The organism is Pseudomarimonas salicorniae, from assembly GCF_023156535.1.
Classification (GTDB): Bacteria; Pseudomonadota; Gammaproteobacteria; order Xanthomonadales; family Xanthomonadaceae; genus Pseudomarimonas; species Pseudomarimonas salicorniae.
This window is the reverse complement of record NZ_JALNMH010000012.1, coordinates 56,400-112,104: the sequence shown is the minus strand read 5'-3', so window position 1 is coordinate 112,104 and position 55,705 is coordinate 56,400. Positions and strand designations below refer to the sequence as shown.

The 55,705-nt window shown below is 68.6% G+C and carries 51 protein-coding genes (2 of these 51 only partly in view); 31 read left to right on the top strand and 20 right to left on the bottom strand.

Annotated features, from left to right (window positions below; translation table 11 throughout):
• Positions 1–860, top strand: the 3' portion of a protein-coding gene (locus M0G41_RS14595) for an FHA domain-containing protein (protein ID WP_248210582.1). Its footprint begins 7 nt before the window's first position; 860 of the gene's 867 nt are visible here — the last part of the coding sequence; its start codon lies off the left edge, out of view; the stop codon is at positions 858–860.
• Here M0G41_RS14595 and M0G41_RS14590 read toward each other — a convergent pair.
• On the bottom strand, positions 798–1,412 hold the full coding sequence (locus M0G41_RS14590; RefSeq protein WP_425511262.1) for a protein-methionine-sulfoxide reductase heme-binding subunit MsrQ: 615 nt from the start codon (positions 1,410–1,412) through the stop codon (positions 798–800). The genes M0G41_RS14595 and M0G41_RS14590 overlap by 63 nt on opposite strands.
• Before the next feature lie 35 nt (positions 1,413–1,447).
• Positions 1,448–2,401 (bottom strand): protein-methionine-sulfoxide reductase catalytic subunit MsrP, encoded by a 954-nt coding sequence (msrP, locus tag M0G41_RS14585; RefSeq protein WP_248210581.1) that lies wholly within the window; start codon positions 2,399–2,401, stop codon positions 1,448–1,450.
• Between the two features lie 81 nt (positions 2,402–2,482).
• On the opposite strand from msrP, the gene M0G41_RS14580 reads away from it, so the two are divergent.
• From M0G41_RS14580 to M0G41_RS14550, 7 genes are all read left to right on the top strand, one after another.
• A complete protein-coding gene (locus M0G41_RS14580; RefSeq protein ID WP_248210579.1) occupies positions 2,483–5,617 on the top strand; it encodes a bifunctional diguanylate cyclase/phosphodiesterase in 3,135 nt (1,044 codons plus the stop codon).
• Between the two features lie 129 nt (positions 5,618–5,746).
• Positions 5,747–6,832, top strand: coding sequence for a 3-phosphoserine/phosphohydroxythreonine transaminase (gene serC, locus M0G41_RS14575; protein ID WP_248210577.1), 1,086 nt, complete (start codon positions 5,747–5,749; stop codon positions 6,830–6,832).
• Between the two features lie 231 nt (positions 6,833–7,063).
• Complete coding sequence (locus M0G41_RS14570; protein ID WP_248210576.1) at positions 7,064–8,224, top strand: phosphoglycerate dehydrogenase; 1,161 nt, start codon at positions 7,064–7,066, stop codon at positions 8,222–8,224.
• On the top strand, positions 8,221–9,414 hold the full coding sequence (gene pheA / locus M0G41_RS14565) for a prephenate dehydratase (RefSeq protein WP_425511261.1): 1,194 nt from the start codon (positions 8,221–8,223) through the stop codon (positions 9,412–9,414). The genes M0G41_RS14570 and pheA overlap by 4 nt, the downstream gene beginning before the upstream one ends.
• An 80-nt stretch (positions 9,415–9,494) precedes the next feature.
• A complete protein-coding gene (gene hisC / locus M0G41_RS14560) occupies positions 9,495–10,619 on the top strand; it encodes a histidinol-phosphate transaminase (protein ID WP_248210573.1) in 1,125 nt (374 codons plus the stop codon).
• A complete protein-coding gene (gene aroA / locus M0G41_RS14555; RefSeq protein ID WP_248210571.1) occupies positions 10,613–11,923 on the top strand; it encodes a 3-phosphoshikimate 1-carboxyvinyltransferase in 1,311 nt (436 codons plus the stop codon). The genes hisC and aroA overlap by 7 nt, the downstream gene beginning before the upstream one ends.
• A gap of 113 nt (positions 11,924–12,036) precedes the next feature.
• Positions 12,037–12,219, top strand: coding sequence for a hypothetical protein (locus M0G41_RS14550; protein WP_248210569.1), 183 nt, complete (start codon positions 12,037–12,039; stop codon positions 12,217–12,219).
• Between the two features lie 336 nt (positions 12,220–12,555).
• On the opposite strand, the gene M0G41_RS14545 is transcribed toward M0G41_RS14550, so the two are convergent.
• Positions 12,556–13,386, bottom strand: coding sequence for a DUF6471 domain-containing protein (locus tag M0G41_RS14545; protein WP_248210567.1), 831 nt, complete (start codon positions 13,384–13,386; stop codon positions 12,556–12,558).
• A gap of 99 nt (positions 13,387–13,485) precedes the next feature.
• Between M0G41_RS14545 and M0G41_RS14540 the strand changes: the two genes are divergently transcribed.
• Genes M0G41_RS14540 through M0G41_RS14530 form a run of 3 tightly spaced genes read left to right on the top strand, consistent with a single transcriptional unit; the run spans position 13,486 to position 15,724 of the window.
• Positions 13,486–15,003 carry an FAD-binding oxidoreductase gene (locus M0G41_RS14540; RefSeq protein ID WP_248210565.1) on the top strand — a complete coding sequence of 506 codons (1,518 nt, stop codon included), beginning with the start codon at positions 13,486–13,488 and terminating at the stop codon, positions 15,001–15,003.
• Positions 14,990–15,406: a hypothetical protein gene (locus tag M0G41_RS14535; RefSeq protein ID WP_248210564.1), complete on the top strand. Its 417-nt coding sequence runs from the start codon at positions 14,990–14,992 to the stop codon at positions 15,404–15,406. The genes M0G41_RS14540 and M0G41_RS14535 overlap by 14 nt, the downstream gene beginning before the upstream one ends.
• 51 nt (positions 15,407–15,457) lie before the next feature.
• Positions 15,458–15,724, top strand: coding sequence for a DksA/TraR family C4-type zinc finger protein (locus tag M0G41_RS14530; protein WP_248210563.1), 267 nt, complete (start codon positions 15,458–15,460; stop codon positions 15,722–15,724).
• A 29-nt stretch (positions 15,725–15,753) separates the two neighbouring features.
• Here the strand turns inward: M0G41_RS14530 and M0G41_RS14525 are convergent, their stop codons facing one another.
• Positions 15,754–16,428 (bottom strand): DUF4124 domain-containing protein, encoded by a 675-nt coding sequence (locus tag M0G41_RS14525; RefSeq protein ID WP_248210562.1) that lies wholly within the window; start codon positions 16,426–16,428, stop codon positions 15,754–15,756.
• 88 nt (positions 16,429–16,516) lie between these two features.
• Here M0G41_RS14525 and M0G41_RS14520 point away from each other — a divergent pair, with 88 nt between their 5' ends.
• Positions 16,517–16,960, top strand: coding sequence for a VOC family protein (locus M0G41_RS14520; RefSeq protein ID WP_248210561.1), 444 nt, complete (start codon positions 16,517–16,519; stop codon positions 16,958–16,960).
• 278 nt (positions 16,961–17,238) lie between these two features.
• On the opposite strand, the gene rsxB is transcribed toward M0G41_RS14520, so the two are convergent.
• The 5 genes from rsxB to M0G41_RS14495 all read right to left on the bottom strand — a co-directional run bounded on the left by rsxB (position 17,239) and on the right by M0G41_RS14495 (position 26,345).
• The gene (rsxB, locus tag M0G41_RS14515; protein WP_248210559.1) at positions 17,239–17,778 is read right to left on the bottom strand and encodes an electron transport complex subunit RsxB; all 540 of its coding nucleotides are present in this window, start codon (positions 17,776–17,778) and stop codon (positions 17,239–17,241) included.
• Entirely contained in the window at positions 17,778–18,356 is a 579-nt protein-coding gene (gene rsxA, locus M0G41_RS14510) for an electron transport complex subunit RsxA (RefSeq protein ID WP_248210556.1), read from the bottom strand. The genes rsxB and rsxA overlap by 1 nt, the downstream gene beginning before the upstream one ends.
• Before the next feature lie 58 nt (positions 18,357–18,414).
• The gene (metG, locus tag M0G41_RS14505) at positions 18,415–20,523 is read right to left on the bottom strand and encodes a methionine--tRNA ligase (RefSeq protein ID WP_248210555.1); all 2,109 of its coding nucleotides are present in this window, start codon (positions 20,521–20,523) and stop codon (positions 18,415–18,417) included.
• A 673-nt stretch (positions 20,524–21,196) separates the two neighbouring features.
• Positions 21,197–23,236 (bottom strand): alpha/beta hydrolase family protein, encoded by a 2,040-nt coding sequence (locus M0G41_RS14500; protein ID WP_248210554.1) that lies wholly within the window; start codon positions 23,234–23,236, stop codon positions 21,197–21,199.
• 184 nt (positions 23,237–23,420) lie between these two features.
• Positions 23,421–26,345 carry a TonB-dependent receptor plug domain-containing protein gene (locus M0G41_RS14495; protein ID WP_248210553.1) on the bottom strand — a complete coding sequence of 975 codons (2,925 nt, stop codon included), beginning with the start codon at positions 26,343–26,345 and terminating at the stop codon, positions 23,421–23,423.
• 186 nt (positions 26,346–26,531) lie between these two features.
• Here M0G41_RS14495 and apbC point away from each other — a divergent pair, with 186 nt between their 5' ends.
• The 4 genes from apbC (at position 26,532) to M0G41_RS14475 (ending at position 30,798) form a co-directional block, all read left to right on the top strand.
• A complete protein-coding gene (apbC, locus tag M0G41_RS14490; RefSeq protein WP_282452948.1) occupies positions 26,532–27,620 on the top strand; it encodes an iron-sulfur cluster carrier protein ApbC in 1,089 nt (362 codons plus the stop codon).
• Positions 27,621–27,882: 262 nt separating this feature from the next.
• Complete coding sequence (locus M0G41_RS14485) at positions 27,883–29,217, top strand: S8 family peptidase (RefSeq protein WP_248210551.1); 1,335 nt, start codon at positions 27,883–27,885, stop codon at positions 29,215–29,217.
• A 577-nt stretch (positions 29,218–29,794) separates the two neighbouring features.
• Positions 29,795–30,364, top strand: a complete 570-nt coding sequence (dcd, locus tag M0G41_RS14480; RefSeq protein WP_248210549.1) for a dCTP deaminase — start codon at positions 29,795–29,797, stop codon at positions 30,362–30,364.
• Positions 30,361–30,798, top strand: a complete 438-nt coding sequence (locus M0G41_RS14475; RefSeq protein ID WP_248210547.1) for a YcxB family protein — start codon at positions 30,361–30,363, stop codon at positions 30,796–30,798. Before dcd ends, M0G41_RS14475 begins: the two co-directional genes overlap by 4 nt.
• A gap of 4 nt (positions 30,799–30,802) precedes the next feature.
• Here M0G41_RS14475 and pcp read toward each other — a convergent pair whose 3' ends face one another.
• The 5 genes from pcp to M0G41_RS14450 form a co-directional block, all read right to left on the bottom strand.
• On the bottom strand, positions 30,803–31,453 hold the full coding sequence (gene pcp, locus M0G41_RS14470; RefSeq protein WP_248210546.1) for a pyroglutamyl-peptidase I: 651 nt from the start codon (positions 31,451–31,453) through the stop codon (positions 30,803–30,805).
• Complete coding sequence (locus M0G41_RS14465) at positions 31,450–32,400, bottom strand: DUF979 domain-containing protein (protein ID WP_248210544.1); 951 nt, start codon at positions 32,398–32,400, stop codon at positions 31,450–31,452. The genes pcp and M0G41_RS14465 overlap by 4 nt, the downstream gene beginning before the upstream one ends.
• A 144-nt stretch (positions 32,401–32,544) precedes the next feature.
• Positions 32,545–33,249 (bottom strand): DUF969 domain-containing protein, encoded by a 705-nt coding sequence (locus tag M0G41_RS14460; RefSeq protein WP_248210542.1) that lies wholly within the window; start codon positions 33,247–33,249, stop codon positions 32,545–32,547.
• Complete coding sequence (locus M0G41_RS14455) at positions 33,246–33,989, bottom strand: 5-oxoprolinase subunit PxpA (protein ID WP_248210540.1); 744 nt, start codon at positions 33,987–33,989, stop codon at positions 33,246–33,248. The genes M0G41_RS14460 and M0G41_RS14455 overlap by 4 nt, the downstream gene beginning before the upstream one ends.
• On the bottom strand, positions 33,986–34,765 hold the full coding sequence (locus M0G41_RS14450) for a TMEM175 family protein (RefSeq protein WP_248210539.1): 780 nt from the start codon (positions 34,763–34,765) through the stop codon (positions 33,986–33,988). Before M0G41_RS14450 ends, M0G41_RS14455 begins: the two co-directional genes overlap by 4 nt.
• A gap of 130 nt (positions 34,766–34,895) precedes the next feature.
• Here M0G41_RS14450 and M0G41_RS14445 point away from each other — a divergent pair, with 130 nt between their 5' ends.
• Positions 34,896–35,810: an acyltransferase gene (locus tag M0G41_RS14445; protein ID WP_248210538.1), complete on the top strand. Its 915-nt coding sequence runs from the start codon at positions 34,896–34,898 to the stop codon at positions 35,808–35,810.
• A gap of 430 nt (positions 35,811–36,240) precedes the next feature.
• Here M0G41_RS14445 and M0G41_RS14440 read toward each other — a convergent pair whose 3' ends face one another.
• Together M0G41_RS14440 and M0G41_RS14435 are read right to left on the bottom strand one after the other, a co-directional pair.
• Positions 36,241–36,735 carry a YaiI/YqxD family protein gene (locus M0G41_RS14440; RefSeq protein WP_248210698.1) on the bottom strand — a complete coding sequence of 165 codons (495 nt, stop codon included), beginning with the start codon at positions 36,733–36,735 and terminating at the stop codon, positions 36,241–36,243.
• On the bottom strand, positions 36,732–37,241 hold the full coding sequence (locus M0G41_RS14435; RefSeq protein WP_248210537.1) for a YidB family protein: 510 nt from the start codon (positions 37,239–37,241) through the stop codon (positions 36,732–36,734). The genes M0G41_RS14440 and M0G41_RS14435 overlap by 4 nt, the downstream gene beginning before the upstream one ends.
• A 93-nt stretch (positions 37,242–37,334) precedes the next feature.
• Here M0G41_RS14435 and dbpA point away from each other — a divergent pair, with 93 nt between their 5' ends.
• The 8 genes from dbpA to M0G41_RS14390 all read left to right on the top strand — a co-directional run bounded on the left by dbpA (position 37,335) and on the right by M0G41_RS14390 (position 44,743).
• A complete protein-coding gene (gene dbpA / locus M0G41_RS14430) occupies positions 37,335–38,708 on the top strand; it encodes an ATP-dependent RNA helicase DbpA (RefSeq protein ID WP_248210536.1) in 1,374 nt (457 codons plus the stop codon).
• Positions 38,705–39,283 (top strand): DUF1415 domain-containing protein, encoded by a 579-nt coding sequence (locus M0G41_RS14425; RefSeq protein WP_248210535.1) that lies wholly within the window; start codon positions 38,705–38,707, stop codon positions 39,281–39,283. The genes dbpA and M0G41_RS14425 overlap by 4 nt, the downstream gene beginning before the upstream one ends.
• Before the next feature lie 78 nt (positions 39,284–39,361).
• Entirely contained in the window at positions 39,362–40,624 is a 1,263-nt protein-coding gene (gene egtB, locus M0G41_RS14420) for an ergothioneine biosynthesis protein EgtB (RefSeq protein ID WP_248210534.1), read from the top strand.
• On the top strand, positions 40,621–41,583 hold the full coding sequence (gene egtD / locus M0G41_RS14415; RefSeq protein WP_248210532.1) for an L-histidine N(alpha)-methyltransferase: 963 nt from the start codon (positions 40,621–40,623) through the stop codon (positions 41,581–41,583). The genes egtB and egtD overlap by 4 nt, the downstream gene beginning before the upstream one ends.
• A 139-nt stretch (positions 41,584–41,722) precedes the next feature.
• On the top strand, positions 41,723–42,430 hold the full coding sequence (gene bamJ, locus M0G41_RS18700; protein ID WP_282452947.1) for a BamJ family beta-barrel-assembly machinery protein: 708 nt from the start codon (positions 41,723–41,725) through the stop codon (positions 42,428–42,430).
• Between the two features lie 95 nt (positions 42,431–42,525).
• Positions 42,526–43,869: a UDP-glucose dehydrogenase family protein gene (locus tag M0G41_RS14400; RefSeq protein WP_248210530.1), complete on the top strand. Its 1,344-nt coding sequence runs from the start codon at positions 42,526–42,528 to the stop codon at positions 43,867–43,869.
• Entirely contained in the window at positions 43,859–44,092 is a 234-nt protein-coding gene (locus tag M0G41_RS14395; RefSeq protein ID WP_484573330.1) for a SlyX family protein, read from the top strand. The genes M0G41_RS14400 and M0G41_RS14395 overlap by 11 nt, the downstream gene beginning before the upstream one ends.
• Positions 44,093–44,137: 45 nt before the next feature.
• The gene (locus M0G41_RS14390; protein ID WP_248210527.1) at positions 44,138–44,743 is read left to right on the top strand and encodes a DUF2058 domain-containing protein; all 606 of its coding nucleotides are present in this window, start codon (positions 44,138–44,140) and stop codon (positions 44,741–44,743) included.
• Between the two features lie 508 nt (positions 44,744–45,251).
• Here the strand turns inward: M0G41_RS14390 and M0G41_RS14385 are convergent.
• Positions 45,252–46,775 carry a B12-binding domain-containing radical SAM protein gene (locus M0G41_RS14385; protein WP_248210525.1) on the bottom strand — a complete coding sequence of 508 codons (1,524 nt, stop codon included), beginning with the start codon at positions 46,773–46,775 and terminating at the stop codon, positions 45,252–45,254.
• 111 nt (positions 46,776–46,886) lie between these two features.
• On the opposite strand from M0G41_RS14385, the gene tldD reads away from it, so the two are divergent.
• On the top strand, positions 46,887–48,332 hold the full coding sequence (tldD, locus tag M0G41_RS14380) for a metalloprotease TldD (RefSeq protein WP_248210523.1): 1,446 nt from the start codon (positions 46,887–46,889) through the stop codon (positions 48,330–48,332).
• 119 nt (positions 48,333–48,451) lie between these two features.
• Here tldD and yjgA read toward each other — a convergent pair whose 3' ends face one another.
• Positions 48,452–48,994, bottom strand: a complete 543-nt coding sequence (gene yjgA, locus M0G41_RS14375; protein WP_248210521.1) for a ribosome biogenesis factor YjgA — start codon at positions 48,992–48,994, stop codon at positions 48,452–48,454.
• Positions 48,995–49,014: 20 nt separating this feature from the next.
• Between yjgA and pmbA the strand changes: the two genes are divergently transcribed.
• A complete protein-coding gene (gene pmbA, locus M0G41_RS14370) occupies positions 49,015–50,388 on the top strand; it encodes a metalloprotease PmbA (protein ID WP_248210518.1) in 1,374 nt (457 codons plus the stop codon).
• Positions 50,389–50,640: 252 nt separating this feature from the next.
• Positions 50,641–50,985 (top strand): DUF4870 domain-containing protein, encoded by a 345-nt coding sequence (locus M0G41_RS14365; RefSeq protein WP_248210696.1) that lies wholly within the window; start codon positions 50,641–50,643, stop codon positions 50,983–50,985.
• 58 nt (positions 50,986–51,043) lie between these two features.
• Here M0G41_RS14365 and M0G41_RS14360 read toward each other — a convergent pair whose 3' ends face one another.
• The gene (locus M0G41_RS14360; RefSeq protein WP_248210517.1) at positions 51,044–51,448 is read right to left on the bottom strand and encodes a diacylglycerol kinase; all 405 of its coding nucleotides are present in this window, start codon (positions 51,446–51,448) and stop codon (positions 51,044–51,046) included.
• 218 nt (positions 51,449–51,666) lie between these two features.
• On the opposite strand from M0G41_RS14360, the gene M0G41_RS14355 reads away from it, so the two are divergent.
• The 3 genes from M0G41_RS14355 (at position 51,667) to thpR (ending at position 54,067) form a co-directional block, all read left to right on the top strand.
• On the top strand, positions 51,667–52,380 hold the full coding sequence (locus M0G41_RS14355) for a DUF533 domain-containing protein (protein ID WP_248210515.1): 714 nt from the start codon (positions 51,667–51,669) through the stop codon (positions 52,378–52,380).
• Between the two features lie 91 nt (positions 52,381–52,471).
• Complete coding sequence (locus M0G41_RS14350) at positions 52,472–53,482, top strand: TIGR00266 family protein (RefSeq protein ID WP_248210514.1); 1,011 nt, start codon at positions 52,472–52,474, stop codon at positions 53,480–53,482.
• 27 nt (positions 53,483–53,509) lie between these two features.
• Entirely contained in the window at positions 53,510–54,067 is a 558-nt protein-coding gene (thpR, locus tag M0G41_RS14345; protein ID WP_248210513.1) for an RNA 2',3'-cyclic phosphodiesterase, read from the top strand.
• Positions 54,068–54,208: 141 nt separating this feature from the next.
• On the opposite strand, the gene M0G41_RS14340 is transcribed toward thpR, so the two are convergent.
• On the bottom strand, positions 54,209–55,705 hold the 3' portion of the coding sequence (locus M0G41_RS14340) for an AMP-binding protein (RefSeq protein WP_248210512.1). It continues 183 nt past the right edge of the window; 1,497 of the gene's 1,680 nt are visible here — the last part of the coding sequence; its start codon lies beyond the right edge, outside the window; its stop codon occupies positions 54,209–54,211.

Sequence of the window (55,705 nt, the reverse complement as noted above, 5' to 3'; positions counted from 1 at the left end):
TCAGTTTTCCCAACGGCGAGCACACGGACGTAGCACTGGAGGGCGGTGAGCTGACGCTCGGCGCGGCTGCAGGCAACGACATCGTGTTGCCGGTGGAGGGCGTGCTGCCCCGCCACGCCATCATCAGCATCGATCCGCAGCGCGGCATCCTGCTGCACGTGGCTGCCGCGGGTGCCCAGGTGCACGTCAACGGCCGCCAGGTGCTGGAGTTTGCCCTCCTGCGACTGGGTGACGTGCTGAGCCTGGGCCGCGCCCAGTTGCTGCTCAAGCCGGAGCGGGACCAGTCGATCGTGGTCCGCGTGCCTGACCAGTCCGCCCCGGAAAGCGCTGATCCTGCCGCCCGCGCCGCATCATCGAGGGTGGTACTGCGCGGGGTGGCCGGGGGCTTCTACGGACGCAGCATTTCGCTGCAGTCGCGAGTGGTCGTCGGGCGCGGCAAGGACGCCGGTATCCGCATCGACGATGCGGAGATTCCCGACCAGGCCCTGTCTTTCGAGGTGCATGGCGATCGCGTCGTGCTGCGCGACCTGGGCACCCAGGACGGCGTCGTGGTAAATGGGGTGCCGGTTCGCAACGCCATCCTCCATCCCGGCGACCAGATTGCTCTCGATGTCCATCGATTCGTGCTCGAGGCGCCGGGCCTTCCGGCGCGCGGCGCAGCGACCGACGACGAGCCGATCCAGCCCGGTGCCAATGCCGGCAGCACGCAAACCCTGCGTGCGGTGCGCGCCGAGTCGCCGGCGCCGCAGTCCCCGAGCGATGCCGAGGCCTCAGGTGGTGGCCGTTTCGGCTGGCTGCTACTGGCCGCGAGCCTGCTTGCCGCGGCGCTGGCCGCGCTGTTCCTGCTCGGTCCGCGCTGAGCCCCCGCGGCGCACGCGCGCCGCCAGCAGCACCAGCAGGATCACGCCGTACAGGGCCGGTTCGCGCCAGTCCGCCTTCACCTGCCACCAGAAGTGCAGGATCGCCAGGATGCCGGCCGGGTAGACGGCGCGGTGCAGCGCGTTCCAGCGGCGTCCGAGGTGGCGCATGGCCGTACGGGTGGAGGTGGCGGCCAGGGGCAGCATGAGCAGCCACGATGCGAAACCGACGGTGATGAAGGGACGCTTGAGCAGGTCCTCGCCGATCTGTGTCCAGTATCCGCCGAGATCGAGCACCAGGTAGATCGCGAGATGCAGGGAGGTGTAGAAGAACGCGTAGAGGCCGAGCATGCGCCGGAAGCGGAGCGGCCAGGGACGACCCAGCAGACGGCGCAGCGGCGTCATCGACAGGCAGGCAAGCAGTGCCCAGAGCGCCCACTCACCGGTCCTGTGGGTCAGTTCGGCCACCGGGTCGGCGCCGAGCCGGTCGGCCTGGACATCGGCAAGCAGCGCAGCGAACGGCAGCAGAGCACAGGCGTGCGCGGCGGCCTTCAGCCAACGCCAGCGCGCTGCCGGGCCCGGTGCCGTACTCAGAAGTACCTCGCCAGATCCATTCCGGTGTAGAGCGAAGCGACCTGTTCGGCATAGCCGTTGAAGGGCAGGGTGGGAATGCGCCGCGCAAACAGCCGGTTTCCCGAGCCGGCCAGCCGGCGCTCGGACTTCTGGCTCCAGCGCGGGTGGTCGACGGCCGGATTCACATTGCTGTAGAAGCCGTACTCGTCGGGCGCCGAGCGGTTCCAGCTGGTCGGTGGCTGGGTCTCGGTGAAGGCGATGCGGACGATCGACTTGATGCTCTTGAAGCCATACTTCCAGGGCACCACCAGGCGCAGCGGCGCGCCATTCTGGTTGGGCAGCTCGCGGCCGTACATGCCCGTCGCCAGCAGGGTCAGCGGGTGCATGGCCTCGTCGATCCTCAGCCCTTCCACATAGGGCCAGTCCAGCACCGGAAAACGTACCCCGGGCATCTGCCGCGGATCGGCCAGCGTGGTGAAGGCCACGTACTTCGCCCGGCTGGTCGGCTCGAACAGCCGGATCAGCGCGCCGAGTTCGAAGCCCTGCCACGGGATCACCATCGACCATCCCTCGACGCAGCGCAGGCGGTAGATGCGCTCGACGATCGACATGCGGGCCAGGATGTCCTCGAGGGCGAACACGCCCGTTCGTGCGGCCTCGCCGCTCACGGCGACGCTCCAGGGCCGGGTGACCAGGCTGTGCGCGTGGCGCGCCGGATCTGCCTTGCCGGTGCCGAATTCGTAGAAGTTGTTGTAGCCGGTGGCGTCCTCGAACCGGGTCAGCGCCTCGATGCTGCGAAACGGGTCGTCGCCTGCGGGCGGGGCCGCCGCGAGGTCCTGCTCGGCGCTCTGGCCGCAGCCGGCGAGCGCGACGGCACCCAGCCCGGCGGCACCGGCGAGCAGGGCCCGTCGGCGATAGAGCACTTCCGGGGTCACCACCGATTCGGGGAGGCTTCGGACGGGACGCGGCATGCGGGGTTCCTCCCGACCCGACGCGGGTCGACACGTCGATATACTCCAGCCACACGATAGTCGTGAGGCAATGCACTCCGCGTGATCGCCCCCAGCGAGCTGATAGCCGCCTTTCGCGACGCGCGCGCCGCCGTTCTGCTCGTGCGCGCCGAGGACGGCACCCTGCTGGGCCTCAATCCCGCGGCCGAGCTGCTGCTGGGCTGGAGCGCCGCAGAGGCAACGGGGCGCAGTCCGCAGCAGCTGTCGCTCTGGCCCGATGTCTCTTCGCGTGCGCGCCTCTGGCGCGACATCGGCGCTTCGGGCAGCGCCCGCGGCGTGGCGCTGTCGCTGCGTCGACGCGACGGCCGCCTGCTTGCCCTGCGCCTGGACTGCGAGTCGTTGAGCACCCGCGAAGGTATCGGCCTGCTCTGCTTGCTGACACCTGACCGTGGCGAGGCGCGCAGCGACCACGCCAGCGCGCTGACCCGGCGCGGCGGCCTGTGGTTCCGCTGCGATGCGCAGGGAGGGATCAGCGAGGTCTCCGAGCTGCTGCGCCGCCTGCTGGCGGGAAATGCCGAGGTCGCGGTCGCTGATGTGGTGCGCCATCGCGATGAGCCCGGATTCCTCCGGCGGCTCGACACGCTGCGCCATCCCGGTGACACCCATGTCGAGCGCTGTGCCCTGCGCGCCGGGGACGGGCGCATCATCTGGGTCGACGAGCGCCTGCAGCGGGTCAATGCCCAGGGCGACATGCTGGCCAGCCTCCGCGATGTCACGCTGCAGGTCGAGCAGGCCGAGGCGCTTCGGCAGGAGCGCGCCCTGTTCAAGGTGCTGGTCGACAACTGCCGCGACGGGGTGTTTCTGATCCAGCACGGCAAGGTGGTCTTTGCCAATGCCGCCCAGGCCGACATGCTGCGCAGACCGCTGGAGCAGCTGGTCGGCACCGAGTACATGACCCTGGTCCACCCCGAAGACCGCGAGGCCCAGCTGGATCGCAAGCAGGCGCGTGAATCCGGGTCGACCGACGCCCAGCGCTATCGGATCCGTCTGATACGCGGCGACGGCAGTGTCGCGGTCTTCGAGGTCAATGCTGATGCGGTCTGGTACGAGGGTGCGCTGGCGTCGTCGGGGGTGATGCGCGACATCACCGAAGAGTCGGCGCGCCAGGCGGCGGTGGCCGCTGCCGAGAAACGCTACCGCGAGCTGTTCGAGAGTGCCCCGGTCGGACTGTTCAAGAGTGCGCTCGACGGCCGGGTCATCGAAGTGAACCCTGCCCTGGTTCGCCTTCTCGGCTTCCACGACGCCGAGGAGTTCTACTCCGCCGGACTGCGCTCCGCCGATCTGTACGCCGATCCTGGCGCGCGCGGCGATCTGCTTGCCCTGCTGCAGCGGGACGGCCGGGTAGAGGAACATGAGCTGTGCCTGCGGGCCCGCGACGGCAGTCCGCGCTGGGTTCGGGTCAACGTGCGTCGGTTCGACCAGCCCGGCGGCGAGCCCGAGTTCGCCGGTTCGGTGCAGGACATCTCACAGCGTCGCAAGGCGGAACTGCGTGTTCAGAGCTCGGAGCGCATGTACCGCGCCCTGGTCGAGCACGCCCAGGTCGGCGTATTCGTCTCCGACGGCGAGCGCTTCACCTATGTCAACCACACCCTATGCCGGCTGCTCGAGGCCAGCGAACAGGAACTGCTGGCACGCACCGTGGCCGAGTGGAGGGCGCCTGATCACGCGGCCGACTGCGCTGCGGCCTGGCGTCGCCTCCTGCGCGGCGAGAGTGAGGGCGAGGAGTTGGAAAGCTGCTATCTGCGTCCGCGCGGAAGCAGGGTGTGGGTCACCGAAAGCGTTGGCCGGGTGGAGATCGACGGCCGGCAGATGCTGACCGGTACCCTTCGCGACATCAGCCGGCAGCGGGAGGTCGAACGGCGGCTGCGCTACTACGCCACCCATGATCCGCTGACCGGCCTGCCCAACCGGCTGGACTTCCAGCAGCGCCTCGATGAGCTGATCCACGATGCCCGTCAGCGCGGCGAGCACGACTACGCGGTGCTGTTCCTGGACCTGGATGGCTTCAAGCTGATCAATGACAGCCTCGGCCATGCCGCCGGCGACCGGCTGCTGGTCGGGCTGGCCGGCAAGGTCACGGACCTGCTCGGCGGCCAGGCCCTGGTGGCCCGCTACGGTGGCGACGAGTTCACCATCCTGCCCTATGGTCGCTGCGACCGCGTGCGGGCGATCGAGATCGCGCAGCGGGTGTGCGACCTGTTCGAGACGCCGATCGTGATGGGCGATGACGAGGCGTTCTCCAGCGCAAGCGTCGGCGTCGTGCTGGGCTCGCCTGCCTACGTCGAGGCCAGTCAGGTGCTGCGTGATGCGGATACCGCGATGTACCGGGCCAAGGCCGCGGGCAAGTCCGGATTCGCGATGTTCGACGAGGCCATGCACGCCGAGGCGAGGCAGCGGTTCGAACTCGAGGTGGCCATGCGCGCCGGGCTCGAGCGCGGCGAGTTCGAGGTGCACTTCCAGCCGATCGTCGAGCTTGCGAGCCGGCGCGTGGTCGCCTGCGAGGCGCTGATCCGTTGGCGGCATCCGGAGCGCGGCCTGCTCCTGCCCGGCGAGTTCCTCCAGGTCGCTGAAGAGAGCGCGTTGATCCTTCGCATCGACAGTCTTGCGCTGGAGCAGAGCTGCCGCGCGCTCAGGCAATGGCATGAGCGCGGGCTCGCCGATGAGGCCTTCAGACTCAACGTCAACGTCAATGACCGGCAGGTCACCTCCACGGCCTTCCCCGACGAGCTGCGCGACGTTCTGCGTCGCGCCCATCTCGACCCGGGTGTGCTGCGGCTCGAGATCACCGAGTCGGTGTTCCGCAACGGTCGCCATCGGGCTACCAGCCTGCTGCAGGCGCTCAAGCAGGTCGGCGTGCAGCTGGTGGTGGATGACTTCGGCATCGGCTACTCCTCGCTGGACAGCTTTGCCGCGGCCCCGTTCGACGCGCTGAAGATCGATCGCGGCTTCGTCGAGGATCTCGCCAGCAACGCGCGGCATCGGGCCATCGTCCGCACCGTGATCGGCTTCGGCGTCGACCTTGGCCTCAACCTGACCGCGGAGGGCATCGAGGAGGAGGAGCAGGAGCGATTCCTGCTGGCCGCCGGCTGTGGCCACGGCCAGGGATTCCGCTACGGGAAGGCGGTGCCCGCGGCCGAGTTCGAGCGCCTTCTGGCAGGGCAGCAGCGGGCCGCCTGAGGCGCTTTCAAGCGTGGGCGCGGGCCGTTTCAGGCGCAACGGATCGGTGATGCACTGATGCCGTGCATCGCACTTTTTTGCTGCACTGCGCCATGCTAGTGTCGGGCGCAGTTTTCCTTGGAGTGTTCCATGTCGCGTGCGTACAACTTCAGCGCCGGACCCGCGGCGCTGCCGGAGCCTGTCCTCGAGCAGGCCAGGGATGAACTGCTTGAGTGGAAGGGAGAGCGCGCCAGCGTCATGGAGGTCAGCCATCGCGGCAAGGCCTTCGTCGCCATGGCCGAGGAATCCGAAGCCGACCTGCGCACCCTGCTCGCGGTCCCCGATGACTACGCCGTGCTGTTCCTGCAGGGCGGGGCGACGCAGCAGTTCGCCCAGATCCCGCTGAATATCGCGACGCCCGGCCAGGCTGCGGACTACCTGGTCACCGGCGCCTGGGGCCAGAAGGCCGTCTCCGAGGCCAAGCCCTACGTCAACGCGCGCATCGCCGCCAGCACGGAGGAGGGCAGGTTCACCGATGTGCCGGATGCCGACAGCTGGAGCGTCGATCCCGCCGCCGCCTACCTGCACTACACACCGAACGAGACCATCCACGGCGTCGAGTTCCATGCCCTGCCGGACAGCGGCGACGTGCCCCTGGTGGGCGACTTCAGCTCGACCATCCTGTCGCGGCCTGTCGATGTGTCGAAGTTCGGCATCATCTACGCCGGCGCGCAGAAGAACATCGGCCCGAGTGGCCTGGTGCTGATGGTCATCCGCCGCGAGCTGATGGAGCGCAGCGGACAGGCCCGGGCCAAGATCCTGAACTTCGCCGCGCAGGCCAAGGAAGGCTCGATGCTGAACACGCCGCCGACCCTGTCCTGGTACCTGGCAGGTCTGGTGTTCAAGTGGCTGCGCGAGCAGGGCGGTCTGGAGGCCATGGCCAAGCGCAACCAGGCCAAGGCAGACCTGCTCTACGCCGCGATCGACAACTCGGGTGGCTTCTACCGCAATCCCGTCGCGCCCCGCGCGCGCTCCTGGATGAATGTGCCCTTCACCCTCAAGGATGCGGCGCTGGACAGCGCCTTTCTCAAGGAGTCGGAAGCCGCCGGGCTGCTGGCGCTCAAGGGGCACCGCGCGGTCGGCGGCATGCGCGCTTCGATCTACAACGCGATGCCGATCGAGGGCGTCAAGGCGCTGGTCGACTTCATGGCCGATTTCGCGAGGCGCAACGGGTAGCCACGAGGGAAGGGGGGCAAACGTCCGGAATGGGCGCGAAGCAGACCTTCCGCAGAACCCGAATGTAGGAGCCAGCTTGCTGGCAATCGTCCCGACCGGGGCGCCTATCGCCAGCAAGCTGGCTCCTACAGCGGGGCCGGGGCGAATGCGAACTTCGCGCCCATTCCCGCTCCCCGGCCCTGTTGCTTCCGCCGCGCCCACCACAGCTTTCCAACTAGCAGGACCTGATCCATGTTCAAGATCCAGACCCTCAACAACATCTCGCGGATCGGACTCGAGCGGCTGCCCGCGGGCCAGTACAACGTGGCCAGCGACCAGACCGATCCGGACGCGCTGCTGGTGCGTTCAGCCGACCTGCACAAGATCGAGATTCCGGCCAGCGTGCGGGCCATCGGTCGCGCCGGCGCCGGCACCAACAACATCCCGGTCGCCGAGATGTCCAAGCGCGGCGTGCCGGTATTCAATGCACCCGGCGCCAACGCCAATGCGGTGAAGGAGCTGGTGCTGGCCGGCATGCTGCTGTCCTCGCGCAACATTCCGGACGCCCTGGCCTTCGTATCGACCCTGCCCGAGCATGCTGACGCCCACCACGCCATGGAGGCGGAGAAGAAGCGCTTCGTCGGCAGCGAGCTGTCCGGCAAGACCCTCGGCGTGGTTGGTCTGGGCGCGATCGGCGTGCGTGTGGCCAATGCGGCGCGGGCGCTCGGCATGCGCGTGTTCGGCTTCGACCCGCACATGACCGTGGACGGCGCCTGGCAGCTGTCGGCCGACGTGGTCAAGGCCGGCAGCCTCAACGAGCTGTATGCCGCCTCCGACTTCATCAGTTTCCACGTGCCGTTGAACGACGCCACCCGTGGCGTGTTCAAGGCCGAGTCGCTGCAGGTGGCGCGGCGCGGCGTGGTGCTGCTCAACTTCGCCCGTGACGGGATCATCGACGCCGGCGCCCTCAAGGCCGGTCTCGATGACGGCACCATCGGCCGCTACGTCACCGACTTCCCGTCCAAGGAGCAGGCCGTGCATCCGCGGGTGATCGGCCTGCCGCATCTTGGCGCCTCCACTGCCGAGGCCGAGGAGAACTGCGCGGTGATGGTGGTCGACCAGCTGCGTGACTTCCTCGAGAACGGCAACGTACTGAACTCGGTCAACTTCCCCAATACGCGGATGGCGCGCGAGGGCAAGGCGCGGCTGTGCATCGCCAACCAGAACCGTCCCGGCATGATCGGTCGGCTCTCGCAGGTGCTGGGCGAAGCCGGCCTGAACATCGCGCAGATGCACAACGCATCGCGGGGTGAGCTGGCCTATACCCTGGTCGACATCGACTCCCCGGCGGATGCCGCCGCGCTGGAGACGATCGCGGCGGTCGAGGGCATCCTGGCGCTGCGGGTCGTGTGATGGCCGGCAAGGGGAGGGGGAAGGCGGCTGCCGGCGTCAGGCCAGCCAAGGCCGGCAAGCCGCCGAAGGCTGCGGCACCGGCTGGCAAGGTCAAGGCGGCAAAGGACGCCAGTGGCCCGGCGCTGGCCGAGGCGCGCCAGCGCATCGACCATATCGACCTGACCATCCAGACCCTGATCGCCGAACGCGCGCGCTGGGCGCAGCATGTCGGGCGGGCCAAGGGTCCGCTGAAGCCAGCGCTCGACTACTACCGTCCCGAGCGCGAAGCGCAGGTCCTGCGTCGGGTCGTCGACCGCAACGACGGCCCGCTCGCCGACGAGGTGCTGGTGCGCCTGTTCCGCGAGATCATGTCGGCCTGCCTTGCGCAGCAGGAGCCGCTCAAGATCGGCTTTCTCGGGCCCGAGGGCACCTTCTCGCAGCAGGCGGTGTTCAAGCACTTCGGGCACAGCGCCCACGGCCTGCCGCTGTCGAGCATCGAGGAGGTATTCCAGGAGGTCGAGTCGCGCAATGCCGACTTCGGCGTGGTGCCGGTGGAAAACTCGGGACAGGGCACCATCCAGGTCACCCTCGACATGTTCCTGACCTCCTCGCTGAAGATCTGTGGCGAGGTGGAGCTGCGCGTGCACCAGTACATGCTTTCGCGCAGCGGGCATCTGGAGGACGTCGAACGCGTCTACGCCCACCCGCAGTCGCTGGCCCAGTGCAAGGCCTGGCTGCGCCAGCACCTGCCCAAGGCAGAAAAGATCCCGACCTCCAGCAATGCCGAGGCGGCGCGCCGCGCCCGCTCGGCCGACGACGCCGCGGCCATTGCCGGGCAGAGCGCAGGGCATGTCTACGGGCTCAAGGCCATCGCCGGCCCGATCGAGGACCGTCCGGACAACACCACCCGTTTCCTCGTGCTCGGCCGCGAGCTGTTCCCGCCCTCGGGCAACGATCGCACCTCGGTGCTGGTCTACGTCAAGGACCAGCCCGGCGCGCTGTACAACGTGCTGCGTCCGCTGGCCGAGCACGGCCTGTCGATGAACCGTATCGAGTCACGCCCGGCGCACCAGGGTCTGTGGCGCTATGCCTTCTTCATCGACTTCGGTGGACATGTGGACGACGAGCCGGTGCGCCGCGCCTTGCGTGACATCGGCGAGTGGGCCTCCGAGGTCAAGATTCTCGGCTCCTATCCCTGCGCCGTGCTGTAGGCTCAGCGGGCGCGGCATCGGCGTGTTTCGAGCGACCGGTGCGGCCGCCCTTCCGAATCTCTTCCGACGGACCGTGCAGCATGAGCCAGGTCGATTTCGCTTCCCTTGCGGCCGCCCCGATCCGCGCCCTGCGCGCCTACGATCCGGGGCATGATCTTGTCGCCCTGCGCCGTCAGCACGCGCCGCTGCCGCTGGTCGAGCTGGGCTCGAACGAGAACTCCTATGGCCCCAGCCCGGCGGTGGTCGCGGCCCTGCAGTCGGCCCTGCCGGAACTCTACCGCTACCCCGATCCGCTGGGCGGCGACCTGAAACGCGCGCTGGGCCGGCTGCACGGCGTAGAGCCGCGGCAGATCGTGCTCGGCAACGGCTCGCACGAACTGCTGATGCAGGCCGCGCAGGTCTTCGCCGGCCCCGGCGATGAAGTGCTGATGTCGCAGTACGGCTTCGCCGTGTACGCCATCGCCGCCATGGCGGTTGGCGCCACGGTTGTGCAGGGCGCCTCGCTGCCGGCCGAGGGCCCGATGCCGCTCGGCCATGACCTCGGCGCGATCGCCACGCGCATCAGTCCGGCGACCCGGCTGGTCTACCTGTGCAATCCGAACAACCCGACCGGCACCTGGTTCAGGCCGGCCGCGCTGGAGGCGTTCCTCGGTCACCTGCCGCAGCACGCGGTGCTGGTCGTCGACGAGGCCTACGCGGAGTACGCCGACGATGCGGGATACGCCAGCGCCCTGCCGCTGCTGCCGTCGCATCCGCGCATGCTGGTGATGCGGACCTTCTCCAAGGCCTATGGCCTGGCCGGGATCCGCGTCGGCTACGCGGTCGGCCACCCCGAGCTGGTCGGGATGTTCGAGCGCGTGCGCGAGTCGTTCAACGTCAGCCTGCCCAGCCTGGTTGCGGCCGAGGCGGCGCTGGGCGATCAGCCGCATGTCGCTGCCGTGCGCCAGCGCAACGCCACCGAGCGCGACTGGCTGGCCGGGGAACTGCGCGCACGGGGTTTTCCCACCGCGGACTCGCAGACCAATTTCCTGCTTACCCGCTTCGGCCCGGACTGCGCGGCCATCGAGGCCGACCTGCTCCGCCAGCGCGTGGTGCTGCGGCCCATGGCCGGCTATGGCCTGCCCGAGTATCTGCGCATCACCATCGGTCGGCGCGACGAGAACCGCGCGTTGCTGGCCGCCCTCGACGGAAAGGAAGCATGCTGACCTGGATTGCATCGCAAGGCGGCCCGCTGCGCGGGGAACTGCGCGTACCGGGAGACAAGTCGGTCTCGCACCGGGCCATCATGCTGGCCTCGCTGGCCGAGGGCGTCTCGCGCATCGAGGGCTTTCTCGAAGGCGAGGACACCCGGGCGACGGCAGCGGCGTTTCGCGCCATGGGCGTGCGCATCGAGTCGCCTTCAGACGGCGCGCGCATCGTTCACGGCGTCGGCCTGCGCGGCCTGTCGGCGCCGGCTGCCGATATCGACTGCGGCAACGCCGGCACCGGCATGCGGCTGATGGCGGGCGTGCTCGCCGGCCAGGCCTTCGACAGCCGACTGATCGGCGACGCCTCGCTCTCGCGCCGGCCGATGCGCCGGGTGACCGAGCCTCTGGCCCGGATGGGGGCGCAGATCGACAGCGAGCCCGGTGGGCTGCCGCCCCTGCGCATCCACGGCGGGCGGGTGCTCAGGGGCATCGAGTACGCCACGCCGGTCGCCAGCGCACAGGTGAAGTCGGCCGTCCTGCTGGCCGGGCTCTACGCCGAGGGCGAGACCGTGGTCCGCGAACCGCATGCCACCCGCGACTACACCGAGCGCATGCTGCAGGCCTTCGGCTGGCCGGTAGAGCACCGCGAAGGTGAGGCGCGGCTGTGCGGCGGCGGCCGACTGGTTGCCCGTGATATCGAGGTGCCTGCGGACTTCTCCTCGGCGGCGTTTTTCATTGTTGCCGCCAGCGTGATCCCCGGATCCGACCTGCTGCTGCGCGATGTCGGCGTGCACCCGCGGCGAACCGGGTTGCTGCGCGCGCTGCGGCTGATGGGCGCTGATATCACCTTGCTGGATCCGCGTGAGCGCCAGGGTGAGCCGATTGCGGACCTGCGCGTCCGACACGCAGCCTTGCGCGGCGTCGAAGTGCCCGAGGACGTCGTGCCGGACATGATCGACGAGTTCCCGGCCCTGTTCGTTGCCGCCGCGCTGGCCGAAGGGCGCACCAGAGTCAGCGGCGCGGCGGAGCTGAGGGTCAAGGAGTCCGACCGCATCGGCACCATGGCCCAGGGCCTGAAGGCGCTCGGCGCGCGTATCGAGGAAACCCCGGATGGCGCCCTGATCGAGGGCGGTACCCTGGACAGCGGCGCGGTCGACAGCCACGGCGACCACCGCATCGCCATGAGTTTCGCCATCGCCGGCCAGCGCGCGCGGGGCGAGGTGCGCATCGGCGATTGCGACAACGTGGCGACGTCGTTCCCCGGCTTCGACGCGCTGGCCCGCGGCTGCGGTTTCGGCCTGCGCGAGGCTGTGCCGGGCTGAACGGCGGTTGGATCGGGCCCGCCCGGCCGACTGCTGGCGCCGACTGTGCGCTGCGTGCCCGGCGCCATCGGCGAGGTCCTGATAGGCTGGGGTGGGCCACCCGGAGTCCACCCATGCGACGCCACCATCTCATCGCGCTTGCCTGTTTTGCCTTGGCCCTGGTCTTCTACACGCTGGCCCTGGCGCCTGTCGTTCCCGTGCTGCTGGCCATCGGCGTGCTCGCCGAACTGGCCGGCTGGATCGCCCTGTTCCGCGCCGGCCGCCCCGAGCCAAGCGATCCCGCCAAGGCGGATTGAGGGCGCAGAGTTCGCATTCGCCTCGGTCCCGCTGTAGGAGCCAGCTTGCTGGCGATCGTTCCTTTCGGGCGCCTATCGCCAGCAAGCTGGCTCCTACATGCGGATTCTGCGGAACGTCCGCTTCGCGCCCGAGCCGGGCATGGCGACCACCTTTGCAACGAAGCCCGACTGTGGGAGTGGGCTTGCCCGCGACCGCGACGCTACAGATTCACCGCAGATCGGGGAAAGACCCCAACTCCGCGGTCGCGCCCAAGGACACTTCCACAAAACACCGGCCCAATTTATGCACCGGGGCGAATGCGAGCTTCGCGCCCAAAGTCCGCTTTCGTTCGCGCGCTACCCGCGCCTTTTCGGCCGCCTCGCCGGCGTTGCGCGCACATCCGAGTCTTCGGTTGCCTGCCTGAGCGCGGTGGCGACCGAGAACACCCAGGGTCGCAGCGCCATGGCGACGCCGACGCTGTGCTTGCGCTCGACCGGCAGGAAGGCGTCCAGCTCGGCCAGCTCGGAGACTTCCTGGGCCAGCTTCTCCATCTTCCGGCGGACTACTTGCAGGGAAGCCTCGCTGAGCTCGCGCACCTCGAAGCGGAGCAGGGCGCGTTCGCCCTGGAAGCGGTCGAGCAGGAACTCCTGCAGCACGGCTGCCCCGTAGCGGCGCCGGACCGGCCCCTGGGTGCGCCAGCGGAAATCGCGTGGCACACGTAGACGGATCCGATCCTGGGGCAGCAGCTCGATCAGACCGAGCTGGTCGAGTCGGGCGAGCAGCAGGGTACGGTCGGTGCCGCGGAAGCCGTACTGGCGGGCCATGTCGGAGAGAGTCCAGCCCTGGACCAGCAGATGAAAGCACAGCAGCAGACGCGGATCGGCGGCCAGTGCCTTTTCCTGCGAGACGCTGAGCTCGCGCAACTCTGCGGCCCGCGCCTGGCGACTCTGGCACAGCGCGCCCAGCTCGATGTCGAGCGCGCTGCAGCAGGCCAGCAGCTGCTGCAGGCTGAAGCGGCCGCGGGAGAACAGGCGCTTGACGCTGGGCTCGGACAGGCCGATGCGCTCGCCAAGCTGGGCATAGGTCAGGCCCTCCTGGCGCAGTCGCCGCTTGAGGGCTTCGACCAGCGCCCATTGCTCGGGACCCGGATCGGCGCTTTCCGGATCCTTAACATGCGGGTTATTCACGACAGGCCCTCGGGTATCGAATAACGATACTTTGCCGGATAAGGTTGCGAGACGCTACGCCGCGCGATTGGCTTGCCGCACCCCACACCGGAATCGGCCATGCACGCCCAGCACGCCCTTGCCCCGCCTCCCGCCCCCGTGCGCGTTCTTCAGCGCGGGGCCCCGCCCGGAGCGGCGGGCTCGCTGGTCGATGCCCGCAACCGCTACCGCAACGACATTCACAGCCGGCTGAACCCGACGCGCCACGCCAGGGTCTTCCTGCCCGAAGGGCCGGAGGAGGTCGCCGAGCTGCTCGTCGAGGCGCGCAGTGCAGGCAAGAGCGTCGCCTGCGCCGGCGCCCAGCACGCCATGGGTGGCCAGCAGTTCCTCGAGGACGGATGGCTGCTGGATACGCGGAGAATGGCCGGAGTGCTTGATTTCGACGCTGATCGGGGTCTGGTACAGGTCGCCGCCGGCACGCGCTGGCCGGCCCTGCAGCGTTTTCTGGCGGCGCGCCGAGATGGCGCGGGGCGCGGCTGGTCGATCGCCCAGAAGCAGACCGGTGCCGACGACTTCAGCCTCGGCGGCTCGCTGGCCTCCAACATCCACGGCCGCGGGCTGGATCGTCCACCCCTGGTCGACGATATCGAGAGGTTTACCCTGGTCCTGCCGCAGGGCTGCGCGCTGGAAGTCGACAGGCAGCGCGAACCCGAGCTGTTCTCGCTCGCAGTCGGCGGCTATGGCCTGTTCGGGGTGGTCAGCGATCTCACCCTGCGGCTGCGACCGCGCCAGCTGCTTCAGCGATCAGTGCGTCTGCTGCGCCGCGACGGGCTGGCCGAGGCCTTCGAGTCCGCGCGGCGGGAGGGCGCCCGCTTCGGTGACTTCCAGTTCGCGATCGATCCGCGGTCGGCGGACTTCATGGACCTTGGCATCCTCGCCTGCTATCTGCCCACCGAGGGCGAGCTGCAGGATGCCGGGGCGGGCGCGACGCTGTCGGCCTCCGACTGGCAGGAGCTGCTGCGCCTGGCGCATGTCGACAAGAGCGAGGCGTTCCGCCGCTACAGCGGGTTCTATCTGTCCACCCACGGGCAGCGCTATGCCTCCGATGACCACCAGTTCGGGGTCTACCTCGATGGCTATCACTCCGCCATCGACGCCGGGCTCGGGCATCGCGGCTCGGAGGTGATCACAGAACTCTACGTTCCACCGAATGAGATCGGGCGGTTCCTTGGCGCCCTGGCCTGCCTGTGTCGCGAGTCCGGGATGGATGTGGTGTACGGCACCGTGCGGCAGATCCGCCGTGACGCCGAGACCCTGCTCAGCTGGGCCCGGGATGACCGGGCCTGCGTGGTACTGAACCTGCACGTCCGCCACGATCAGGAGGGCATGCTGAGGATGCATCGCGACCTACGCCAGCTCTACGATCTGGCGCTGGGTTTCGGCGGCAGCTTTTATCTGAGCTATGGGCTGCACGCCTCGGCAGCACAGCTTCGCGCGGCCTACCCGGACGTGGACCGTTTCGTCGCCGCCAAGCGACGGCTGGACCCCGGCGAGGTCTTGAGCAGCAGCTGGTTCGAACGACTGTCGCGCATCCTGGGCAGCCGCGCAGCGAGGGGAGACCTCGATGGACAGGCCTGAGCGGATGGGTTGGCAGAAGGTGCCGGTGCTCGTCCTGCTCGGGGGCGCCGGTGTGCTGGCCAGCGCGACGGTACTGACCCTGCAGGGTCTTACCTTTGCCGGGGCCCTGCTGGCGATCGGCCCCTGTCTGATGGTGCTGGGGGTCTCGTTCTTCATCGACCCGCGATGGTCGCGGGGCACCGGCGGACTCCTGCTCGGCCTGCCGATCGCGATCAACCTCGCGTATCAGCTCTACGTCGGGCTGGGCGCCCCGCCCGGGAAGTGGACGGCCCTGCACATGGCCTGGAGCTCGCACCTGTTCGGCTTCGGATTGGCAGCGTGGTGGCTGTTGCTGGGCGTGTCCCGATCCTTGCTTGCAGCCTGGGCCCGGCGGGCTGACGACGTCTCGCAAGTGGGCGGGTAGCCCCCCTTCCGCAACGCCGTACAATGGAGGCTCGATTCAGGAGGATGCGTCATGGCGACGGGATGGGCCGGCGACGGCGCCGTGCAGGATCAGATCGACGCGACCGTGAAGGACGCGATCAAGCGTGCCCGAAGCCAGCTGCCCGCGGGGCCCGGTCGCAGCCACTGCGAAGAATGCGATGCCGAGATACCCGAGGCCCGTCGTCGGGCCCTGCCGGGCGTGCGCCTCTGCGTTGCCTGCCAGGAGGCAGCCGATCGCGAACAGGCTGCGGCCGCAGGCTACAACCGGCGCGGCAGCAAGGACAGCCAGCTGCGCTGAGCGTGTAATGGCCCCGGTCTGGTGGCGCCCTAGTCGCAGTGGCGGTCGCGGACCTTTCGGGCATCGGCCAGATAGACGCCGCCCTCTGCCTTGCCGGCGTTGATCTGCTCGATGTGCAGCTTGGCCAGCTCGCAGGCCTCGAGGCGGGTCAGGGCGCGGGCCGGGTCAAGCACCTCGCGCAGCGGGGTGACGGTCTCCATCCAGACCCGCCCTCCGGTCTCCTCGTCGATCACGAAGCCCTCGATCTTCTCTCCGCCGAACCGGCTGCGCTCGCACTCGCCGCTGCGGATGTAGGTGCTGCTGTCAGGGCGCAGGCATTCCACCGCATCGCTGGGCGGCTCGCTCACCGCCGGCGTGCCCGAGAACTGGGCCGGTGGCGGAGGGGAGCCCACGGTGGGCTCGCCGACCGGCTCGTCGGCCTCGATGGATGCGTTCTCAGACTCGGCAGGCGTGGGGGAGGGGGGCGGAAGCGCAGCAGGGGGGGCGGGCGCCACGGCCGCGGCCGGCGCGGCGCGGGGCGGCGCCTCCATCGGATCGTAGGGGATCCGTCCCGCATCCAGCTGGTCTTCGCCGCAGGGCTTTTGTTGGAAACTGGTCACGCCGTCGTTGCCGCGGCAGCGGTAGAGGGCGTTTTCCGACTCCTTTGCGACCGGTACGGCGGGCAGGAGCATCAACAGGGCGAAGGCTGGCAGGCGCAGGTTCATGCATGGGCGGCGGGTCGGGTTTGCCCTAGCATACGCGCAAACCCCGCCTCTGGTCGGCGCCGTGGAACTTAACAAGGAGTTGAGAAATATGGCCGAGCGCCCGCGTTTCCATCTGGCCTTTCCGGTCACCGACCTCGAGGCGGCGCGCGGCTTCTACGCCGGCGTGCTGGGCTGCGCCACCGGTCGCGAGTCCGCCAACTGGATCGACTTCGACTTCTTCGGCCACCAGCTGGTGGCCCATCTGGTCGCGCCCGAAGCGCACCCCGCCGCGGCCAGCAATGCGGTGGACGGGCATGAGGTGCCTGCTTCGCACTTCGGCGCGGTGCTCGGCTGGGATGAGTTCCAGCCGATGGTCGCCCGACTGCGCGCCGCCGACGTGCCCTTCCTGATCGATCCCTACGTGCGCTTCGAGGGCCGTCTCGGCGAGCAGGCCACCTGCTTCGTTCGCGACCCCAGTGGAAACGCCCTTGAGTTCAAGGCCTTCCGCGACATTGACGCGCTCTTCGCCAAGGATATCGACGTCTATCGGTGAGCGGCGGTATCGGCGCAAAGCAGACATTCATAGGGTGCGGCTGGCCGCACCGGGCGTACCGTCCGAACGCCCGTATCGGTGCGCCAAGGCGCTCCCTATGAGGCTTCGCTGACGCCCAACGAAGCCCGACCGTAGGAGCGCACATGGGCGCGACCGCGACGCGGCATGTTCACCATGGACCGCGGCCAGAGCGAATCTCCGCGGTCGCGGCCATGTCCGCTCCTACGAAGAGCACGGCCGATCGGGGGCGGTGGCGAACGTCTGCTTCGCGCCCCTTCCTATCCTTCACGCTCCGCCAGATCCGGCCGTCTGGGCAGCAGCACGGGCCGCGGAGCGGGGATCAGATCGATGCAGTCGACCGGGCAGGGTGGCAGGCAGAGTTCGCAGCCTGTGCACAGATCTGCGACGACGGTGTGCATCAGCCGGCTGGCGCCGACGATCGCATCGACCGGGCAGGCGTCGATGCATTTGGCGCAGCCGATGCACTCCGGCTCGCGGATGTAGGCGACCTGCGGCGGCTTGTGCTCGCCGTGCTCGGCGGACAGCGGCTTGGCTTCGACGCCGAGCAGGCGGGCCAGGGCGCGGACGCCGTCCTCGCCACCGGGCGGGCACTGGTTGATGTCCGCCTCGCCGCGTGCGATGGCCTCGGCGTAGGGCCGGCAGCCGGGGTAGCCGCACTGGGCGCACTGGGTCTGCGGCAGGACGGCGTCGATCTCATCGACCAGGCTGTCCTCGTCGGCGCGAAAGCGCCAGGCAGCCCAGCCCAGCAGTCCTCCAAGGATGAGGCAGAGCGCGGTGATCGCGAGCACGGCCGTCATCAGCGGTCGAACCCGGCAAAGCCCATGAAGGCCAGGGCCATCAGCGCGGCAGTGACCAGGGCAATCGGAGTCCCGCGCAGCGGCGCGGGCACGGGCGAGGCCTCAAGCCGCTCGCGCATCGCGGCGAACAGCACCAGCACCAGGCCGAACCCGACCGCGGCGCCGAAGCCCGAGAGGATCGCGTGCAGCAGGTCATGTTCGGCCTGCACGTTGAGCAGGGCGACGCCGAGCACGGCACAGTTGGTGGTGATCAGCGGCAGGAAGATGCCCAGGGTGCGGTACAGAAGCGGGCTGCGCGCGCGCATCAGCTGCTCGGTGAACTGCACCACCGATGCGATGACCAGGATGAAGCCCAGCGTGCGCAGGTGTTCGAGCCCAAGCGGAACCAGCAGCCAGTGATGGATCATCCAGGCCAGGAGGGCCGAGAGGGTGAGCACGAAGCCGGTAGCCAGGGCCATGCCGTAGGCGGTGTCGAGGTTCTTCGACACGCCCATGAACGGGCACAGACCGAGGAACTTGGCCAGGACGAAGTTGTTGACCAGGGCCGCGCCGAGAAAGGTAAGCGCCAGGGACTCCATCAGTCGAAGCGCTGCCCCGATCCTTGGCCTCCGCGACCCTGCCGCTCCCCGGTCGGCATCAGCGCACCGGCATGCCCGCTTCGGCGCCGGCGTCGGCATCCAGCAGGAACAGGTCGCCGCCGTCGAAGCCGGCAGACAGGATCATCCCTTCGGAGACGCCGAAGCGCATCTTGCGCGGCGCGAGGTTGGCGATGAACACGACGCTGCGCCCGACCAGCTTTTCGGGCTCGCCGTAGCTGGCGCGGATGCCGGAGAAGATCTGCCGCTCGCCCAGCGAACCGGCGTCGAGCTTGAAGCGCAGCAGCTTGTCCGACCCTTCGACGAAGTCGCATTCGAGCACCTTGCCGATGCGCAGGTCGAGCTTGGCGAAGTCGGAAATGGCGATGGTCTCGGGCGTTGCGTTCGGGGATTCGTTGGCGGTCACGGTGGGGCTCTTCTTCTTTGCAGCGTTGTTGGGGTCGGGCTGGGCGGCGTCGGCCGCAGGCGCGGCCTGCAGCGACTCCTTGGACGCCTCGACCATGGCTTCGATCTGTTTCGGGTCGACCCGGGTCAGCAGCGCCTGGTAGGGCTGGATCAGGTGGTCGACCAGCGGCTCGGCCAGTGCGTCGAAACGATCGAGTGAGGTGTTCAGGATCTCCGCGGCGCGGCGGGCGGTCTCGGGCAGGATCGGGGCGAGGAAGCCGGCAAGCAGGCGGAACTGGTTCAGGGCCAGTGAGCAGATATCGTGCAGCGCTGCGTCCTGGCCCTCCTGCTTGGCCAGCTGCCAGGGCGCCCTGGCAGCGATCAGCTCGTTGGTGGCGTCGGCCACGGCCATGATGCTGCGGATCGCCTCGATGAAGTTGCCGGAGGTGTAGCCGCGGCCCGGCGTCAGGCAGTCGCGGACCAGCGCAGCGTACGACTCGCGGTAGAAGGCGAGCGAGGCCTCGCTGGGAGCGGGCGTCAGGCGGCCCTCGAAGCGCTTGCCGAGGAAGCCGGCGCAGCGGCTGGCGATATTGACGAACTTGCCGACCAGGTCGGCGTTTACCCGCTGCACGAAGTCCTCGAGGTTGAGGTCGAGGTCGTCGACACCGCCGGAGGACTTGGCCGCGAAGTAGTAACGCAGGTACTCGGGATTGAGCCCCGAGTCGAGGTAGGTGCGGGCCCGGATGAAGGTGCCGCGCGACTTGCTCATCTTCGCGCCGTTGACGGTCAGGTAGCCGTTCACGTGCAGGGCCGCCGGCTGGCGCCAGCCGGCGCCATGCAGCACCGCCGGCCAGAAAAGGCCGTGGAAGTTGACGATGTCCTTGCCGATGAAGTGGTGCAGCTCGGCATGGTCGCCCGGCCGCATCAGGGCCTCGAAGTCGCCGCCATCGACGGCGCACTGCGCCTGCAGGGCGGTGAGGTAGCCGATCGGCGCATCCAGCCAGACATAGAAGAACTTGCCCGGCTCACCCGGGATCTCGAAGCCGAAGTAGGGCGCGTCGCGGGAGATGTCCCAGTCGCGAAGACCGCCTTCGGAGTCCAGCCACTCGCGCAGCTTGGCCTTGACCCCCGAATGGGCGACGTCGCCCTTCAGCCAGTTCTGCAGGGCGCCGGAAAAGTCGCCCAGCTTGAAGAAGAAGTGCACCGACTCGCGCAGCTCCGGCGTCGCGCCGGAGACCGCCGAGCGCGGGTTCTTCAGTTCGGTCGGTGAGTAGGTGGCGCCGCAGTTCTCGCAGTTGTCGCCGTACTGGTCGGCGGTGCCGCAGCGCGGGCACTCGCCCTTGATGTAGCGGTCGGGCAGGAACATCTGTCGCAGCGGATCGTAGAACTGCTCGATTGACCGGCTGGCAATATGACCGCCGGCCTTGAGCTGTGCGTAGATTCGCTCGGTCAGCGCACGGTTCTCGGCGTCGTGGGTCGAGCGGTACTGGTCCCAGACGACGTGGAAGTCAGCAAAGTCGCGCTCGTGGCTGGCCTTCATCCCGGCAATGAACTGCTCGGGCGTCTGTCCGACCTTTTCCGCGGCCAGCATGATCGGCGTGCCGTGGGTGTCGTCCGCGCAGACGAAGCGCGCGTGGCGCCCCTGCATGCGCTGCGCGCGCACCCAGATGTCGCCCTGGATGTAGCCGACCAGGTGGCCAAGGTGCAGATGGCCGTTGGCATAGGGCAGGGCGCAGGAGACGAGCAGCTGGGGTGAACCGGTCATGGGCAGGGCAGGCGACGAGGCGGCCCGCGATTATCCCAGATTGGACACGGCCACCGGAGGACGCGGGTCCGGAGACACGGAAGACCCGCGCAGCGGTTGCTGGCGAGGGCCGTTCGTTTCGCGTGGACGGGATCTCACCCTGCTTGCGAGCGGGGGTGGGAGCGCAGAACGGGCGCGAACCGGACATTCATAGGGTGCGGCTTGCCGCACCGGGCGTACCATCCGAACGCCCATGTCGGTGCGCCAAGGCAAACCCTAAAGGCCTTCGCTGACCCCCAACGGTGCCCGACTGTGGGAGTGCCCTTGGGCGCGACCGCAGCGCTCCAGATTCACCACAGACTGCGGCCAGAGCGGGTCTCCGCGGTCGCGCCCGAGGGCACTCCCACAATTTGACTGCGGTAAGGGCTGCTTCGCGGCACAAACCGGACCTGGCAGCACCGTTGCTGTAGGAGCCAGCTTGCTGGCGATCGTCCCATCCGGGACGTCTATCGCCAGCAAGCTGGCTCCTACATTCGGGTTCTGCGGAAGGTCCTCTTCGCGCCCGAAGTGACCACCCGGCGCGTCTCAACCCGGGTCACCGTCCCTCCCGCGGGTGTGCCATGGCTCCCGGACCCTGCGCCAAAAAAGAACCCGGCCGGAGCCGGGTTCGAAAGGTTGCTGCGTGGCGCGTCGCTCAGTTTGCGGCGGCCACCGACTTCGAGCCGCCCGACTTGCAGGGGCCGTTGAGGAACTCTTCCATCAGCTTGAACTGGGTGCGGAAGTGGCGCGGGTACCAGGGCAGGCTGTGCGGCTGGTCCGGGATCAGCTCGTAGCGGGCCGTGACCTTGTCCTTGACCGCCTTGTAGAAGTCCTCGGCGTGCCAGGACGGCGTGCGCACGTCACGGTCGCCGACGAAGAGCAGCACCGGGATATTCGCCTTGTCGGTGTTCTTCATCGGATCCATGCCGGTCACCGTGCGGCCCTGCAGGATGCGCTGGATGCGACTGTCGCTCCAGGTATTGCCGAGGCGGGCGAGGTCGGTGACCGGGGCACCGGAGATCGCGCACTGGTAGGGGCTGTCCGGTCGCACCACGGCCGCGGCCGCGGCGAATCCGCCGTAGGAGTAGCCAAAGATGTGCAGGCGATCCGGGTCGGCGATGCCCTGCTCGACCAGCCAGGCAGCGCCGTCGTCCTTGTCGTCCTGCATCTTCTGGCCCCACTCGCTGTCACCGGCCAGCCACAGCTTGCGGCCAAGTCCGCTGGAGCCGCGGTACTGCGGACGCAGCACGGCGTAGCCGCGCGAGGTCAGGAAGGGCACCCAGCCCGAGGCATCCCAGCCGCCGCCGTCACGCGACCAAGGGCCGCCATGCGGATGGATGACGGTGGGCAGCGGGCCCTGATCCTTGGTCCAGCCGGCGGGCAGATCGAGGATGCCGGGGATCTCCAGGCCGTCGCGGGCCTTGTAGGTCACCCAGCGCTGCTCGCCAATGTCCTCGGGGTTGATCGAGGGGCGCGAGCGGCCGAGGGTCAGGACCTTCTTGCGGTCCAGCAGTACGTGGTAGGCCGGCGGATGGCGATGGCTCTGGGTGACGAACAGGACCCGCGAGCGATCGCTGTTGTAGCCGCTGATGCTGACCCGCTGCCCGGGGTAGAGCTTGCCGAGCGCCTCGTGGATGGATTTCAGCTCCGGATCCACGTAGACCACCTGCGGCACCATGGCCGCCACCGAGAAGCCGATCACCTGGTTGAAGTCGCTCTCGCGGGTGCCCTGGATGATGCCGCCGATCGAGAACTCCGGATGGGCGACCAGCGGCTCGTTGTCGAACTTGCGTGCCGTCGCGTCGTACATCCGCGCTTCGACGCGGTCCGAGTACAGGTCGGTCAGCACGTAGAACTTGCCGCTGGCCTCGTCGATGCCGACGAACTCGAAGGTGTAACGGTCGGACAGCTTGCGGGTAAGGTTCTCGTGCAGCTCGAACTCTTCACTGCCCGGCTTGCGGATGTAGATCTTCTGCTCGAACTCCTTGCTCGAGGCCTCCTCCAGCTCGGTGCGGGTCAGCACCTCGCCGTTGCGCGGGTTGAACAGGCCGGGCGAGGTCCGCCCGGTGCCGCGGAACAGCGACTTGGCCTCATCGGTCTTGAGGTTGTAGAGCACGTACTCCGAGGTCAGGGTCATCTGGTTGAGCTGCTGGACGATGACGTTCTCGGGGTCGAGCGGCAGGGTGCTGACCAGGTTGGCGGTGCCGGTCAGTTCGAGGCAGCGCTGCATCTGCTCGCTGATGCCGATGCGCCGCGCGTTCTTGGCGAAGGCCTCGTCGAACTTGCTGTGCTCGACGTCGGTGAGATAGGTCTTCGACACGAAGGTCTTGGTCGAGCCGGTGGTCTTGCCCTCGCCGCAGCCCTGCAGCGCGCCGGTGAATTCCTGGCGGGTGGCGACCAGGATGCGGTCGGCCTTCAGCGCCGAGGCGCCGATGAACTTCATGCGGTCGCCCGAAGCGGTCAGCCTGGGGCCGTCCTCGAGGCGATCGACGTTCCAGGTGGCAAGGGCGGTGTCGCCCTCCTCGCCGCCGCCCTTGACCAGGGCCACGATGTTGCGGCCATCGGCACTCATCGAGACCGACTGGATCTCCGGAACGTGGGAAAGCGACTCGATCGGAATGGGATTGCGGGCGTCGGCCTGGGCGGCCATGCCGACCGCCAGCGCGACCAGCGAAAGGCGAAACGTTGAGTTCATGCTCGTTTCCCTGTTGGGTATTGGATGAAGGGCGGATGCGGAGGATGGTAGCGCCACCGGCGTGATGCTGCTCCGGCCTGGCATCGACGCGGGAGCCGGCCTGGCGTGACGTCGATGCCGGTTCCGGAAAAACGAACGGCCGGGAATTCCCGGCCGTTCGCGGCTTGCGCCAGTTACACCGCTATCAGAAGCGATAGCTGAAGCGGAAGAACGCGCGGCGGCCCAGCCAGTCGTACTGGGTCGCGAACGCCGGCACGTTGCCGTAGCGGCTGGCAACGCCCGAGGACACCACCGGCGGATCAGCGTCGAACACGTTGTTCACGCCGACGACGATGTCCCAGTCGTTCTGGGCGTAGCGCACCGAGGCACCGTGGTACAGGCGCTCGTCGGCGACGATGTCACGCACGGAATCCGGACGACCGAAGTAGCTGGTGACCGGGTTCAGTTCCAGTGCGCGGGTTTCGTCGACGTAGTTCATGAACCAGGTGTAGGTCCAGTCCTGGCGCTGCAGGGCGGCGCGCAGGTTGCCGACCAGCTTCGGACGACCGATGTCGCCGTTGCGGTCGATGCGGTCGAAGCCACTGGCCTGGGCGGAGTCGAACAGCTGCGAGACGTCCTCCATGGTGTAGGTGACCTGGCCTTCCAGCTCGAAGTTGCCGAAGCCGAACTCCTTCTCGTAGCGGAACAGCATGTCGTAACCACGGACCAGCTGCTTGTCGACGTTCAGGTAGGTGCTGCGGACGTTGGTGATCGCGAAGGGCGCGGTCGGGTCGTTCGCCGGGTTGCGGGTGAACAGGTTGCAGAACGCATTCGGGAACACCGGCGAGCCGTAGCAGCCGCCGAGGATCGAGCCCGAGCCGAGCTGGCTGATCTGGTCACGCACCTCGAACTCGAAGTAGTCGATCGACACGCTGACGTCGGCGAAGGTCGGGGTGAACACCAGACCCACGGTCTGCGCGCTCGACGTCTCCGGCGACAGGAAGCCCTGGCCACCGCTGGAGATCACCGTGGCCGACGAGGCGCCGCCCGCGTAGTTCTGCGGGATGCCCTCGGCCGCGCAGTTGGCGCGGATGAACTGGTTGGTGCTCTCGCCCCACTGGATGCAGGGGTCGATGGCCAGCTGCGACACGAAGGCGGTCTGGTCGCCGAGGAACAGCTCGAACAGGCCCGGAGCGCGGTAGGAGGTGCCCTTGGTGCCGCGGATGCGCAGCGAGGGGATCACCTGCCAGGCGAAGCCCGCCTTCCACACTTCGTCGGCGTCGTCGACGGAGTCGTACTGGAAGCCACGCGCCGAGGCGTTGACGGTGAACGACTCGATCGCCGGCAGGCCGGCCAGCAGCGGCACCTCGACCTCGCCGAACAGCTCGGTCACGTGGTCGTCGCCCTTGGTGACCTGGGCCGAGGACTGGCCCCACAGGTCGCCGGCGCGCGACAGGGCGCCCGGCTGGTCGTCGATCGAGAAGCGGCGATGCTCGGCACCGACCGCGGCACCGGCGATGCCGGCGGGCAGTTCGAACAGGTCGCCGGAGAACACTGCGCTGACCACGCTCTGGTCATACACGGTGTTGCCGGTGTCCCACTGGCCGATCTGCGCTTCCAGCTCGTCGATGCCCTGGCCGCTCAGGTAACGCGGCGAGAAGTAATTGAGAACCGGGGCATTGCGGTCGAAGCGGACGTCGCCCGAACGCGAGGCCACGATGCCCAGCGAGCTGTAGTCACCGTCGGAACGCGAGTAGGAGGCGTCGAGGTTCCACACCCAGTACTTGTCACCGCCGAAGGCGCCTTCCAGACCGGTCGCGATGTAGCGGTAGTCGACCTCGATGTTCTGGTTGGAGCGGAACGGCATGACCGGCTGGGCGATACCCGACGGGACCTGGGCCACGAAGCCCGGGCTGCCGGCGTAGCGGAAGGCAGCGATCGGAGAGGTGGCGCCGCCGACGATCGGGAAGAACTGGCGGAAGCGGGCGCTGGAGGTCTCGCGCTTGTTCACCAGCACGGTGGTGTCCCAGCGGATATCGTTGCCGATGGTCAGGTCCGACTTTCCGAAGAAGGTCTGACGCTCCTGGTTGTCGATGACCTGCTGGTCACCGTAGAAGTCGAAGTTCAGCACGTCCTCGTAGAACGCCTGCGGGGCCTGGGCGTAGCTGCGGTTGCCGCGCGGACGGTAGCCCGGGATCAGGCCAACGGTGCTGCCATCCGGGGACGGGATGTAGCGCACGCCGGTGAGGGCGTCGATGACCGTGTTGGCGTACAGGTTGCTGCAGCCGCTCAGGTTGGTGCCGCGGGTGATCGAGCGGTCTTCGCGATCGATGCGGTTGCCCGCCTGGTCAAAGAACAGGTCTTCCGAGCACTCGAAGAAGTCGCGGTCGCCGATGTGCAGCGGACGCTCTTCGTAGACCTCGAAGGCGGCGACGACACTGCCGTTGTCGAAGTTCCAGCCGGTCGCGCCGGAGGCGGTCCAGGCTTCGCCACCCGACTTGAACGGGGCGCGGATGTCGGCGGTGAGGACCGGACGGTCCACGCTGGTGCGGGTGATGATGTTGACCACGCCGGCCACGGCGTCAGAGCCGTAGGTCGACGAGGCGCCGTCCTTCAGGATCTCGTAGCGCTGGACGATGGTGCTCGGGATCACGTTCAGGTCGAAGGCGCCGACCTGGCCGCGGGTACCGGCCGGGCCCGGACGGCGGCCGTCCATCAGGACCAGGGTGCGCGCCGCACCGAGGCCGCGCAGGGACAGGGTCTGCACGCCGGTGCCACCCTCGACCACGAAGCCCGAGAACTGGTTGGTGATCTGGGTCGAGCCGGCTGCCACGCTGCTCTGCTGGAGGACATCGGCGGCCTCGATCTGGCCCAGCTCGACGCTGGTGTCGGCGCTGATGATCTGAACCGGCGAGATGCTTTCGTACTCGAGGCGGCGGACCAGCGAGCCGGTGACCTGCACGCGGTCCAGCATGGCTTCTTCAGCTTGGCCCTGCTCCTCGGCCTGCTCCTGGGTGTCCTCGTCATCCTGCGCGGTCTGCGCGTAGACGTAAGGCGTGAACGATGCGGCGAGCACGGTGCTCAGGGCGACGGCGAGCGGGCGCCGCGCCAGGAGTTGGTCGATCTTCATTGTTGGCGTCTCGTATCGGGTAAACGGGGGTCGCCGCGCGCCGGACATCCGTGCCGGGGCTCTGCGGCTGAACTGAAACATAACAGCGATTTAGCCAATACGAAACACGGGGTAGGGCTCGGCTTGGCTGCGCTGGCGGTGCATCCGCTACGATGAAGCGTTGCCACAATGGTCCGGGTCGAAGCTATGTCATTGAACGAACAGGAAGTTCGCGATGCTGTTGAGGCATTGCATGACCCCCACCTCGACCGCGACCTGCGCCAGACCGAAGTTGTGAAGGGCATCCTCATCGAGGCTGACCGGGTAGTAGTCGAGATCCTCCTTCCCTATCCCGCCGGCGGCTGGGTGGCCAATCTGGAGGCCGCCGCGCGCGCTGCGCTGGCCGAGCGTCTGGCAGGCCGCAGGCTGGAACTGCTGGTTCGCCAGCGGGTCCATGCCCACCAGGTGCAGGAAGGCCTCTCCCCGATGCCCGGGGTCAAGAACATCATCGCCGTGGCTTCGGGCAAGGGCGGGGTGGGCAAGTCGACCACGGCGGTGAACCTGGCGCTTGCGCTGCAGGCCGAGGGCGCGCGGGTCGGCGTGCTGGACGCGGACATCTACGGTCCCAGCATCCCGCAGATGCTGGGGCTTTCGGGCAAGCCGGAGAGCCCGGACGGCAAGACCATCACCCCGAAGCGCAACCACGGGCTGCAGGCCATGTCCATCGGACTGCTGGTGGGCGAAGACACGCCGATGATCTGGCGCGGCCCGATGGTGACCCAGGCCCTGCAGCAGCTGCTCACCGAGACCGCCTGGGACGACCTCGACTATCTGGTCATCGACCTGCCGCCGGGAACCGGTGATATCCAGCTCACCCTGTGCCAGCGGGTGCCGCTCTCGGCGGCGTTGATCGTCACCACGCCGCAGGACATCGCCCTGCTCGACGCGAGGAAGGCGCTGCAGATGTTCAACAAGGTCTCGGTCCCGGTTCTGGGGATCGTCGAGAACATGGCCATCCACGTCTGTTCCAGCTGCGGCCACGCCGAGCACATCTTCGGCAGCGGCGGCGGCGAGCGCATGGCGCAGCAGTACGGTGTACCGCTGCTGGGCTCGCTGCCGCTCGACATCCGCATCCGTGAGCAGGCAGACGGTGGCGCTCCGACCGTTGCCGCCGAGCCCGACTCGGACCTCACCGCTCGCTACCGGGCCATCGCCCGCTGCGCCGCCGCCCGCCTGTCCGAGCAGGGGCGATCACGCGCCTTCGGCATGCCGAAGATCGTCATCCAGAACACTTGAGATGGATGGCGGCCCGGGAGCAGGACGTACGGGTCGGAGCGGTCTTGCGGGGCCTTTGGGCTAGGGTTTTTCCCTAGCATGTCAACCCTGGAAAACTCGCTCTGCATCACATTACCTACCGTTCGTCGGAAACATGACGGTTTTGTTGCGCGGGACTGATCCACACGCCTGAACTCCAGATTAATGTCAGCGCGCCGATCACGTGGCCGGAAGCGCCGGCCCGCAGCGGCACCGTTCCCCTATCCAGGAGCCGCACCGCACCATGCGTCACGCCCTCGTTCCGCTGACCCTCGCCATCTCCGCCGCCCTTGCTGCCTCGGCCGCGCAAGCCGGTGGCCGTTCCGACCTCGTGCTGGCCGCCCTTCAGGCCGGCCGAGCGCATACCGGTGAACTGCTGGTCCAGTTCAAACCTGGCGCGGGCGAAGCCGACCTTCGCGCAGTGACCCAGGGCCTGGGTGCGAGCCGCGCCGCGCTGGTGCGCGATGCCGGCAAGGGGCGCCTCGAACTGCTCCGGCTGCCGGCCGGCCTCGCCATCGCCGATGCGGTGCGCGCCGTATCCGGCGACGCGGCCGTCGAGTTTGCCGAGCCGAACTGGACCTACCAGCATGCGGCGACCTCCAACGACACCTACGTGACCAACGGGTCGCTGTGGGGCATGACCGGCACCTTCGGCTCGCAGGCCGCGAACGCGTGGAGCGAGAACAAGCAGAACTGCTCGGGCGTGCTGGTCGGGGTCATCGACGAGGGCATCTACCACCAGCACGAGGACCTCGCCGCCAACATGTGGGTGAACCCGTTCGACCCCATCGACGGTATCGACAATGACGGCAACGGCTATGTTGACGACGCCCGCGGCTGGGATTTCGACGGCGGCAGCAACGACATCAACTCCGGCGGCGCCAACGATGACCACGGCACCCACGTGGCCGGCACCATCGCCGGCGTCGGCGGCAACGGCAAGGGCGTCGCCGGCGTGTGCTGGAGCGGCGTCAAGATGATCAGCGCCAAGTTCCTTGGACGTCGTGGTGGCTCCACCGCCGCAGCGATCCAGGCGGTCGACTACATCACCGACCTCAAGACGCGTCACGGCCTGAACATCATCGCCACCAACAACTCCTGGGGCGGTGGCGGCTATTCGCAGGCGCTGAAGGACGCCATCGACCGCGCCAACCAGGCCGGCGTGCTGTTCATCGCCGCGGCCGGCAACAGCGCCTACGACAACGATGCGACGGCCAGCTATCCGTCCAACTACGACAGCGCCAACGTCATCGCGGTGGCATCGATCACCTCGACCGGCGGGCTGTCCAGCTTCTCCCAGTGGGGCGCCACCACGGTGGACATCGGCGCGCCGGGCTCGGGCATCTGGTCGACCGTGCCCAAGAGCAGCAAGGGCAAGCTGATCTCCGGCTACGCCAGCTACAACGGCACCTCGATGGCCACCCCGCACGTCACCGGAGCCGCGGCCCTCTACAAGGCGCTGAATCCGACGGCCAGCGCCGCCCAGGTCAAGGCAGCGATCCTCAATACGGCCACACCCACGCCCTCCCTGCAGGGCAAGGTGCTGACCGGCGGGCGACTCGACGTCAGCACCTTCTGATCGATTGCTCGCAACCTGATCGACAGCGGGCCCGGCACGCCGGGCCCGCTGCGTTTCCGGTATCGCATCGGCAGACCTGCCCCGGGGCAAGCGCCGCGGCCGGCCGTCCTCAATGGGCGCAAAGAAGACCTTCCGCAGAACCCGAATGTAGCCAGCTTGCTGGCGATAGGCACCCCGGACAGGGCGATCGCCAGCAAGCTGGCTCCTACACACGCAACGGCGCTGCAAGGTCCGATTTGCGCCGCAAAGCAGGCCTTGCCGCAGTCAAATCGTGGGAGCGCCCTTGGGCGCGACCGCAGCGCTACGCATTCACCGCAGACCGCGGCCAGAGTGGATTGCCGCTGTCGCGCCCAAGGGCGCTCCCACAGTTGGGCTTCGTTGGGCGTCGGCGAAGCGCCATAGGGTGTGCCATGGGCGCACCGATACGGGCGTTCGGACGGTATGTCCGGTGCGGCAAGCCGCATCCTATGAATGTCCGGTTCGCGCCCGAACCTCCCCGCCGCCCGGCCCCCGCCGCGCTGCGGTGGTCGCGGGCGGCGATTTGCCGGAGAATGCGGCCCCCGCTGGAGGACACCCGATGAGCATCAAGAGCGACCGCTGGATCCGCCGCATGGCCGAGCAGGAAGGCATGATCGAGCCGTTCGAGCCCGGCCAGGTCAAGCATGCTGCGGACGGCCACCGGATCGTCTCCTACGGCACCTCGAGCTACGGCTATGACGTGCGCTGCGCGCGCGAGTTCAAGATCTTCACCAACATCAACTCGACCATCGTCGATCCCAAGGCCTTCGACCCCTCGAGCTTTGTCGATGTCGAGTCGGACGTCTGCATCATCCCGCCCAACAGCTTCGCCCTGGCGCGCACCGTCGAGTACTTCCGCATTCCGCGTAGCACCCTGGTCGTGTGCCTTGGCAAGAGCACCTATGCCCGCTGCGGGATCATCGTGAATGTGACCCCGCTGGAGCCGGAATGGGAGGGGCACGTCACCCTCGAGTTCTCCAACACCACGCCGCTGCCGGCCAAGATCTACGCCAATGAGGGTGTCGCGCAGATGCTGTTCTTCGAGTCCGATGAGGTCTGCGACACCAGCTATCGCGATCGCGGTGGCAAGTACCAGGGCCAGACCGGCGTCACCCTGCCGCGCACGTGAGCAGCGGCGGGCCTGCGGGCGGGGCGATCGAACTGGCTCAGCGGATCACGCGCTGGGATTCCCTGGGCATCGCACTGCGCCGCTGGCCGTACAGCTGGGCCGAGCGGCAGTGGGGCTTCGCGCCGGCCTGGTGGCTGCGGGTGATGTCGGTGCCGATGGTGACCTGGCAGGTCCTGCGCAGTCGTGCCGCGTTCCCGATCGAGCAGCAGCTGCGTTTCGATGACGAAGGTGCGGAAGTGCGGAGTGGCTTGGGACAGCGGCGAATGGAATGGCGGCAGTTCAGTGGCTGGATCGAGCTCGGTCCGTGCTGGATGCTGACCGCACCCGGGGTCGACCTGCCGGTGATGCACCGGCAGCTGCCGCGAGCCGAGTCCCAGCGCTTGCGTCAGCTGCTGGACAAGCGGTTGGCCCGGGTCGAGCCGCCCAAGCCCTGATCGCTCAGTGCAGCGCGCCGGCCGATTCGCGGCGCTCTTCACAGCGCAGCGCCACCTCGACCATCCGTTCCAGCGCGGCACTGACCCGCTCCACTGGCAGGCTGGGTGCGCCGGGGTGGCGAGCCGCCTGCGCGGGCGAGTAGGGCACGTGGACGAAGCCGGCGCGCACGCCGGGCCGCCGGCGCAGCGCATGCATCAGGCCGAAGAAGACATGATTGCAGACGAAGGTGCCGGCGCTGTGCGAGATCTCGGCGGGAATGCCGGCCGCAACCAGTTCGGCACGCAGGGCCTTGATCGGCAGCCTGGCGAAATACGCGGCCGGTGCGCCACGGATGACCGGGCAGTCGATCGGCTGGGCACCGGCATTGTCGGGAATGCGTGCGTCATCGACATTGATCGCCACCCGTTCGATGCCGATTGCCGCGCGCCCACCGGCCTGCCCCACCGCCAGCACCAGGGCCGGTCGCCGGCGCAGGGCCCGGCGCAGCGCTCCCAGCGACTCGCCGAAGCAGACCGGCAGGCATAGGGTCTCGATCCGGTGTCCGGCGATCTCCCGGCCCTCATGCGCCTGCACCGCCTCCCATGAGGGATTCACCGCCTCACCGTCGAAAGGCTCGAAACCGGTCAGCAGCACTCTCGGCAGCGAACGGGTCATCGGAAGACGATCAGGTACATCAGGACGATATTGCAGGCCAGCAGCGGGATCGCCGTGCCGATCTGCATGCGGATGACGCCATAGGGATCCTTCAGTTCGAGCAGGGCGGCCGGGATCAGGTTGAAGTTGGCGGCCATGGGCGTCATCAAGGTGCCGCAGTAGCCCGAAAGCATGCCGATCGCGGCCAGCGAGGCGGCATCGGCGCCCTGTCCCTGGACAAGCAGCGGCAGGCCTATGCCCGCGGTCATCACCGGGAAGGCGGCGAAGGCGTTGCCCATGATCATGGTGAACAGCGCCATGCCCAGCGCGTAGGCAAGGACCAGGGCGAACCGGTTGTCCGCCGGTACCACGGCGGTGGCCACACCGGCCACGGCCTCGCCGACGCCGGTGGCGGTGAACACGCTGCCCAGCGTCGCGAGCAGCAGGGGCAGCAGGGCGGCCCAGCCAATGGCATCACACAGACGTCTGGATTCGGCGAGCGCCACCACTGGCGACTGACGCACCAGCAGGCAGGCGGCGCCGATGGCGATCAGGCAGGCGAGGCCAAGCCCGACCAGGGTGGTCTGCTGGGCGCCGAACAGCCGCTGTCCGGCGATCTCGACATCCTTCAGCAGCACCGCAACCAGCACCGTGAACAGCGGCACGATCAGGGCCGGCAGGAACAGCCGGTGCCCGTGGCGCCGGGCTTCCTCCGCAGGATCGCGGTCACGCCGCGCCGGCGTGCCCTGGCCCAGTCCGCCGAAACCTGCGATCAGCGCCAGCACCACCACCAGCAGTCCGACCACCGCGTTCGGCAAGCGCTCGCCGGCCAGGAAGAGCAGGGCCAGCACGCCCCAGAACAACGCATTGGCCTTGGGTCGCGAATGGCTCCGGTCGTGGATCGCGGCCAGCGCCAGCCAGGCGAAGTAGGCGCCGCTTAGCCAGTAGATGAGTTGAAGGTCGATCATTGGGTGAGGGGCTAGGGGCTAGGGGCTAGGGGCTAGGGGCTAGGGGCTAGGGGCTAGGGCTCAGGGCTCAGGGCTCAGGGCTCAGGGCTCAGGGAGTCGGGAGTCGGGAGTCGGCGCCCCATCGCCCGGTCAATGGCGCCGGGCTCACGGCGGCTGGCCCTCGGCCAGGGCCCGGGTGGCGCGTTGAAGGCGGTACTGGAAGCGGTGGATTCGGGCTGCGTGGATGGCGAAGGCGCAGAGCGCGGTGGGGATGCCCCAGAGCGCGATATGCAGCGGCTCCAGCACGATGCCGTTCTCGGCATAGAAGCCCTGCATCAGCAGCACCGCGCCAAAGGCGATGAACACGTCTTCGCCAAAGAACAGGCCGACGTTGTCCGTGGCCGCACAGAGCGCCAGCAGCTTCTGCCGTTCTTCCTCGGACAGCGGGCGCAACTTCGCCCTGGCCGCACCCTCCGCCATCGGCACCAGCAGCGGCCGGACCGTCTGCGGGTGCCCGCCAAGGCTGGTCAGCCCCAGCGTGGCCAGCAGCTGGCGTGCGGCAAGGTAGGTGGTCAGCAGCCGCGCCGGCGTCGCCCCGCGCAGGCGGGCGATCCAGTTTTCGGCGTGCTGCTTGAGCCCATGGCGTTCGAGCAGGGCGATCAGCGGCAGTAGCAGGAGCACCAGGGCCAGATAGCGCTGCTTGATGAAGGCCTCGCCGAGCAGGTCGAGCACCTCGACCAGATGGCGCCCGGCGACCAGGCCGGTGACGATGCCCGCACTGACCACCACCAGGGCTGGATTCTGGCGCAGGACAAATCCGGCGACCACCCAGGCCACGCCGATCAGTGGCCAGTAGTCGATGGGGCTCACGGCGCGGCGACCTCGAATCCGGCTGCTTCGACGGTGGCCCTCAGGGCGCGGGCGAAGTCGATGACGTCCTCGCGATCACCGTGCAGGCAAAGCGTGGCGGCGATGACTCTCACCTCGCTGCCGTCCTCGGCGATCACGGCGCCGCGTTCCAGCAGGTGGCGGACCTGGTCCATGGCTGCTTCCACGGTGTCGATCACCGCGCCGGGTCGGTTTCGCGGGCAGAGCCTGCCGTCGCGGTCGTAGCGGCGCTCGGCGAAGGCTTCTCCGACTATCTGCAGGCCCAGCGCCTGTGCCGCCGCGATGGAGGCCGAGCCGGCAAGGCCCACCAGGCGCAGTCCGGCATCGAGGCGGGCGACCTCCTCGGCGATGATCCGCGCCGTGTGCGGGTCGCGGGCGCTGAGGTTGTACAGCGCGCCATGCGGTTTCACATGGGCGAGCCGGCCGCCCTCGGCTGCGACGATGCTTGCGGCGGCGCCCAACTGGTAGCGCAGCTGGGCGCGCAGGGTGTCGTCGTCGAGCTGCAGCTCGCGGCGGCCGAAATGCTCACGGTCGTCGAAAGCCGGATGGGCGCCGATGGCGACGCCGTGCTCGAGGCAGGCGCGGATCGTCCGCTGCATGGTTGCCGCAGACCCCGCGTGCAGACCGCAGGCGATGCTGGCCGAGCTGATGAAGGGCAGGACCGCAGCGTCGCTGGCGCAGCCCTCGCCGAGGTCGCAGTTGATGTCGATGCGCGGGCTCATCCCGGCGAGAGGCCCAGCCCGCGGCGCAGTGCGGCCTCTTCCTTGCGTCGCCAGCCCTGGAACACGAACTGGCCGAAGAGGAGGCAGTACACCATGCCGGGCGTGCCGTACTGCCAGCCGGGCAGGTCGTACTCGAGCCGCAGCGTAAGCAGGATCGAACAGGCCGCAACCAGCGGCATCAGGGCACCGCCCAGTACCTCACGCGTCGCGAGCAGGCGTTCCAGCGGGTCCAGCCCGATGCGCTCGGCGCAGCGCAGTGCGTGCCAGCGCAGCCCGAGCATCACCGCGCCGACCGATGCGAAGGCGAATCCGTAGAAGTAGAACATCAGCTTCAGGTCGGCGAGGGAGCCGATGGTGAAGTCCGAAGGAAGCCAGCCATCGGTGAGCCAGAACCACATCGAGCTGAACATGAGCTTGAGTGGATAGACGAAGATCAGGATCAGGCAGACCAGCACCATGCTGAGCAGGATCGTCGGACCATCGTCGAGTCCGAAGCGGCGACTCCATTGGTTGTGCTCGTACCAGAAGATGCCGATCAGGATGAAGCTCAGAACGAAGGCCGGCACGCCCTTGAGCGCGGCGATCAGTTCCTCCCGGTTGCCCGGCACCTGGTCGATCGAGATCGCCAGCAGGGTCATGGCGAAGGCGAAGGCAGCGTCGACGAAGGTTTCGGTTCGGGTGATCTGCTGGCCGCGCTCGAAGAAGCCGTCTCGACGGCGCTCCCGCGCGGGAGGCAGGGCAGGGGACGCGGACGCGGCGCGGGCGGCGGTCGACACGGCGGACTCCGGGCTGGACAGGCCCCGATTGTGCCGGATGGGCACGGCGACGTCAGGCCGCCGGGGGCGACGGCGGCGGGCAAACCCGCGACAATGCCGCGATGAGTTCCGTCATCCGCCAACGTCCCGCATGGAAGCCTTGACCCGCCCACTCCGGGTGGCGCTCGCCGCCAGCCTGGTCGGCCTCAATACGATCGTGCACTGCTCGGTCCTGTTCGTCGTTGCCCTGCTCAAGTTCCTGCTGGGATTCGGGCCGATGGGTCGCGCCTGGTCGCGTCTGCTGGTCCTGCTCGCCGAGAGCTGGATCTCCTGCAACAACGTCGTTTTCGCCATGGCCAGCCGAACCCGCTGGGAGGTCCAGGGCCTGGAGGGGCTGTCTTATGAGCGCTCCTATCTGGTCCTGGCCAACCACCAGAGCTGGGTCGACATCCCGGTGCTGCAGAAGGTGTTCAATCGGCGCATCCCGTTCCTGCGCTTCTTCCTCAAGAGCCAGCTGATCTGGGTGCCCTTGCTGGGCCTGGCCTGGTGGGCGCTGGATTTCCCCTTCATGAAGCGCTACAGCCGAGAGCGGCTGGAGCGCTCGCCCGAGCTGCGCGGCACCGACATTGCCGCCACCCGGAAGGCCTGCGCCAAGTTCCGCGACATGCCGGTGTCGGTGATGAACTTTGTCGAAGGCACGCGCTTCACCGATCGCAAGCATGCAAGAGGCGGTGGGGGCTACACACACCTTCTGCGGCCGAAGTCGGGCGGCGTCGCCTTCGTGCTCGACGCCATGGGCGATGCGCTGCACGCCATGCTTGATGTCACCATCCGCTACCCGCTGGGACGGCCCACCCTGGTCGATCTGCTGGCCGGCCGGGTGCGGCGCATCCAGGTGCACGTGCAGGAGCGATCCATCCCGCCCGAGATGCTGGGCGGCGACTATGAGAACGACCCCGAATATCGCGCGCGTTTCCAGGGCTGGATCAATGGCCTGTGGGCGGAGAAGGATGCGCGGCTGGAGGCCCTGTGCCAGGCAGACAAGGGCGCAGACGTCGCGCGCTGAGTCGGGATCGGGGATTCGCAGGTCGGGCGCGAAGAAGACATTCATAGGGTGCGGCTGGCCGCACCGGGCGCACCGACCGAACGCCCGTATCGGTGCGCCAACGCAAACCCTACGGGGCTTCGCTGACGCCCAACGAAGCCCGACTGTGGGAGCCCCTTGGGCGCGACCGCGGCGCCACGGATTCACCTCAGACCGCGGCCAGATCGGAACTCCGCCGTCGCGCCCAAGGGCACTCCCATAGTTTGACTACGGCAGGGCCTGCTTTGCGGCGCCAACCGGACCTGGCAACGCCGTTGCGTGTGTAGAGCCAGCTTGCTGGCGATCGTCCGGTCCGGGGTGCCTATCGCCAGCAAGCTGGCTCCATTCGGGTTATGCGGTACGTCCGCTTCGCGCCCTGACTGACCCTCCGGTTCTGGAGCAGCCGCGTGCGCTAGACCTTGGGCAGCCTTGCCAGCCAGCGGTCGAGCTGGCGGGCGAAGGCCTGGCGGTCGCGCTCTCCAAAGCCTGAAGGTCCGCCGGTATCGATGCCGGCGCCGCGCAGGTCGGACATGAAGTCGCGCAGGGAGAGCTGCTGGCGCACGTTCTCGCGGGTGTAGAGGACGCCGCGGGGGTTGACCGCCGTGGCGCCGCGCTCGACCACCTCGGCAGCAAGCGGGATGTCGGCGGTGACCACCAGGTCGCCGGGTCGGCAGCGGCGGACGATCTCCTGGTCGGCGGCATCCAGGCCCGGCGCCACGCAGAGCGCACGGATGTTGCGTCGGCGCGGGACGCTGATCGGCTGGTTCGCGACCAGGATCAGCGCGATGCCGGTGCGATCTGCAGCGCGGAAGAGGATGTCCTTGACCGGGCGCGGGCAGGCATCGGCATCGACCCAGAGAGTCGGACCCTGCGGCGGCTCCGTGCCGGGGTCGTCCGCTGCGCTCAGCGGCGGCCTCCGCTGAGGATCGACAGGCCCTGCTGCAGCAGGTCTGCATGGTTGCTGGCGAGCTGCCCGCCGGGGCTGAACTGGTTGATCAGCTCAGGCAGCAGGTCGCTGATCGCTCGGGTCGCCTGCTGCGTCGACAGGCCCGCCTGCTGGGCCGCCTGGGCCATGGCCTCAGCGCCGAACACCGACTGCAGCTGCTCGGCGCCCAGCGCAGCATTCGGCGCCGGTGACAACCAGCTCTGCACGAGTCCACCCAGGCCTGCCTCCTCGAAGCGCTTGATCACGCTCTCGAAGCCGCCGCTGCGCTGTACCAGGCCCATCAGGGCGACCATCAGACTGGCGCCCTGGGTCGCGCCACCCCCACCACCGAACTGCCGCAGCATGTCGCCGAAGGGGTTGCCACGGTCGCCAAGGCCGCCGAGCACGCCGCCCAGTCCGCCAAGCGTGCCGTCCTTGCCGCCGGCTGCGCCCAGTCCTGCACCCATCAGGTCGTCCAGCAGTCCCATGGCCTGTCCTCCTCATGTTGGTGGGGACAGCATAACGGTCCCGGCGGGCCGGGGCAGTCGCCAGGAGGCCGGCAAACGCGCGATCATGGGCGCATGGACTCCTTCTCTTCGCTCCCCCTGGCCGACGCGCTTCGGCCGGGACTCGACGCGCTTGGCCTCGCCACGCCGACTCCGATCCAGGCGCAAAGCCTGCCCGCGCTGCTGGCCGGTCGTGACCTGCTGGCCCTGGCGCCCACCGGCAGTGGCAAGACCGTGGCCTTCGCGCTGGCCGCGCTGTCGCGCATCGAACTCGCCACCCAGCGCGCCCAGGCCCTGGTGCTCTGTCCGACCCGCGAGCTGGCCGATCAGGTCGGCAAGCAGATGCGCCGCCTAGCGGTGGGCCTGCCCAATCTCAAGCTGAGCCTGCTCTACGGCGGCACCGCGCTCGGCCCGCAGATCGCCTCGCTGGAGCAGCACGATCCGCACGTCGTCGTCGGCACACCGGGCCGCATCCAGGAGCTGATGCGCAAGAAGCATCTGCATCTTGGCGGCGTGCGCACGGTGGTGCTCGACGAAGCCGACCGCATGCTGGACATGGGATTCCTCGCCGCGATCGAGGAGATCCTCCGCAAGCTGCCCGCGCAGCGCCAGTCGATCCTGCTCTCGGCGACGCTGCCCGAGGCGATCCGCCAACTGGCCGGCGGGCTGCTCCGTGATCCGCTCGAAGTGCGCATCGAGGGGGCGGACAGCGCGCCGCGGATCGAGGAGCGTTTCTACGAATGCGCCCATGCGGCCAAGCCGCAGGCCGTGCTCGGACTGCTCCAGCAGGCGGCACCCGAGGCCTGCGTGGTGTTCTGCAACACCCGCCAGGACGTCGACAGCGTGGCCGGCCACCTGCGCCAGCAGGGCGTGGATGCCCTGGCCTTGCACGGCGACATGGAGCAGCGTGACCGCGAGGAAGTGCTGGTGCGCTTTGGCAACCGCAGCCTGCGCGTGCTGGTGGCCAGCGACGTAGCCGCCCGCGGCATCGACATCGATGGCCTCGATCTGGTGGTCAACTACGAGCTGCCCACCGATGCCGACGCCTACCGGCACCGCATCGGCCGCACCGCGCGTGCCGGTCGCGAGGGGCGCGCCTTCAGCCTGGTCAGTCCGCGCGAAATGCCGCGCGCGCTGGCGCTGGAAAAGCTTGCCGGCGCCGCGCTGGACTGGGGCCGGCTGGGCGGCGCCGCGCGTCCGGGGACCACCCTGGCAGCAGCCATGCGCTGCCTGCGCATCGATGCCGGCAAGACCGACAAGCTGCGCCCGGGGGACATCCTCGGCGCCCTGACCGGCGAGGCCGGGCTGCCGGCCGACAGCGTCGGCCGCATCGACCTGTTCCCGACCCGTGCCTATGTCGCCGTACGCCGGCAGCAGGCGGCGCAGGCGCTGCAGCGCCTGCAGACCGGTACCATCAAGGGCCGCAAGCGCAGGGTGAGGCAGCTGTGAGCCTTGAAGGACCGGACATCGACGACGCCGCGGTGATCGCCGCCACCCGCCACTGGCTGGAGCGCGCCGTGATCGGGCTGAACCTCTGCCCGTTCGCCCGTGCGCCCTACGTGCAGCAGCGGGTCCGCTTCCGGGTCAGCCACGCCACCGACGACGAGGAACTGCTGGCCGACCTCGAGGACGAACTGCGCGCCCTGCACGCGGTTTCGGCCGAGCAGTGCGAGACCGTGCTGCTGATCCACCCCTGGGCGATGCTCGACTTCGCCGACTTCAACGAGTTCCTCAATGCCGCCGATGGCTGCGTCGAGCAGCTGGGCTACGAGGGTGAGCTGCAGGTGGCCAGCTTCCACCCCGACTACCAGTTCGAGGGCACCGGCCCGGCGGACATCGAGAACTACACCAATCGTTCGCCTTTCCCGACGCTCCACCTGCTGCGCGAGGAGAGCATCGAACGTGTCATCGAGGCGATCGACGACCCCGACGAGATCTACCGACGCAACATCTCGCTACTGCAGCGCATGGGCCTTGAAGGCTGGACGCGGCACATGGCGGCGGCCGAGCCCGACGATCGCTGAATCCGCTGCCCTGGCGCGCTTGTGCTGGTCACCGCCGTGGCCTAAGGTCGGGCGGAGTCGACAGGCAGGGAGGCGGGCATGGTCGCGCAGATTGCACGGGCCGCGCCCAGGCAGGCGATAGCGGCGCGGTTCCGCCAGGTACGCGAGCGCAGCGTGGCCCTCGTCGCGGGGCTGTCCGCCGAGGACTGCTGCGTGCAGTCGATGGAGTCGGCCAGCCCGCTGAAGTGGCATCTCGGACACACCAGCTGGTTCTTCGAGACCTTCATCCTCGCCCGGCATGTCGAAGGCTTCCGGCCCTGGCGCGAAGGCTGGGACTATCTGTTCAATTCCTATTACCAGACCGTCGGGCCGATGCATGCGCGGCCACGGCGCGGCCTGCTGACGCGGCCCTCGCTGGACGAGGTGCTGGCCTACCGCCGCGCCATCGATGAGCAGGTCGAGGCGCTGATCGAGGATGCCGAGGCCGGGCCGGTCATCAGCCCCCTGGTCGAGCTGGGTGTTCAGCACGAGCAGCAGCATCAGGAGCTGATGCTGACCGATCTGCTGCACCTGCTGTCCTGCAATCCGCTGGCGCCCGCCTACCGCGAACTGCCTGCAGCGGGGCAGGGTGATGCGCCGCCGCTGCGCTGGGTCGATCATCCCGGCGGCATCGAGCGCTGCGGTGCCGAGGAAGGTGGCTTCGCCTTCGACAACGAGCGGCCCCGGCATCGCAGCCTGATCGCCCGTCATGCCCTGGCAAGTCGGCTGGTCAGCTGCGGCGAGTATCGCGATTTCATCCGCGATGGCGGCTACGAACGGCCGGAGCTGTGGCTGTCCGACGGCTGGGCGGCGGTACAGCGCGAAGGCTGGTTCGCGCCGATGTACTGGCAGCGCGACCTCGAGTCGGCGTTCGGGCTTGGCGGCCTGCGCGCCATCGAGCCGGCCGCCCCGGTCTGCCATGTCAGCTACTTCGAGGCCGACGCCTTCGCCCGCTGGGCCGGCGCGCGGCTGCCCACCGAGTTCGAGTGGGAGAGTGCGGCCGCCAAGCAGCCGGTGCAGGGCAATCTCGCCGATGACGGCGCCCTCAGACCGCTGCCCGCGAAGGGCAGCGGCGAGATCGAACAGCTCTTCGGCGACTGCTGGGAGTGGACCGCCAGCGCCTATCTTGGCTATCCGGGCTTCCGCCCCCTGGCGGGCTCGCTTGGCGAATACAACGGCAAGTTCATGAGCGGGCAGTTCGTGCTGCGCGGCGGTTCGCTGGCCACGCCTGCCGACCACATCCGGTGCAGCTACCGGAACTTCTTCTACCCGGGTGACCGCTGGCAGTTCATGGGCATCCGTCTTGCGAGGGATCCCGAATGAGCCAGGCCGTCCGCGTTCTCGACCTGCAGCCCGAAGCCTCCGACATCCGCCGCGATGTGCTCGAGGGGCTGGCGCGCACGCCCAAGCAGCTGCCCTCCAAGTATTTCTATGACGCCCGTGGCTCGGAGCTGTTCGAGGCCATCTGCGAGCAGCCCGAGTACTACCTGACCCGGACCGAGCTGGCCATCCTCGACACCCACATGGACGGTATCGCCCGGGCACTCGGTGAGCGCGTGCTGCTGCTGGAGTTCGGCAGCGGCAGCGGGATCAAGACCCGCAAGCTGCTGGCGGGGCTGGTCGATCCGGTCGGCTACGTGCCCATCGATATCTCGATCTCGGCCCTTACAGACAGCGCCATCGCCCTCCGCCAGGCGTTCCCTCGGCTGTGTGTGCTGCCGGTCTGCGCCGACTTCACCCAGCCGCTGCAGTTGCCCACTCCGCAGCGTTCCGCCGAGCGCAAGGTGATGTTCTTTCCGGGCAGCACGCTCGGCAACTTCGCCCCGGCCGATGCCCTGTCCCTGCTGCGCCGGATCCGCGCCCTGGTTGGCGAGGGCGGCGGCCTGCTGCTCGGGGTCGACATGAAGAAGGATGTCGCCAGGCTGGAAGCGGCCTATAACGACGCCGCCGGGGTCACTGCGGCGTTCACGCTCAACCTGCTCGAGCGGCTGAATCGCGAACTGGACGCCGACTTCGACCTGTCGGCCTTCCGCCACCGAGCCCGCTATAACCCCATGGCGGGTCGGATCGAGACCCATCTGGTCTCGCAGCGCCCCCAGGTCGTGCAGATCGCAGGCTCTCGATTCTCCTTCGATGAGGGAGAGGCGATGCTGGTCGAGTACAGCGCCAAGTACGACCAGGACGACATCGACCGCCTCGCACGGCAGACGGGTTTCGCGGTCGAGCAGCGCTTCTCCGATCCGGCGGGCGACTTCAGCCTGCAGTGCCTGCGGGCCATCTAGTCGAGGCGGAAATTTCCGGGAACCTTCCCGTCCCGCGCCTGTCCAAGGGCCTCAACGCGTTGCGCGTGCCCCCCGCTGGCCACACAATACGCCGCCTTCTGCCCGGGCCAATCGGGCCTCATTCCTGCTGGAGTATTCGATGAATTCCCTGTTCCGTCCGACCCTGCTCGCCCTTGCCACCGCCGCTGCGCTCACCGCTGCCGGCTTCGCCTCCGCCGAGAACAAGCTGCAGAGCGACAAGGAGAAGCTGAGCTACGTGGTCGGCACGCAGATCGGCGGCTCGCTCCAGCAGATCAAGGACGAGGTTGAGCTCGACCTGGTCATCGAAGCCCTGCGCGAGTCGCTGGACGGCAAGGAGCCGCGCCTGACCCAGGAGCAGGCCATGGAGGTCCAGCGCGCCTTCGCCGAGAAGATGCAGGCCAAGCAGGCCGCGAAGATGCAGGAGCTGGCCACCACCAACAAGGCCGAGGGTGAAGCTTTCCTGGCCAAGAACAAGTCGGCCGCCGGCGTGAAGACCACCGAATCCGGCCTGCAGTACCAGGTCATCAAGGAAGGTGACGGCCCGAAGCCGGCCGCCACCGACACCGTCAAGGTCCACTACGTCGGCACCCTGCTCGACGGCACCAAGTTCGACAGCTCGATCGACCGCGGCCAGCCGGCGCAGTTCGCCCTGAATGCGGTGATCCCGGGCTGGACCGAGGCCCTGCAGCTGATGCCGGTGGGCTCCAAGTACACCCTGTGGATTCCGGCCGAGCTGGGCTACGGCGATCGCGGCACCCCGGGGCCGATCGGCCCGAACGCGACCCTGAAGTTCGAGGTCGAGCTGCTGGAAATCGTCAAGCAGTAATCGGTAGCGGTTCCACAACGGCCGGCCCTGCGCCGGCCGTTGTCTTTTCCGCCGGCTAGACTCGGGCGATTTGATCGCGTCCGTCAGGGGGTTACATGCGCGTCAGTATCTTCGGTACCGGCTACGTCGGCCTGGTCACCGGCACCTGCCTTGCCGAAGTTGGCAACCACGTGCTGTGCATCGATATCGACCAGGCCAAGGTCGACGGCCTGCGCCGCGGGGTGATCCCGATCTACGAGCCAGGCCTCGAGCCAATGGTGAAGGCCAACACCGCCGCCGGGCGGCTCAGCTTCAGCACCGAGGCCGCCGAAGCCCTGGGCCACGCCGATATCGTCTTCATTGCCGTCGGCACCCCGCCCGATGAGGACGGCAGCGCCGACCTCCGCCACGTGCTGGCGGTGGCGCGGAGTATCGGCGAGCACATGCAGCGCCCGACCCTGGTGGTCGACAAGTCAACCGTGCCGGTCGGCACCGCGGACCGCGTACGTGCCGTGATCGCGGGTGAGCTGCAGCGGCGCGGAGTCGATATCGACTTCGACGTGGTCAGCAATCCCGAGTTCCTCAAGGAAGGCGATGCGGTCAAGGACTGCATGCGCCCCGACCGCATCATCATCGGCGCCGAAAGCGAGGACGCCGTCGAGCGCATGCGCGGCCTGTATGCGCCGTTCAACCGCAATCACGAGCGACTGGTGGTCATGGACACCCGCTCGGCCGAGCTGACCAAGTACGCAGCGAACGCCATGCTGGCGACCAAGATCAGCTTCATGAACGAGATCGCCAATATCGCTGAACGCGTCGGCGCCGACGTCGAGATGGTCCGCCAGGGCATCGGCTCCGACCCCCGGATCGGTTACTCGTTCATCTACCCGGGTGCCGGCTATGGCGGCTCCTGCTTTCCCAAGGACGTCCAGGCGCTGGAGCGCACGGCACGGCAGATCGGCTACGAGGCGCGCCTGCTCTCGGCGGTGGAGGCGGTGAACGACGACCAGAAGCGGCATCTGTTCGCACTGATCTCGCGGCACTTCGACGGCCAGCTGCGCGGCCGCTGCATTGCCCTCTGGGGCCTTGCCTTCAAGCCCAACACCGACGACATGCGCGAGGCGCCCAGCCGCACCCTGCTCGAGCAGCTCTGGGCAGCAGGCGCCCGCGTGCAGGTCTTCGACCCCGAAGCCATGGACGAGGCCAGGCGCCTGTTCGGCGAGCGCGCGGACCTTCGCTATTGCGAGTCGAGCGGACAGGCACTCGAGGGCGCCGACGCCCTGGTCGTGGTGACGGAGTGGAAGGCCTTCTGGAGCCCCGACTTCGACGCCCTGGCCGCAGCGCTGGGCGGAAAAGTGGTCTTCGACGGCCGCAACATCTACGATCCCGACCAGGTGGAGTCCGCGGGCCTGGCCTACTACGGCATCGGCCGCGGCCGCAGCGTCGCGCGTGGAGGCTGAGCAGGCGATGGGCGAGGGGCTGGAACAACGTGTGGTCGACCTGGAGGTGCGTGTCGCCTTCCAGGAGCAGGCCCTGAACGAGCTCAGCGATGCGCTGGCCGCCTCGCGCGAGGAGCAGACGCGCAGCGCGCGCCGGCTTGAGGCGGCGCTGGCCGACCTCAAGGCGCTGCGCGGTACGCTCTATGCCGATCCGAGTACCGAGCCACCGCCTCCCCACTACTGACACCCAGTCACGCCCATCGGGCGCGCTCCATCCGGGCAACACGACATGAGCAACTCCCTTCGCGACCAGCTTCTCGGGCTTGGCTTCAAGGCCCCGCCCAAGCCCGAACGCGCCCCGCGCCCGAAGCCGGGGGCTTCCGGTGCGGGCAAACCGGGTGGCGGGCCCGGCGGCAAGCAGGGCCGGCCGGGCAAGCCCGGCAAACCGCCGCGCAAGCCGCGCCCCGAAGGCGACATCGACCTGGCCAAGGCCTACGCCATTCGCGCCCAGCGCGAGAAGGACGAGCGCATCGCCGCCGAGCAGGCCAGGCAGGAGGCCGCCCGCAAGCGCCGTGAGGCGCGCGCCGCGCTCTCCACCTTCCTTGCCGGCAAGGCCCTGAACGACAAGGACGCCGAGATCGCCCGCCACTTCGAGTACGGCGGCAAGATCAAGCGAATCTACGTCAACGCCGAGCAGCTCAAGGCCCTGAATGCGGGGGAACTCGGTGTGGTGCAGGACAACGGCCGCTACCTGCTGGTCAGCGCCGAACACCTGGCCGAAGCCGAACGCATCTTCGCCGAGGCCGTTGCCCTCAAGGTCGACCCCAACGCCCCGGCCGCGGACGACCCCTACGCTGACCCGAAGTACCAGATCCCCGACGATCTGGTCTGGTGACGCGGCGCGCCTTGCGGGCGCAAACTTCGCATTCGCCCCGGTCCAGCAGCTGTGGGAGTGCCCCTGGGCGCGACCGCGGAGACGCGCTCTGGCCTCGGTCTGTGGTGAATCCGATACGCTGCGGTCGCGCCCAAGGACGCTCCCACAGTCGGGCTTCGATGCAGGCTGGAGATTCGGGAGAAGGCGCCGGGATGCGGATTCGATTGAACGGCACAAAGCGGACATTCGCCACCGCCCCCGATCGGGCGGGCTCTTCGTAGGAGCGGACATGGCCGCGACCGCGGAGATTCGCTCTGGCCGCGGTCTGTGGTGAATACGCCGCGCCGCGGTCGCGCCCAAGGACGCTCCCACAGTCGGGCTTCGTTGGGCGTCGGCGAAGCCGCATAGGGTGTGCCTTGGCGCACCGATACGGGCGTTCGGACGGTATGCAGGGTGCGGCCAGCCGCACCCTATGAATGTCCGCTTCGCTTGCGGAGCCGCCCTTCGGTCTCCGTACCCGACAAGCCGCCTAGGCGCCGGCCGCCAGGTGCCTGGCCTGGCGCTTCGGCAGCGCGCCGTCGCGGCGGCGCTTGGGGGTCGGCAGGGCCAGGTCCTCGGGGTCGAAGGCCAGCCGCGCGCGGCCGCCGCCGCCGTGGTAGTCGGCGCTGAGCGCGGGGCCGGCGTCGATGCCGCGGCTCGCCAGGTGCTCGTGGATCAGGTGCACGAGGCGCTCCTGGGCGAAGGCATGGGTCTTGCTCGTGGCTTCGAACAGCCAGTCTGAAAAGGCCAGGAAGTTCGCGAAGGGCGCATCTCCCAGCAGCAGGGGCAGGGTGCGCCCGTAGCGACCGGAATTGGCCACCAGGTCCCAGTAGCGGGCGAATCGGGTCAGCCGCTGGAAGGTGGCGAAATCGATGGCGTCGGTGGCCAGCACGTTGTAGGGCGGGTCCGGCGAGAAGCGCAGGCCGAAGGCCTTGGTATGCCGCGCGATCGGCGCGCCGCGCAGGCGCTTGAGGATGCCGAACTGGATCTCCTGCGGGCCGAGCGCGACCAGCTTGTCGAAGCCGCGGGCGAACTGGTCCACGCTCTCGCCGGGCAGGCCGGCGATCAGGTCGACGTGCAGGTGGGCGCTGGTGTGCTCCCGCAGCCAGCGCAGGTTGGCCTCGGCGGCATCGTTCTTCTGCCGCCGCGAGATCCGCGCCTGCACCTCGGGGTCGAAGCTCTGGATGCCGATCTCGAACTGCAGGCTGCCGGGCGGGAAGCGCACGATCATGGCCTTCAGTCGTTCGGGCAGGTGATCCGGCACCAGCTCGAAGTGGGCGAACACCGGGTCGTCCGGGGCCGCCTCCAGCTTGTCGAGGAAGAACTGCAGGATGGCCAGCGAGGTGTCGACCTTGAGGTTGAAGGTGCGGTCGACGAACTTGAACTGCCGCGCGCCGCGTTGGTAGAGCGTTTCCAGTTCGGCCATGAAGCGGTCGAGGGCGAACGGCCAGGCGGTGCGGTCGAGGGCCGAGAGGCAGAACTCGCACTTGAACGGGCAGCCGCGCGAGGCCTCGACATACAGGTAGCGACGGGCGATGTCCTCGTCGCCATACAGCCGGTAGGGCAGGGCCAGCTCATCGAGCGGCGGCTGGCGCCCCGGAATCACCTTCTGTGCCGGCCGCTCGCCGGCCAGCAGCTGGCGGCACAGCTCGGCAAAGCTCACATCCCCCCAGCCGGTAATCACGTGGTCGGCCAGCGCGCAGATCGGCTGCTGGTCGGTCTCGTGGCTGACCTCGGGACCGCCCAGCACGATCAGCAGGTCGGGGCGCAGCACGCGCAGCTGGGCGACCAGGCGGCGGGTCTCCTCGACGTTCCAGATGTAGACGCCGAAGCCGACGATCCGCGGCGATTCAGCAAGGATCGCCTCGGCGAGGTCCTCGGTCTTCTGGCCGATGACGAACTCGCGAAGCACCGCCTCCGGCTGCAGCTCGCCAAGGTTGGCCAGCAGGTAGCGCAGCCCCAGCGAGGCGTGGGCGTAGCGGGCATTGAGGGTGGACAGGACGATATTCGGCATCCGCCCATTATCGCTGCCGAGGGCCGCGGCGCCCGCGTTCTGCGCAGGATCACGCTTGATCTGCCAAGATTCGCGCCCAATTGGGACCTTGTAGTCCGCAAAGAGAAGCGTGTGAGCGAATCCATCCTTGACCTGGCGCAGCAGCGCCTGCTCGCCCCCGGCGAGCTGTCCTCCGAGGCCCTCGGCCCCGTGCTCGGGCGCCTGATGGCCCCCGGCGTCGATTTCGCCGACCTGTATTTCCAGCATTCGCGCACCGAGAGCTGGTCGATGGAGGACGGCATCGTGAAGTCCGGCGCCCACTCGATCGAGCAGGGCGTGGGTGCCCGCGCGATCAGCGGCGAGAAGACCGGCTTTGCCTACAGCGACGAGATCCGTCTGCCGGCCCTGCTCGAAGCCGCCGGTGCGGCCCGGGCGATCGCACGCAGCGGCGGTGACGGCAGCGTGCCTCCGGTGCGCGGCCGGCCGGCTCAGGCCCTGTACCCGGCCATCGATCCGATCGATACCCTGGGCAGCGAGGCCAAGGTCCGCCTGCTGCGCGAGATCGACGCCTACGTGCGCGACCAGGAACCCCTGGTCCGCCAGGTGATGCTGAGCGTTGCCGGCGTGCTCGACACCATGGTGGTGGTGCGCTCGGACGGCGTGGTTGCCGGCGATGTGCGCCCGCTGGTCCGGTTCAATGTCAGCGTCATCCTCGAGCGCAATGGCCGCCGCGAGCAGGGCTATGCCGGCGGCGGCGGACGCTTCGGTTTCGACGAGCTGCTCGCCGGCAACCGATTGAAGGCGCTGGCCGACGAGGCCCTGCGGCAGGCGCGGGTCAATCTCGACGCCATCGACGCGCCGGCCGGCAGCATGCCCGTCGTGCTCGGCCCCGGCTGGCCCGGCGTGCTGCTGCACGAAGCCGTTGGCCACGGCCTGGAAGGTGATTTCAACCGCAAGGGCACCTCGACCTATGCCGGGCGCATGGGCGAGAAGGTGGCCTCGGAGCTGTGCACCATCGTCGACGACGGCACCCTGCCGGGTCGGCGCGGTTCACTGAGCGTGGACGACGAGGGCAATCCGACCTCGCGCACCGTCCTGATCGAGAAGGGCCGCCTGGTCGGCTACATGCAGGACAGCCTCAACGCCAGGCTGATGGGCGTTGCGCCGACCGGCAACGGTCGCCGCGAGAGCTTCGCCCACCTGCCCATGCCGCGCATGACCAATACCTACATGCTGGCCGGCGAGAGTGACCCCGCCGACATCATCCGCAGCGTCAAGCGCGGCCTGTACGCGCCGAACTTCGGCGGCGGCCAGGTCGACATCACCTCGGGCAAGTTCGTGTTCTCGGCGACCGAGGCCTACCTGATCGAGGACGGCAGGATCACCGCCCCGGTCAAGGGCGCCACCCTGATCGGCAACGGTCCCGAGGTGATGAACCGGGTGTCCATGGTCGGCAATGACCTGCAGCTGGATGCCGGCGTCGGCATCTGCGGCAAGGACGGCCAGAGCGTGCCGGTCGGCGTCGGCCAGCCGACCCTGAAGATCGACGCGCTGACCGTAGGCGGGGCGCGGGCGTGAGGGCTTTTGAGCCGGGATCCGGTACCGGGGATTCGACCGCCTCGCGGCCACGGCTGCCCTGCAGTCGTTCGGGTCTGGCAGGCGCGGCCGCGCGGCTCGCCCGCGCGCACCGGGAAGGCTCAGTCCGCCGTTTCCCCGGCTCCCGGCTCCTCGAACGCCCGCTTCAGCTCCTGGAAGATCTCGCGGAAGGCCTTGGGCGGCTTGTTCTGCAGATGCTCTTCATGCGCCGCGCGGACCAGCTGGCGCAGGTGGTGGCGGTCAAGGTCGGGATGCAGGTCGGCCAGCTCGCCGAGCGCCGCGTCGCCGTCCTTGAGCAACCGCTCGCGCCAGTGTTCGATGCGGTGCAGCTGCGCCGTTTCACGGCGCGCTTCACTGCGGTCATGGCCCAGCTGCGAGCGGAGCTGGTCGAGCAGTTCGTCGTCCTCGCGCCGCATCAGCTTGGCCAGGTAGTGCAGCTGCCGCTTGCGCGCGATATGCGCGCTGATCCTCCGGGTCTCCGCGACCGCATCGGCGATCGGGTCGGGCAGGGGCAGCTTGGCCAGCTGCTGCGGGGGTAGCGCAACCAACTGTTCAGCAAGGCCGAGCACGGCCTCGGCGTCCCGCTTCCGCTGGCTGCGGCTGGGGGAGAGGAAATCACCGGAATCAGGATCACGTCCGCGCATGGCGCGGCAAGGATACGCGTATGAACACATCCATCGCAAAGCATGAAACCCAATCCACCCTGGAAGCGGCGTCCCGCCTCGACCAGCTGGCCTCGATTGCCGAGGACGTGCTGAGCCGCTGCCGTGCCCGCGGCGCCAGCCAGGCCGAGGTGGGCCTCAATGAGGACGCCGGGCTCTCGGCCAACGTGCGCATGGGCGAAGTCGAGACCATCGAGTACAACCGCGACCGCGGCCTGTCGCTGACCGTGTACTTCGGCCAGCGCAAGGGCAGCGCCAGCACGGCCGATCTCGACCCGGCCTCGATCGAGCTGACCATCGACCAGGCCTGTGCCATCGCCCGCTTCACCGAGGAGGATGCCTGCGCCGGCCTTGCCGAGGCGTCGCTGATGGCCCGTGAATTCCCCGAGATCGATGTCTGGCATCCGCGTCCGCTGGATGCCGACGAGGCCGTGGCCCTGGCCCTGCGCGCCGAGGCCGCAGGGCGGGCCGTCGATTCGCGGATCGGCAACTCCGACGGCTCCAGCACCGGGCTGTCCTCGGGCATCGCCATCTACGCCAACAGCCACGGCTTCCTCGGCCGTGAGCAGGGCACCTCCTACAGCCTCAGCTGCTCGCTGATCGCAGGGCAGGGCGAGGCCATGCAGCGCGACTACTGGTACGACGCCGGCTGCCGTTTCGAGGACCTCGCCGATCCCGAGTCGATCGGCCGTCGCGCCGCCGAGCGCGCGCTGGCCCGGCTTGCCCCGCGCAGCGTGAAGACCGGGGAATACCCGGTGCTGTTCTCGGCCGAGGTGGCCCGCTCGCTGTTCGGCCACCTGGTCGCCGCGGTGTCCGGCGGCGCGCTGTACCGCCAGGCCTCGTTCCTGCTCGACCATCTCGGCAAGCCGGTGCTGGCGCCGGGCATCGACGTCGTCGAGCGTCCGCACCTGCGCCGCGGCCACCGTTCGGCGGCCTTCGACGACGAGGGCGTGGCCACCCGCGACAATCCGCTGGTCGCGGATGGCGTGCTGCAGCGCTATGTCCTCGGCAGCTATTCGGCGCGCAAGCTGGGCCTGACCACCACGGCCAACGCCGGGGGCGTGCACAACCTCGAGATCAGCACCGGAAGCGAGGACCGCGAGGCGTTGATTCGCGGCATGGGCCGCGGCCTGCTGGTCACCGAGCTGATGGGGCAGGGCGCCAACCTGATCACCGGCGACTACTCGCGCGGCGCGGCCGGCTTCTGGATCGAGAATGGCGAAATCGCCTATCCGGTGGACGAGCTGACCATCGCCGGCAACCTGCGAGACATGCTGCTCGGGATCGAGGCGATCGGCTGCGATATCGACCGCCGCTCGGCGACCGCGGTGGGCTCGGTCCTGGTCGGCAGGATGACCGTCGCCGGCGACAGCTGAACGCTTCGTCGCGTTTCCGGTCACGCCCGCCGCGGCAGGGCGTCCTTGACCTCGCCATCACAGGTAATCGAGAGTGGTGGTGATGCGCGCCGCGGTCTGCCGACGGCGCGATCCTGCGACTCCACCCAAGGTTTCAAGGAGACTGCCGTGAGCGAAGACGTCAACCCCACCCCTTCGGCGCCGCCGCCCGAGGCGCCCAGCACACCCCCTCCGCCCGCCGGTGAGTCCGATCCGCAGGCGCGGCAGTGGGCCATGTTCGCCCACCTGTCCTCGATCCTCGGCGGATTGCTGACTTCCGCGTTCGGCGGCTGGGGCGTCTTCCTCGGCCCGCTGGTCATCTGGCTGGTCAAGAAGGAAGAGATTCCCTTCGTCGACGATCAGGGCAAGGAGGCGCTGAACTTCAACATCACGGTGGCGATCGCCTGCGTGTCACTGCTGATCCTCACCTTCGCCACGCTGGGCATCGGCGCCCTGCTGACCATTCCGCTGATGATCATCGTCTGCATCGGCTGGCTGGTGTTGACCATCATGGCCAGCATCAAGGCCAACGAGGGCGTGCGCTACCGCTATCCCTTCACGCTGCGGCTGATCAAGTAGTCGTCGCGGGCAAGGGCCGTGGGGGCATCCGGCTTCGGTCGGATGCCCCGGGTCGGCTTCAGCGTCCGCCGATCGTCTCGACCAGCTGCGGTCCGAGCAGCAGTCCCCAGCTGAGCAGCACGTTCATCATCAGCACGAAGACCGCCGCCGAGCCCATGTCCTTGGCCCGGCCGGCCAGCTCGTGATACTCCGCGCCGTAGCGCTCGATCAGGGCCTCGATCGAGGAATTGAGCAGTTCCGCGCTGAGCACCAGGAGCAGGCTGCCGACCAGCCAGGCCTTTTCCAGCGGCGTGGCGCCGAAGGCGATGCCGACCGGCGCGAGGAGCAGGAAGAGATAGACCTCGAGGCGGAACGAGGACTCCACCGCCCAGGCGGATTTCAGGCCCTTGAGCGACCACAGCGTGGCGCGCAGCACGCCCATCGGTCCTCGGGGCAGGTGCGATACGCCTTCGGTGTCGGCCATGAGCGATCCCTGGGAAGCAAAGTGCGGCGCCGGCTTGCGCGCGGCAGCGGGGCATCATGCCAACCGCAGGTTGCGGCAACAAGCGTCGACCGCGGGCCGATTCGCGCGGTTGCCGCGGGCCTGCGACCGGCCTGCCGCTGCAAAGCCGGACGGCTTGGGCGAGAATCGGGAGTTCCGGCGCGACGGGCGCCGCAGTACAGATCAGGAGGGCGTGGACCATGTTCGACCCGGAGAGACTGCTCGGCCAGATGGTGTCCGGCGCGCTCGGCGGCGCCCTCGGTGGAAAGAGTGCCAAGCGCCGCGGCAAGCGAGGCATGGGCGGCCTGATGGGCGGTAGCGGCCTCGGCAAGGCGCAGGTCGGCATCGGCCTGCTCGGCGTCGCCATGGCCGCGTGGGAGCACTACAGCCAGCAGCAGAAGGTCGGTGCCGCCGCCTCTGCCCAGCCCGCGCCGGTGGCCGGCCCCGCGCATGCGGCCGCGCCGCCGCCTCCGCCGCAGGCCGTGGCCGCCGGTGCGGCTCCGCCTCCGCCGCCCTCCGCTGCGGCGGCCGAAGCAACGCGGGCGGCGCCGATGCTCGATGTCCGTCGCCAGCAGGCGGTGCTGCTGGTGCGCGCGATGATCGCGGCAGCCGCCGCCGACGGCCTGATCGATGACGCCGAGCGCAGTGGCATCCTCGACCGCGCGCGCAGACTGGGCGATGACGCCGAGACCCTGCGCTTCCTCGAGGCGGAGCTGGACGCGCCGGTGGATATCGCCGAGCTGGTGGCGCAGACCCCGCGCTCGCTGGCTTCCGAGGTCTATGCCGCCGCACTGCTGGCCATCGAGCTCGACACCCCGCAGGAGCGCGCCTGGATGGATGACCTTGCCCAGCGTCTCGGCATCGAGCCCGGCGCCCGCGAAGACCTCCATCGCCAGCTGGGCCTGGAGGCCTAGCGTCACGAACCCGCCCGCGATCCCGTCTGCCCTGGCGCAGGCGGGCCCGGCCCCGCCGGATCCGGATCCCACTAGACAGGAAGTTCCATCAATGAGCCAGTGGTACCTCAGCTACAACGGCCAGCAGAGCGGCCCCTTCGACCAGTCCACCGCGCAGCAGATGGCTGCGCAGAACCCGAACGGCCACTGCTGGAAGGCCGGCTTCGCCGAATGGCTGCCGATCAGCCGCTGCGCCGAACTGACCGGGCGCACCGATCAGGCCATGGTCAGCTCGCCGCCGCCGGTCAGCCAGCGCAGCGCCGACGTCATCGACTACAAGATCTACGGCGAGGACATGCAGTTCGTCGAGGTCGAGCTGGACCCCGGCGAGAGCGCCGTCGCCGAGGCCGGGGCGATGATGTACAAGGACTCGGTCGTGCAGATGGAGACCATCTTCGGCGACGGCTCGCACTCCGGGCAGGGCGGCAGCTTCTTCGACAAGCTGCTCGGCGCCGGCAAGCGCGTGATCACCGGCGAGAGCCTGTTCACCACCATGTTCAGCCACGCCGGGCAGAGCGGAAAGGCCAAGGTCGCCTTCGCAGCGCCCTATCCGGGAACCATCATTCCGCTGTCGCTTGGCAACTATGGCGGCCGGATCATCGCCCAGAAGGACAGCTTCCTCTGCGCTGCGCGCGGCGTGTCGATCGGCATCCACTTCCAGAAGAAGGTGATGACCGCGCTGTTCGGCGGCGAAGGCTTCATCATGCAGAAGATGGAGGGCGACGGACTGGTCTTCGTGCATGCCGGCGGCACCGTCGTCGAGCGCGAGCTGAAGGCCGGCGAGCGCATCGATGTCGACACCGGCTGCGTGGTGGCGCACACGCAGGCGGTGGACATGGATGTGAAGCCGGTGGGCGGGGTGAAGTCGATGATCTTCGGCGGTGAGGGTGTGTTCCTCGCCACCCTGACCGGTCCGGGTCACGTCTGGCTGCAGAGCCTGCCGTTCTCGCGCATGGCCGGGCGCATATTCGCCGCGGCGCCGCAGGCGGGCGGCCAGCGCCGCGGCGAGGGCTCGGTGCTCGGCGGCCTCGGCGACATCCTCGGTGGCGACCGCGGCTTCTAGTCCTGCTGCCCACGGCGAGCCGGACCCTTGCGCATCCGCAAACTGCCGCGCTGCTTCATCGCGGCCGTGCCCGACCGGGCCGGCCGCGATGCGCTGAGCGCGGTGCAGTCGCGGCTGAGGGAGGCCTGGCCCGAGCGCGATGCCGACCCCGGCTGGACCCTCACCGATGATCTGCACCTGACCCTGCGTTTCCTTGGCGACCTGCCCGAGTCTGCGCTGGAGCAGGCGCTGGGCAGTCTGTCACTGCCGCCCGGGGAGCCTGCGCCGACCCTGGCCATCACCGGGATCGAACTGTGGCCGGCGCTGCGGCCGCGGATCGCCGTGGCCCGCTTCGAGTCATCAGGGCAGCTGGCTGCCTGGGTCGCCACCGTAGAGGCATGGGCGGTTGAATATGGGCTCGCCCCTGAGCATCGACCCTTCGTCCCCCACGTCACCCTGCTGCGCTCGCCCAAGCCGCTGAGCCCCGTTTCGGGCATGCTCCTGCCCGAACTCGACCTGCGCCTGGAGGCCGTACAGGCCATGCACCGCAGTCCCCACTCCCGCGGCCCGCGCTACCTCGCCCACGCCGAATACCGCCTGGTCTGATTCCCCGCCGATGCGGGGGCCTCGTCGTGCCCGCGTTGAGCGCAGCTTGCTGCGCTTCCAAGGCCGCGGGGAGCCGTCGAGCAAGCTCGCCGCCACGGCCGATGCGGCCGCATCCTGCTTCGCGGCGGGATGGGGTCCCGCCTAGCCAGGCTTGGCGCTGTCGCGCAGTTCGCGGCGGAGGATCTTGCCGACGTTGGACTTCGGCAGCTCGCTGCGGAATTCCACATAGCGCGGCTGCTTGTAGCCGGTCAGGTGTTCCTTGCAGTGCGCCTTGACCGACTCGGCAGTGAGCGAGGGGTCCTTCTTGACGATCACCACCTTGACCGCCTCGCCGGACTTCTCGTCGGCGACGCCCACGGCGGCCACCTCGAGCACGCCGGGATGGGTGGCGATGACGTCCTCGATCTCGTTCGGATACACGTTGAATCCCGAGACCAGGATCATGTCCTTCTTGCGATCGACAATGAAGAAGTAGCCCTTCTTGTCCATCTTGGCCATGTCGCCGGTGTGCAACCAGCCGTCCTCGTCGATGACCTTGGCGGTCTCCTCCGGGCGCTGCCAGTAGCCCTTCATCACCTGCGGGCCACGCACGCAAAGCTCGCCGACCTCGCCGACCGGCAGCTTGGCCCCTTCCTCGTCCTTGATGCAGACCTCGGTGCCCGGCACGGGCAGGCCGATCGAGCCGTTGTAGTCGGGCAGGTCCAGCGGGTTCATGCAGACAGCAGGAGAGGTCTCGGTCAGGCCGTACGCCTCGGAGAGCGGCTTGCCGGTCACCTTCTTCCAGCGTTCGGCCACGGCGCGCTGCACCGCCATGCCGCCGCCCAGGGCGAACTTGAAGCGGGAGAAGTCCAGCTCGGCGAAGCCGGGTGTGTTGAGCAGGCCGTTGAACAGCGTGTTGACGCCGGTCAGGCAGGTGAAGGGAATGCGGCCGAGATCCTTGACGAAACCCGGCATGTCGCGCGGGTTGGTGATCAGGTGATTGACGCCGCCGAGCTTCATGAAGACCAGGCAGTTCGCCGTCAGCGCGAAGATGTGGTAGAGCGGCAGCGCGGTGATGATGTGCTCCTCGCCGATGGCGGCGCGCTTGCCGATCCACTGCGAGCTCTGCTGCATGTTGGCGACGAGGTTGCGGTGGGTCAGCATCGCGCCCTTCGACACCCCGGTGGTGCCGCCGGTGTACTGCAGGAAGGCGATGTCCTCCGGCTGCACGTCGGTCTGCGGCAGGCTGAGCCGCGCTCCGCGCGCCAGCACGTCGTTGAAGCGCACCGCGCCCTCGATGCGGAACTCGGGGATCGCCTTCTTCACGTACTTCAGTACGAAATTGACGATCGGACCCTTGGGGAATCCCAGCAGGTCGCCGACGCCGGTGCCGATGACCTGCTTGACCGGGGTGTCGGCCAGCACCTGCTGCAGGGTGGCGGCGAAGTTGTCCAGCACCACGATGGCGCTGGCGCCCGAATCATTGAGTTGGTGCTTGAGCTCGCGCGCGGTGTACATCGGGTTGGTGTTGACCACCGTCAGTCCCGCCCGCAGCGCACCGAAGATGGCGATGGGGTACTGCAGGACGTTCGGCAGCATGATCGCCACCCGGTCGCCCTTCTTCAGCTTGCACTCGTGGATCAGCCAGGCACCGAAGGC

What these genes read in the sequence shown, in the direction of transcription:
- msrP (WP_248210581.1), bottom strand. Translation starts at nt 2,401, where the DNA reads ATGCCGCGTCCCGTCCGAAGCCTCCCCGAATCGGTGGTGACCCCGGAA.
- serC (WP_248210577.1), top strand. Translation starts at nt 5,747, where the DNA reads ATGTCGCGTGCGTACAACTTCAGCGCCGGACCCGCGGCGCTGCCGGAG.
- M0G41_RS14570 (WP_248210576.1), top strand. Translation starts at nt 7,064, where the DNA reads ATGTTCAAGATCCAGACCCTCAACAACATCTCGCGGATCGGACTCGAG.
- hisC (WP_248210573.1), top strand. Translation starts at nt 9,495, where the DNA reads ATGAGCCAGGTCGATTTCGCTTCCCTTGCGGCCGCCCCGATCCGCGCC.
- aroA (WP_248210571.1), top strand. Translation starts at nt 10,613, where the DNA reads ATGCTGACCTGGATTGCATCGCAAGGCGGCCCGCTGCGCGGGGAACTG.
- M0G41_RS14550 (WP_248210569.1), top strand. Translation starts at nt 12,037, where the DNA reads ATGCGACGCCACCATCTCATCGCGCTTGCCTGTTTTGCCTTGGCCCTG.
- M0G41_RS14540 (WP_248210565.1), top strand. Translation starts at nt 13,486, where the DNA reads ATGCACGCCCAGCACGCCCTTGCCCCGCCTCCCGCCCCCGTGCGCGTT.
- M0G41_RS14535 (WP_248210564.1), top strand. Translation starts at nt 14,990, where the DNA reads ATGGACAGGCCTGAGCGGATGGGTTGGCAGAAGGTGCCGGTGCTCGTC.
- M0G41_RS14530 (WP_248210563.1), top strand. Translation starts at nt 15,458, where the DNA reads ATGGCGACGGGATGGGCCGGCGACGGCGCCGTGCAGGATCAGATCGAC.
- M0G41_RS14525 (WP_248210562.1), bottom strand. Translation starts at nt 16,428, where the DNA reads ATGAACCTGCGCCTGCCAGCCTTCGCCCTGTTGATGCTCCTGCCCGCC.
- M0G41_RS14520 (WP_248210561.1), top strand. Translation starts at nt 16,517, where the DNA reads ATGGCCGAGCGCCCGCGTTTCCATCTGGCCTTTCCGGTCACCGACCTC.
- rsxB (WP_248210559.1), bottom strand. Translation starts at nt 17,778, where the DNA reads ATGACGGCCGTGCTCGCGATCACCGCGCTCTGCCTCATCCTTGGAGGA.
- rsxA (WP_248210556.1), bottom strand. Translation starts at nt 18,356, where the DNA reads ATGGAGTCCCTGGCGCTTACCTTTCTCGGCGCGGCCCTGGTCAACAAC.
- metG (WP_248210555.1), bottom strand. Translation starts at nt 20,523, where the DNA reads ATGACCGGTTCACCCCAGCTGCTCGTCTCCTGCGCCCTGCCCTATGCC.
- M0G41_RS14500 (WP_248210554.1), bottom strand. Translation starts at nt 23,236, where the DNA reads ATGAACTCAACGTTTCGCCTTTCGCTGGTCGCGCTGGCGGTCGGCATG.
- M0G41_RS14495 (WP_248210553.1), bottom strand. Translation starts at nt 26,345, where the DNA reads ATGAAGATCGACCAACTCCTGGCGCGGCGCCCGCTCGCCGTCGCCCTG.
- apbC (WP_282452948.1), top strand. Translation starts at nt 26,532, where the DNA reads ATGTCATTGAACGAACAGGAAGTTCGCGATGCTGTTGAGGCATTGCAT.
- M0G41_RS14485 (WP_248210551.1), top strand. Translation starts at nt 27,883, where the DNA reads ATGCGTCACGCCCTCGTTCCGCTGACCCTCGCCATCTCCGCCGCCCTT.
- dcd (WP_248210549.1), top strand. Translation starts at nt 29,795, where the DNA reads ATGAGCATCAAGAGCGACCGCTGGATCCGCCGCATGGCCGAGCAGGAA.
- pcp (WP_248210546.1), bottom strand. Translation starts at nt 31,453, where the DNA reads ATGACCCGTTCGCTGCCGAGAGTGCTGCTGACCGGTTTCGAGCCTTTC.
- M0G41_RS14465 (WP_248210544.1), bottom strand. Translation starts at nt 32,400, where the DNA reads ATGATCGACCTTCAACTCATCTACTGGCTAAGCGGCGCCTACTTCGCC.
- M0G41_RS14455 (WP_248210540.1), bottom strand. Translation starts at nt 33,989, where the DNA reads ATGAGCCCGCGCATCGACATCAACTGCGACCTCGGCGAGGGCTGCGCC.
- M0G41_RS14445 (WP_248210538.1), top strand. Translation starts at nt 34,896, where the DNA reads ATGGAAGCCTTGACCCGCCCACTCCGGGTGGCGCTCGCCGCCAGCCTG.
- M0G41_RS14435 (WP_248210537.1), bottom strand. Translation starts at nt 37,241, where the DNA reads ATGGGACTGCTGGACGACCTGATGGGTGCAGGACTGGGCGCAGCCGGC.
- dbpA (WP_248210536.1), top strand. Translation starts at nt 37,335, where the DNA reads ATGGACTCCTTCTCTTCGCTCCCCCTGGCCGACGCGCTTCGGCCGGGA.
- egtB (WP_248210534.1), top strand. Translation starts at nt 39,362, where the DNA reads ATGGTCGCGCAGATTGCACGGGCCGCGCCCAGGCAGGCGATAGCGGCG.
- egtD (WP_248210532.1), top strand. Translation starts at nt 40,621, where the DNA reads ATGAGCCAGGCCGTCCGCGTTCTCGACCTGCAGCCCGAAGCCTCCGAC.
- bamJ (WP_282452947.1), top strand. Translation starts at nt 41,723, where the DNA reads ATGAATTCCCTGTTCCGTCCGACCCTGCTCGCCCTTGCCACCGCCGCT.
- M0G41_RS14400 (WP_248210530.1), top strand. Translation starts at nt 42,526, where the DNA reads ATGCGCGTCAGTATCTTCGGTACCGGCTACGTCGGCCTGGTCACCGGC.
- M0G41_RS14390 (WP_248210527.1), top strand. Translation starts at nt 44,138, where the DNA reads ATGAGCAACTCCCTTCGCGACCAGCTTCTCGGGCTTGGCTTCAAGGCC.
- M0G41_RS14385 (WP_248210525.1), bottom strand. Translation starts at nt 46,775, where the DNA reads ATGCCGAATATCGTCCTGTCCACCCTCAATGCCCGCTACGCCCACGCC.
- yjgA (WP_248210521.1), bottom strand. Translation starts at nt 48,994, where the DNA reads ATGCGCGGACGTGATCCTGATTCCGGTGATTTCCTCTCCCCCAGCCGC.
- pmbA (WP_248210518.1), top strand. Translation starts at nt 49,015, where the DNA reads ATGAACACATCCATCGCAAAGCATGAAACCCAATCCACCCTGGAAGCG.
- M0G41_RS14365 (WP_248210696.1), top strand. Translation starts at nt 50,641, where the DNA reads ATGTTCGCCCACCTGTCCTCGATCCTCGGCGGATTGCTGACTTCCGCG.
- M0G41_RS14360 (WP_248210517.1), bottom strand. Translation starts at nt 51,448, where the DNA reads ATGGCCGACACCGAAGGCGTATCGCACCTGCCCCGAGGACCGATGGGC.
- M0G41_RS14355 (WP_248210515.1), top strand. Translation starts at nt 51,667, where the DNA reads ATGTTCGACCCGGAGAGACTGCTCGGCCAGATGGTGTCCGGCGCGCTC.
- M0G41_RS14350 (WP_248210514.1), top strand. Translation starts at nt 52,472, where the DNA reads ATGAGCCAGTGGTACCTCAGCTACAACGGCCAGCAGAGCGGCCCCTTC.